At 50.9% G+C, this 40495-nt stretch carries 49 protein-coding genes; 17 read left to right on the top strand and 32 right to left on the bottom strand.

Annotated features, from left to right (window positions below):
* Window positions 1-12 precede the first annotated feature (12 nt).
* The 3 genes from KDK15_RS06155 to KDK15_RS06145 are packed head-to-tail and all read right to left on the bottom strand — an operon-like array spanning window position 13 to window position 3119.
* Window positions 13-2364 carry a host specificity factor TipJ family phage tail protein gene (locus tag KDK15_RS06155; protein ID WP_257294488.1) on the bottom strand — a complete coding sequence of 784 codons (2352 nt, stop codon included), beginning with the start codon at window positions 2362-2364 and terminating at the stop codon, window positions 13-15.
* Entirely contained in the window at window positions 2318-2791 is a 474-nt protein-coding gene (locus KDK15_RS06150) for a hypothetical protein (RefSeq protein WP_257294487.1), read from the bottom strand. The genes KDK15_RS06155 and KDK15_RS06150 overlap by 47 nt, the downstream gene beginning before the upstream one ends.
* A complete protein-coding gene (locus KDK15_RS06145; RefSeq protein ID WP_257294486.1) occupies window positions 2769-3119 on the bottom strand; it encodes a hypothetical protein in 351 nt (116 codons plus the stop codon). Before KDK15_RS06145 ends, KDK15_RS06150 begins: the two co-directional genes overlap by 23 nt.
* A gap of 69 nt (window positions 3120-3188) precedes the next feature.
* On the opposite strand from KDK15_RS06145, the gene KDK15_RS06140 reads away from it, so the two are divergent.
* A complete protein-coding gene (locus KDK15_RS06140) occupies window positions 3189-3443 on the top strand; it encodes a type II toxin-antitoxin system HicA family toxin (protein WP_257294485.1) in 255 nt (84 codons plus the stop codon).
* Window positions 3440-3772: a type II toxin-antitoxin system HicB family antitoxin gene (locus KDK15_RS06135; RefSeq protein ID WP_257294484.1), complete on the top strand. Its 333-nt coding sequence runs from the start codon at window positions 3440-3442 to the stop codon at window positions 3770-3772. Before KDK15_RS06140 ends, KDK15_RS06135 begins: the two co-directional genes overlap by 4 nt.
* Before the next feature lie 76 nt (window positions 3773-3848).
* Here KDK15_RS06135 and KDK15_RS06130 read toward each other — a convergent pair whose 3' ends face one another.
* Genes KDK15_RS06130 through KDK15_RS06095 form a run of 8 tightly spaced genes read right to left on the bottom strand, consistent with a single transcriptional unit; the run spans window position 3849 to window position 8329 of the window.
* Entirely contained in the window at window positions 3849-5798 is a 1950-nt protein-coding gene (locus KDK15_RS06130) for a phage tail tape measure C-terminal domain-containing protein (protein ID WP_257294483.1), read from the bottom strand.
* Window positions 5798-5959, bottom strand: a complete 162-nt coding sequence (locus KDK15_RS06125; protein ID WP_257294482.1) for a hypothetical protein — start codon at window positions 5957-5959, stop codon at window positions 5798-5800. The genes KDK15_RS06130 and KDK15_RS06125 overlap by 1 nt, the downstream gene beginning before the upstream one ends.
* Window positions 5960-5982: 23 nt before the next feature.
* Window positions 5983-6315: a hypothetical protein gene (locus KDK15_RS06120; RefSeq protein WP_257294481.1), complete on the bottom strand. Its 333-nt coding sequence runs from the start codon at window positions 6313-6315 to the stop codon at window positions 5983-5985.
* Entirely contained in the window at window positions 6312-6770 is a 459-nt protein-coding gene (locus KDK15_RS06115; RefSeq protein WP_257294480.1) for a phage tail tube protein, read from the bottom strand. Before KDK15_RS06115 ends, KDK15_RS06120 begins: the two co-directional genes overlap by 4 nt.
* Before the next feature lie 36 nt (window positions 6771-6806).
* Window positions 6807-7235 carry a hypothetical protein gene (locus KDK15_RS06110; RefSeq protein WP_257294479.1) on the bottom strand — a complete coding sequence of 143 codons (429 nt, stop codon included), beginning with the start codon at window positions 7233-7235 and terminating at the stop codon, window positions 6807-6809.
* 2 nt (window positions 7236-7237) lie between these two features.
* A complete protein-coding gene (locus tag KDK15_RS06105; RefSeq protein WP_257294478.1) occupies window positions 7238-7447 on the bottom strand; it encodes a hypothetical protein in 210 nt (69 codons plus the stop codon).
* Entirely contained in the window at window positions 7444-7821 is a 378-nt protein-coding gene (locus KDK15_RS06100) for a DUF3168 domain-containing protein (protein WP_257294477.1), read from the bottom strand. Before KDK15_RS06100 ends, KDK15_RS06105 begins: the two co-directional genes overlap by 4 nt.
* Window positions 7811-8329 (bottom strand): HK97-gp10 family putative phage morphogenesis protein, encoded by a 519-nt coding sequence (locus KDK15_RS06095; RefSeq protein ID WP_257294476.1) that lies wholly within the window; start codon window positions 8327-8329, stop codon window positions 7811-7813. Before KDK15_RS06095 ends, KDK15_RS06100 begins: the two co-directional genes overlap by 11 nt.
* A gap of 63 nt (window positions 8330-8392) precedes the next feature.
* Between KDK15_RS06095 and KDK15_RS06090 the strand changes: the two genes are divergently transcribed.
* Window positions 8393-8599: a hypothetical protein gene (locus tag KDK15_RS06090; protein ID WP_257294475.1), complete on the top strand. Its 207-nt coding sequence runs from the start codon at window positions 8393-8395 to the stop codon at window positions 8597-8599.
* Window positions 8600-8761: 162 nt separating this feature from the next.
* Window positions 8762-9004: a DNA-binding transcriptional regulator gene (locus tag KDK15_RS06085; RefSeq protein WP_257294474.1), complete on the top strand. Its 243-nt coding sequence runs from the start codon at window positions 8762-8764 to the stop codon at window positions 9002-9004.
* A 42-nt stretch (window positions 9005-9046) separates the two neighbouring features.
* On the opposite strand, the gene KDK15_RS06080 is transcribed toward KDK15_RS06085, so the two are convergent.
* The 12 genes from KDK15_RS06080 to KDK15_RS06025 all read right to left on the bottom strand — a co-directional run bounded on the left by KDK15_RS06080 (window position 9047) and on the right by KDK15_RS06025 (window position 17198).
* The gene (locus KDK15_RS06080; RefSeq protein ID WP_257294473.1) at window positions 9047-9547 is read right to left on the bottom strand and encodes a KilA-N domain-containing protein; all 501 of its coding nucleotides are present in this window, start codon (window positions 9545-9547) and stop codon (window positions 9047-9049) included.
* A 98-nt stretch (window positions 9548-9645) separates the two neighbouring features.
* Window positions 9646-10008, bottom strand: coding sequence for a hypothetical protein (locus tag KDK15_RS06075; protein ID WP_257294472.1), 363 nt, complete (start codon window positions 10006-10008; stop codon window positions 9646-9648).
* Complete coding sequence (locus KDK15_RS06070) at window positions 10005-10205, bottom strand: hypothetical protein (protein ID WP_257294471.1); 201 nt, start codon at window positions 10203-10205, stop codon at window positions 10005-10007. Before KDK15_RS06070 ends, KDK15_RS06075 begins: the two co-directional genes overlap by 4 nt.
* Window positions 10202-10624 (bottom strand): phage head closure protein, encoded by a 423-nt coding sequence (locus KDK15_RS06065; protein WP_257294470.1) that lies wholly within the window; start codon window positions 10622-10624, stop codon window positions 10202-10204. Before KDK15_RS06065 ends, KDK15_RS06070 begins: the two co-directional genes overlap by 4 nt.
* On the bottom strand, window positions 10621-10959 hold the full coding sequence (locus tag KDK15_RS06060) for a head-tail connector protein (RefSeq protein WP_257294469.1): 339 nt from the start codon (window positions 10957-10959) through the stop codon (window positions 10621-10623). The genes KDK15_RS06065 and KDK15_RS06060 overlap by 4 nt, the downstream gene beginning before the upstream one ends.
* Window positions 10956-12188, bottom strand: a complete 1233-nt coding sequence (locus KDK15_RS06055; protein WP_257294468.1) for a phage major capsid protein — start codon at window positions 12186-12188, stop codon at window positions 10956-10958. Before KDK15_RS06055 ends, KDK15_RS06060 begins: the two co-directional genes overlap by 4 nt.
* A gap of 88 nt (window positions 12189-12276) precedes the next feature.
* The gene (locus tag KDK15_RS06050; protein ID WP_257294467.1) at window positions 12277-12978 is read right to left on the bottom strand and encodes a head maturation protease, ClpP-related; all 702 of its coding nucleotides are present in this window, start codon (window positions 12976-12978) and stop codon (window positions 12277-12279) included.
* A complete protein-coding gene (locus KDK15_RS06045) occupies window positions 12902-14257 on the bottom strand; it encodes a phage portal protein (RefSeq protein WP_257294466.1) in 1356 nt (451 codons plus the stop codon). Before KDK15_RS06045 ends, KDK15_RS06050 begins: the two co-directional genes overlap by 77 nt.
* Window positions 14254-15945 (bottom strand): terminase TerL endonuclease subunit, encoded by a 1692-nt coding sequence (locus KDK15_RS06040; protein WP_257294465.1) that lies wholly within the window; start codon window positions 15943-15945, stop codon window positions 14254-14256. Before KDK15_RS06040 ends, KDK15_RS06045 begins: the two co-directional genes overlap by 4 nt.
* 358 nt (window positions 15946-16303) lie before the next feature.
* Window positions 16304-16741, bottom strand: coding sequence for an HNH endonuclease (locus KDK15_RS06035; protein WP_257294464.1), 438 nt, complete (start codon window positions 16739-16741; stop codon window positions 16304-16306).
* Window positions 16741-17010 (bottom strand): hypothetical protein, encoded by a 270-nt coding sequence (locus KDK15_RS06030; RefSeq protein ID WP_257294463.1) that lies wholly within the window; start codon window positions 17008-17010, stop codon window positions 16741-16743. Before KDK15_RS06030 ends, KDK15_RS06035 begins: the two co-directional genes overlap by 1 nt.
* 50 nt (window positions 17011-17060) lie before the next feature.
* The gene (locus KDK15_RS06025) at window positions 17061-17198 is read right to left on the bottom strand and encodes a hypothetical protein (protein WP_257294462.1); all 138 of its coding nucleotides are present in this window, start codon (window positions 17196-17198) and stop codon (window positions 17061-17063) included.
* Between the two features lie 119 nt (window positions 17199-17317).
* Here KDK15_RS06025 and KDK15_RS06020 point away from each other — a divergent pair, with 119 nt between their 5' ends.
* Window positions 17318-17566: a type II toxin-antitoxin system HicA family toxin gene (locus KDK15_RS06020; protein WP_257294461.1), complete on the top strand. Its 249-nt coding sequence runs from the start codon at window positions 17318-17320 to the stop codon at window positions 17564-17566.
* A complete protein-coding gene (locus tag KDK15_RS06015) occupies window positions 17563-17934 on the top strand; it encodes a type II toxin-antitoxin system HicB family antitoxin (protein ID WP_257294460.1) in 372 nt (123 codons plus the stop codon). Before KDK15_RS06020 ends, KDK15_RS06015 begins: the two co-directional genes overlap by 4 nt.
* A 1-nt stretch (window position 17935) precedes the next feature.
* Here KDK15_RS06015 and KDK15_RS06010 read toward each other — a convergent pair whose 3' ends face one another.
* From KDK15_RS06010 to KDK15_RS06000, 3 genes are all read right to left on the bottom strand, one after another.
* Window positions 17936-18787 (bottom strand): hypothetical protein, encoded by an 852-nt coding sequence (locus KDK15_RS06010; protein WP_257294459.1) that lies wholly within the window; start codon window positions 18785-18787, stop codon window positions 17936-17938.
* Window positions 18788-19122: 335 nt separating this feature from the next.
* The gene (locus tag KDK15_RS06005; protein WP_257294458.1) at window positions 19123-19569 is read right to left on the bottom strand and encodes a hypothetical protein; all 447 of its coding nucleotides are present in this window, start codon (window positions 19567-19569) and stop codon (window positions 19123-19125) included.
* Between the two features lie 84 nt (window positions 19570-19653).
* Window positions 19654-19827 (bottom strand): hypothetical protein, encoded by a 174-nt coding sequence (locus tag KDK15_RS06000; RefSeq protein WP_257294457.1) that lies wholly within the window; start codon window positions 19825-19827, stop codon window positions 19654-19656.
* 379 nt (window positions 19828-20206) lie between these two features.
* Between KDK15_RS06000 and KDK15_RS05995 the strand changes: the two genes are divergently transcribed.
* The 11 genes from KDK15_RS05995 (at window position 20207) to KDK15_RS05945 (ending at window position 36789) form a co-directional block, all read left to right on the top strand.
* The gene (locus tag KDK15_RS05995) at window positions 20207-21808 is read left to right on the top strand and encodes a cytochrome ubiquinol oxidase subunit I (RefSeq protein ID WP_257294456.1); all 1602 of its coding nucleotides are present in this window, start codon (window positions 20207-20209) and stop codon (window positions 21806-21808) included.
* Window positions 21809-21820: 12 nt separating this feature from the next.
* Window positions 21821-22954, top strand: coding sequence for a cytochrome d ubiquinol oxidase subunit II (cydB, locus tag KDK15_RS05990; protein WP_257294455.1), 1134 nt, complete (start codon window positions 21821-21823; stop codon window positions 22952-22954).
* 14 nt (window positions 22955-22968) lie between these two features.
* Entirely contained in the window at window positions 22969-23091 is a 123-nt protein-coding gene (cydX, locus tag KDK15_RS05985; protein WP_101748098.1) for a cytochrome bd-I oxidase subunit CydX, read from the top strand.
* A 427-nt stretch (window positions 23092-23518) separates the two neighbouring features.
* Window positions 23519-26758, top strand: a complete 3240-nt coding sequence (locus tag KDK15_RS05980) for a helicase-related protein (protein WP_257294454.1) — start codon at window positions 23519-23521, stop codon at window positions 26756-26758.
* The gene (locus KDK15_RS05975; RefSeq protein ID WP_257294453.1) at window positions 26755-27519 is read left to right on the top strand and encodes a DUF4391 domain-containing protein; all 765 of its coding nucleotides are present in this window, start codon (window positions 26755-26757) and stop codon (window positions 27517-27519) included. Before KDK15_RS05980 ends, KDK15_RS05975 begins: the two co-directional genes overlap by 4 nt.
* A gap of 27 nt (window positions 27520-27546) precedes the next feature.
* On the top strand, window positions 27547-29415 hold the full coding sequence (locus KDK15_RS05970; protein WP_257294452.1) for a site-specific DNA-methyltransferase: 1869 nt from the start codon (window positions 27547-27549) through the stop codon (window positions 29413-29415).
* Window positions 29416-29429: 14 nt separating this feature from the next.
* Window positions 29430-32450, top strand: a complete 3021-nt coding sequence (locus tag KDK15_RS05965) for a type III restriction-modification system endonuclease (protein WP_257294451.1) — start codon at window positions 29430-29432, stop codon at window positions 32448-32450.
* Between the two features lie 77 nt (window positions 32451-32527).
* Complete coding sequence (locus KDK15_RS05960; protein ID WP_257294450.1) at window positions 32528-34039, top strand: MotA/TolQ/ExbB proton channel family protein; 1512 nt, start codon at window positions 32528-32530, stop codon at window positions 34037-34039.
* Window positions 34039-34743 (top strand): OmpA family protein, encoded by a 705-nt coding sequence (locus KDK15_RS05955; protein WP_257294449.1) that lies wholly within the window; start codon window positions 34039-34041, stop codon window positions 34741-34743. Before KDK15_RS05960 ends, KDK15_RS05955 begins: the two co-directional genes overlap by 1 nt.
* 5 nt (window positions 34744-34748) lie before the next feature.
* Window positions 34749-35834, top strand: coding sequence for an HNH endonuclease (locus KDK15_RS05950; protein WP_257294448.1), 1086 nt, complete (start codon window positions 34749-34751; stop codon window positions 35832-35834).
* Window positions 35835-35916: 82 nt separating this feature from the next.
* Window positions 35917-36789 (top strand): GIY-YIG nuclease family protein, encoded by an 873-nt coding sequence (locus tag KDK15_RS05945; RefSeq protein WP_257294447.1) that lies wholly within the window; start codon window positions 35917-35919, stop codon window positions 36787-36789.
* 98 nt (window positions 36790-36887) lie between these two features.
* Here the strand turns inward: KDK15_RS05945 and KDK15_RS05940 are convergent, their stop codons facing one another.
* From KDK15_RS05940 to KDK15_RS05915, 6 genes are all read right to left on the bottom strand, one after another.
* Window positions 36888-37103 carry a hypothetical protein gene (locus tag KDK15_RS05940; protein ID WP_257294446.1) on the bottom strand — a complete coding sequence of 72 codons (216 nt, stop codon included), beginning with the start codon at window positions 37101-37103 and terminating at the stop codon, window positions 36888-36890.
* Between the two features lie 50 nt (window positions 37104-37153).
* Window positions 37154-37447, bottom strand: a complete 294-nt coding sequence (locus KDK15_RS05935) for a type II toxin-antitoxin system RelE/ParE family toxin (protein WP_257294445.1) — start codon at window positions 37445-37447, stop codon at window positions 37154-37156.
* A complete protein-coding gene (locus KDK15_RS05930; protein ID WP_257294444.1) occupies window positions 37440-37685 on the bottom strand; it encodes a type II toxin-antitoxin system ParD family antitoxin in 246 nt (81 codons plus the stop codon). Before KDK15_RS05930 ends, KDK15_RS05935 begins: the two co-directional genes overlap by 8 nt.
* A gap of 189 nt (window positions 37686-37874) precedes the next feature.
* On the bottom strand, window positions 37875-38840 hold the full coding sequence (locus KDK15_RS05925; RefSeq protein ID WP_257294443.1) for an Abi family protein: 966 nt from the start codon (window positions 38838-38840) through the stop codon (window positions 37875-37877).
* A 165-nt stretch (window positions 38841-39005) separates the two neighbouring features.
* Window positions 39006-39902 (bottom strand): tyrosine-type recombinase/integrase, encoded by an 897-nt coding sequence (locus KDK15_RS05920; RefSeq protein WP_257294442.1) that lies wholly within the window; start codon window positions 39900-39902, stop codon window positions 39006-39008.
* On the bottom strand, window positions 39862-40206 hold the full coding sequence (locus tag KDK15_RS05915; RefSeq protein WP_257294441.1) for a hypothetical protein: 345 nt from the start codon (window positions 40204-40206) through the stop codon (window positions 39862-39864). Before KDK15_RS05915 ends, KDK15_RS05920 begins: the two co-directional genes overlap by 41 nt.
* Between the last annotated feature and the right edge of the window lie 289 nt (window positions 40207-40495).

Here is a 40495-nt window from a genome sequence, read left to right as displayed (position 1 = left end):
GACAAGTATTGCCTATATTTGCGTTTTATGGGCAGATTTTTGCTGGTGAACACTTTTAATTACACCCCATGATGTACCAAATGAACGTGAAGATGTATTGATCAAATACGTTTTATACACATCACCAATAATATGGTCTGCATAAACACTGCCTTCGAATTCACCTTTCTGGGCGTACAAGGTTCCATCCTGAAATACCTTGAACGGTGCCACATCCTTATTATTATCACCAGCCCATATTCGCACGTCTGACCCAATGCCTGAAAAACCGGCTAATTCGTTTCCATCACCCACATAAAAAGTTCCGTCAATAACACCATTGGCGCTGTGCAGTTTACCTGTTTTATAAACCTTAAAAGGCGCTTTCTGTATATTGTCAGCATCAGCACCAGCCCAGAATCTTATACTTTTCATGCCAGGCGTTTCATCGCCATTCATGCCTGCGGTGTTTTTACCAGTGCCCGCTGTAATTGTCGTGGCCGAACTGATTTCATTACCAGTAATGGTGTTAGCCGCGATCTCGTCCGCTGTCACGGCATTCGCCTTAAGCATCGGCGTACTGATGCTGTTCGGCCCAATCTCGGTTTCAGTAATTTGCCGGGCTTCGGCTTCAAACTCACCACTAAAATTCAGATCAGTCGCGCTCCACTGGTCCACCCACGCCAACCGCACCCACCACTGCGTGTTAACCGGAACCGGCACACTCAACAGCGCATTCGGCGACGTAGCCAGCAAATTGCCCGATGACGGCTTGAAGCCAGAGCGTTGTTCACCATACACCCGCAGTTCACGCAGATCGGTGTCCTTCGGATGACGGCACTGCACCATGAGGGTATTCAGCAGCCCGGTCACCTCGACATTATTTGGCACATCCGGCGGCGGATTGGTGGCCGTGAGCTCACCATACGCACCCAATACCCCGTTGCCATTTTCCGCCGCGACCCGCACGGTCAGGGTGCGTCCGGCCGCGTCTTGCTGTGCGTCGGTGTAGTGGTAGCTGTATTGGGTAATGTTGCGTTCAAGATACAACGACCGCACACCGGTGCCACGGCTGATAACGCGCACTATGTAACGCGCCGCCGCTGGTTGCGGGTCCCAGCGTACTTTCAAGGCATCGCCGGTGAACGGTTCAACCAGCACTGGCTGCACCTGGCCCGGCGTATCAAAGTCGCCACCGGCATTCACCGAAATCTCGGCCCATTCCCCCCGGATAGCCCCAACGGCCGCCACACGGCAGGTCAGCAGGCCCGCTTCAGCGGTGAATTCGTGCTGGTTGATAAACGACTGGCCACTGCCCGCCGGTTGCCAGGTCTGCCGACCGTCGGTGCTGTACTCAATCACATAACGGTCCGCCCCCACGGCCATGTCCCAGGACAGAAAGATCACCGGTGCCTGAAGCGTGCCGCCCTGGGTAGCCAGCAGGTTGTTGATCACCAGCCCCGGCGGTGGCGGTTTCACCTCCGGCGGTGGCGGTGGCAGCACGCCCTGGTCAACACTGTGGACAAACTCGGATTCAATGCAGCCGGCAATGGTGATCCTGTTGTCCGCTTCCGGCGTAATGGCGGTGACCTTGACCGGCCAGCTGACCTTGGCACCCTGCCCGATTAAATAGTGCGTCGGCTCACGGCTGGTGTCTTCTTCTATATAGGGCAGCGTGTCCAGCACCCGCACTTGATTGGGTGCAACGGCCTCGATGGACAGCGGCGCAGAGGGTTTGCCCTGGCGGTCGCGCAGGATGCAGTACCAGTGTTCACCGGTCATAGCCACGTCGCTGGACAGGGTCAGCACCGCGCCCTCCACTGCTTCGACAATGCCACCGAACTGCTGGCCTGCGCCCATTAAATCGTGGTTAATGATGACCAGGTCACCAAAGGTCGGTATATGCCCTTCCAGCCCGGTGGTCCAGCTGACCATCTGCCGCCGTTCGCGGTTGCTGGCCGCCAGGTACATGCCTTCGCGCCAGGCTTGCTGATACTGGGTACAACCAAACAGCGTAATCTCCTGCGGGTTGTCGGCGGTGTCGTTGGGCAGCTGGCAGGTAATGGTGGTTTCCGAGTAGTCGCGCTTTTCGTCCCAGTAGGTGACCTTGACCGCGTCGGCGGTGCGGTCGTCGTGCATGACATAGTCCACACTGAAATCGGTCATGTTGGCCATGCCGAATACCTGCGACGGTGTGTCGATCTGCTGGTCGCGGATAAACCGGATCAGGTTGCCCTGACGCACCGGTCCACTGCGGCACACCTGGCCAATCTTGCCCAGTGCCTCCCACAGGGATTGCCCGGTATCAAACCGCCCGTCAAATTTATCGCCGCGTGAATCAAACAGGCCCGCTAATTCCTGTAAACTGTAATGCCCATTGTTCATTAACAAATTTATGCAGTGGCAATTGGTAAAAACTGTTGGTGACGCCAATGGCTTTTAGCAGCGCGTTATCGAGTTCATTGCTGGACATAATCTTCGGCTTTGGGATGTAAAGACTGGCAGTGATTTCAAAATGGTCGCGCACCGGATTGATGGTCAGCGGGCCATCGAATCGGGCGATGATGGTAGTTTGGCCGGTATAGGCCGGCAGGTTGATCTCAAAATAATCACCACTGGCCCGTCGGTGAAACTGCTCCAGCTGGCCGCACTGTTCTTTGGTAACAATCCAGCACACCGTGTCAATGACTCCCCGCCTGCGCACCTTGCGCCGCTGCCGCTGCCAGGCATCAAAGGTTTGCGGCGTCTGCTCGCCTTTCAGGTTGCGGCTGTAGCCACTGCGGCACAGGTCAATAGACGGCGGAAACTGCATAATCAATCTCGGCTTCGGTGGACAGCGACCAGCTGTCACCGTTCAGGCTGGCCTGCACCGGCGCAATGAACCGTGCCCGGCCCGGTCGGCCACACCAGTCAATATCAAACCGGGACACGCCGTCGTGCAATCGCCAGCGGTGCCAGGCTTCAAAAATCCGGAATTGCTGCTCGGTCAGGGTCCAGCTCAGTTGCAGGGTCTGGCGGTGGTTCGGATTGAGTATCCGACTGCGCGGCGATATATCACCTTCGCTGGTCAGGCGGTGTTCGGCGGTTTCAAAGGTGCTGCCTGCCATCGGGTCAGGCAGGGCCGGTGGGTAATAGGCCATATCAACGGTTCATTGTCAGTAGTACTGAAATCCGGTACTATCGCGGCTACACTGTTATGAATTAAGAAAATGAAAAAGAAGCATGCCACGACACTGCGCAAGCTCTTTGCCAAGCCGGTCAGCGGCAGCATTCACTGGGCGGATATTGAAAGCCTGTTTATTGCCCTTGGTGCCCGGATCGAAGAACGTGAAGGAAGCCGGGTCAAGGTGGTGCTGTTCGATGAGGTGCGGATCTTTCACCGCCCACACCCGTCACCGGATACCGACAAGGGCGCGGTGGCCAGTATCCGCCGGTGGCTGGAAAACAACGGAGTGACGCCATGATTAACCAGATGAACATTAACGGCTATATCGCCGTCATTACTTACGATCCGGAGATTGACTTGTTCCGTGGTGAATTTGTTGGCCTGAACGGCGGCGCGGATTTTTACGCTGCGGATGTCAAAAGCCTGCACCAGGAAGGCAAGGTTTCCTTGAAGGTGTTTCTGGACGCCTGCAAAGAGGAAAACATTGAACCGCGCAAGGCTTTTTCCGGCAAGCTGAACCTGCGCATTGACCCGGACCTGCACGAATCCGCCAGTGTGGCCGCTGCCGCCAGCAACCGCAGCCTGAACCAGTTTATTAATGACGCGTTGCGTCAGTCGCTGAATTAGTGGCTGACCTTTTACTTGATGCCGCGCAAATGGTCTTTCAGGCTACACAAATATCTTTGTGGCGTCTGGCTGCGACTCAATAACTTTTACGCGACAGCGCATACCGTCCTTCCAACGTCCGCGCCAGTCCCTGCCCACGGCTGATTTGCTCATTCATGCGGCTGTCCACCTGTTTCATGAACACCTCCACAATGTCGCCGTTTTCTGTTTGCCGGGTGCGGGTTTCGGCGGTTTCCCCCGGCTGCGTGTAGATATTGACCTGGGTGTTGCCGCCCAGTTTGTGGTTGGGTGTGATGTTGCCGCTGTTGCTGGCGGTAAACAGCTCCGGGCCTTTTTCGCCCACCAGGTAAGTCTGCCCGCGCATGACCGGGCCACCGAGTGCTTTGGCGGCAGGTGCCGGTGCCGGTGCCTGTGCCAGTCCAAGCCCCTGCAGCAATGGCTGGGTGATATTGGCCTGGATGGCAATGCGCAAAATGTCATTGATAATGCTCTCGGCCAGTCGCCCGAAGTCCATTTGTCCCTGGGTGACCATCTTGGCCAGCTCGGTGCTGAAACCGTTGGCCCAGCCGGTGGCGGCCATGGCCATGGTATCGGTGCTGGCGTTGATGGCCATGGCCAGGCCGTCGAAACTGGTGGCCTGCTCGTCGTTGGCGGTTTTGGTCTGTTCTTTCAGTCGGTTCAGCGCTTCTTCGCGCACCGCCTCGGCCTGGATCAGATAATCACTTTGCAGCTGCAGCAAGTTGTCGTAACCGGCTTTGTCCAGCTGCGCTTTGGTCAGCTGCAGCGTGCCGATCTGTTCAACCTGTTTCAGGTAATTCTGGTTGATCAGCTGTTCCTGGGTGGCAAAGGTGCGGGTCAGGCTGTCCAGAAGGCGCTGGTTTTCCCTGATGATTTCGTCGGCGTTTTTTTTTGCGGTGACGCCGACCGTACCTGCACCAGGCAGGTTCAGCTCAGGCAAGACGGGTTGCGGCGTTTTCACCGGCATTTGCAATTGATGCCGTTTCTCCTGCAGGCGGGCAATTTCAGTTTCAATCTCTTTCAGCCGGTTTCGCACTGCCTGTTTATAGGTCGGGCCGCCGAACAACGCATCCCAGATATTGGCCGCGCCGTGCTCTTTGGTCATGCTGGCCAGTTTGGCTTGCATTTTTTGTTGTTCTTCCAACAAATCAGCCAATTGAATGAACGTGCCGCCCAGCGTGTTGGTTTCTTCGTTCCAGCTGTCCATGATGTCGCCAATGGCCACCATAATTTTTGAGACGTAATTACCCAGCCATTCGATTTGTTCGGCAGCACCGGCCACGCCACGGGCAAAACTGCGGCTGATCTGGGTACTGACCCGGTTGATCACTTTTTCCGATTCGCGCAGCGCAGTAATGTCGGCCTGCGACATGATGACGTTGGCGTCGCGGGCTTCCTGTGCCAGGCGGTGATAGGCGTCACCGTTGTTCTTTAGCAGTGGTATCAGTTTGCTGGCGTCGTTGGCGATGGCTTCTAAATAAAAGACTTGTTGCTCCATCGGCACATTGGCGTCTTCCATGGCTTTTTTTACCCGCAGCAATACGTCCGGACCGGACAAGCCCTGCAACTGGTCAGCGGTCAGGCCAACTTTGGGCGCGACCTGCTCAAAGAAGTCCTTGAACTCACCACCACCAGTGGCGATAAAGTCACCCAGCTTGTCCTGCACGTCCTTGCTGATGTCGCCCAGTTTTTCAGCGGATATGCCGTACTGGTTGGTGGCGTAGGCAGCGGCCTGGAACGCTTCAACCGACTGGCTCGCCAGCTGCGCCATGATCTCGACTTCTTTGGCGTTGGCCAGCGACTTGTTGAACTGGTTGATGGCCGCCGAGAAACCAAGATAACCGGCGGCCAGGCCAGCGATATTACGCGACAGATTATTAAAGCTGCGTTGCATGCTGCGCGTATAACGACGCGTGTCCCGATTGGCTTTACGCAAACCGGCAACATAGCGTGCGCTGTTGGCCACCAGGTCCACAACCACAGAAGCAATACGCAGATTTCTAGCCATTATCCCAGTACCTTGCGAAGCTGGATGTATTCATCATGTTTAGAGACGGGTTCGGGTTCATCCTGCAGGCTGAAATAGGCAATCCAGCCGGTCAGCTCGCTGCACGGCAGTTGCCGGATTTCCTGCACGCTTTTGTGCAGGCGCAACGCCAAGTCGAACAATAAACGTTTCCAGCCATCGGCCTTTAATGTTTTTTTTCCTGCTCAATGGCATCCGGCAACAGCTGGCTGAATTTCAGCGCTTCGGTGTAAATGGCCATGACGCTGCGGCTGCCGAACCGTTCGCTGACGGTTTCCAGCTCCTGGTCCGTGGGTTTGCGCCCGGCCAACGCGTAAACAGCGACATACACCACATCGTCCAGATCCACCTGGTCATCGTTTTCGCTGATGGTGCGCACCCGGTCAATCACCGCTATCGGCAATTCATAAATCTGGCAGCCGGTACCGTTGTCCAGCGTGATCACCGTGGTGCGCAGCGGCGGGTTTTCCAGCAGCGCGGGCAGTGAGGTAAGTTTCATGCGACTTTCTTCATGGCGCTTTTGGCGCTGGCGAGGGTCCACGTCACGTCACCGGACTGCTTGCCGTAAGCGGTCCAGACCAGTGCCCCTTCGCCAGCGGGTTCGTTGATTTGCCAGCCGGACATCACCAGGGTAAAGGTGGCAATTCTGCCGTTGACCAGCTCGACTTTCATGTTGACGCTTTTCATGGCCTTGGCCAGTGCCAGGAATTTTTCCTGGTTGGCGTCACCGGGTACGTCGTTGCCGGTGATTTCTTTATCGGGCGGGGTTTTTAAACCGGGGATATAGGTGCGCGTAGTGGCGGCAATGGGTGTGGTTTCAACAAACTCGCCCTGTTCGCCGATGGCACCGATGCTCAGTGCTTCATTCAGTGGTAAAAATGTGTTGGCAGCGTCCGGGTCTTCAAACGACAGGACACTGCCAGCGCCAATTTTGGCAACAGTGGATGCAACCATGGTAAGGCTCCTTTGTTCAGTTCAAAAAAATGGGCGTTAAACCAACCGGGATTGATCGGTCACGGGTGACCACAGAACGATCCGTTCACCATTGCGGACATCGAAGTGGAACCAGTCCACGTCGTCTTCCATAAATGTGATGTAGGGAAACAGCAGCCGGTTCTGGATCACCTGGTGGCGGACATCCGCCGCTGACTGTTCTTTGAATTTACAATCCATGGCCCGGCCAAAGGTATGCTGGCTGGTCGGGCTGTATTTTGGAACATCGGAAGTACGCAAACCGGATTGTTCAAAATGCCCTTTCCAGTACCAATCGTTAATGGTGCAGGGGCCAAAGGTATCCCGCAGGGTATCCAGGGTAATCAGCACCCGCTCGTCAATCAGTTCAAAGCTCTTGTCCTTGCGGTTGGCAAAAATGGCCGGCGGCACCAGTTCATAAGCCTGGAAATGGCGCGGCAGGTACATGGTCAGTTATCCTGGCCTGGCTTGGTGATGGATTTCACCGCCCACATGGCACCGTCTTCAAAAGCGGTTTGTGCCAGTGCCGTGCAACGGTCGTTATTGCCACAGGCGGCGATTTTGTCAATCAGGGCGGCCGCCATCTGTTTTATCTCGTCCACATCGGTATCGCCAGCGGGATTGAATTGGATGCCAACACGGTATTCGCCTTCGGTCATGGGGTTTCTCCATTGTGGTAAATAACAAACGTCAAAATCTGCCGGTGCAGTTTGGCGTTCTCTTCAAAGCTGTCCCGGGTATTTTCCAGCAGCACGCGCTGGATCGGGTAACCACCCAGATTGTCGGTGTGGTTGTGCAGTGCTCTTGCTACCTGATGCGCCAAGTGTTTTGCTTGTAAATATTTACGGGTATAAACGTCGATTTGATAACGGGTCTCGTGGATCTGGTCCACGGCAGAGACGGAGATAGAGACAGGATCGCTGATCAGCGTATAGATTACGGCGGGCAACGCAGGACCACGCAGCAGGCCGTATATGGAGGCGTTGGGCAGGGCGGTTTTCAGGTATTTGAACAGACCTTCTTCAAGGTGCATGGCGTTTTGCCTGGCGGCGTCGATAGGACAGCAGCCGCCGTTCCAGCAGCGTACGGAAATTCCGGGTGATGCCAGACCAGTGGCCATCAATGGCACTGCGCATAAAAGGTTGCGCCGGTGAGTGCTCGGTGCCCAGCTCAACATAGTGGGCATATGGCGTATAGGCACCGATGCGCACCTTGACCAGGCCGTTGGCTTCGTCCGGTGTGCGGCCAATGTTGCGGTTGCCGTAGCCGGTCTTGTTGATGTAACTGCGCCGACGGATGCGACTGCGCAGGAAACCGGGAAGAATTTCAACGGTGCCACCCTTGCGGGTTTTGCGCTGGCGCGGCCGTGGGTCTTTTGACTTCGGCGCGGTGGCCTGCAAATGACGGTACATGGGCAGGCTGGCCGACATCAGGGCACTGCGGATTACCTTGGCACCGGCGATGCTGTTGTCGTTGCTGATGTCGCGCAGGGCTTGTTCCAAATCGGACAGGCCATGGAGATTGACGCTGATGTCGATCATGGCTGCAAAATACCTGGATAAAAGGGTTGCCATTTAGGCCGATTCGGCCTATTATAACCATCAATGGCCGGGCACACTGCCAAGGCCGAACACCGAGAAACATCGATGAGCGAAAAACGCGAACAACTCGAAATTGCCAAGCTGGAGCTTGAAATCGAAAACCTGAAAAAGGATCTGGTTTACAAAGACTTCAAAATCAAGGCGATAGCATGGGGTCTTTTCTTTACGGGGCTGACCTTACTGGCAAAATTAAAAGGTAGCGGGGCGTAAGCTTCCTCTCCAAAGCGAGCGTGACGTCATGACCAACGTTAAAAAAGACATTCAATCCGACCTGGATCGCATCCATCGGGCAGCCCGCTGCGAAGCGAACCGTACCTTACTGCTGTGGGGTGGATTCGGAGCCTTTTGTGCCCTTACCTTATGGTGGCTGCTATGACAGCCACAATCCGACAGCAGGTGCTCGCGCCTTTTTCTGCTGAATGGCCACAGCCGACCGGCAGCGAAGTTCGGGCACTGCTTCAGATGGCCGACCTGACCGGCAGCAAGGCAGCTGCGCTGGTCGGTGTGAATCCCCGAACCGTACGAAAATGGGTGGGTGAGGAACAGAAGATTTCATACTCCAGCTGGGTATTGCTGGCAGAGGCAGCAGGGTTTGGTGAAATCTGGAAGTCGTGAGTTTATAGAATGAACGGCGCGGGTTGTCAGACCCGCAGGTCTTCATAAGTCATCCAGCTTCAAAATATGCTGGTACTCTTCCAACAATTTTTCATGCCTCTGCTGCAGCTCGGTTTTCTCACTTCGCCGTCTGGCCAGTCCTTTGCCATGAAAAGCACCCATTTTTCTGGAGCACCTTTCGTCGATGACAAAGTCGTGCAGTGCCTGCCAGCTGTCCTTGCTGGTTAGCTCACCGGAGAAATACTTGTCCAGCACGGTATAAGTACCCACTTCAAAATCGGGATCAATCCAGCCCGCGTATTTATAAGCCACCAGTTTGTCAGCCCATGTACCGGCAGTCTTGCCGCCCTTGATAATTGTCAAAGGCGGAATTCCGCCTTTGCACTTGAGCGCTTCAACAAATGCTTTCGTCTGTTCATTTTCAAGAAAGTATTTCGGCCTTGTCTTATTCGCTTCTCCGCTGGCTTTCCACATATCCGTTAGCGATACAAAACCATCGTCATTGACACGGACAATCTGGCCACACAGGGTTAAGTTTTTCATCCGATGTACTCCTATCCCGAAACGGGCATAAAAAAAGCCATCCCTGGCAACCTAGGTTCGTCAGATAAAGAGAAAAAGAAGATTTAACGGTGGTCTTGTTAGGCCCATCTTCTGGCCAGCAACGCATTGACCGGATCGGCCAGCACGTCGCCGAAATCGTGGTTATTCAGGCTGTCACTGTCGTAAACAATGGTTTTCACTATGTTGGGAGTGATGCCAAACCTGGCCGCCACGGCTTTATAGGACCATTTCTGTCTTACCAGTGCCTTGACCTGCTGGCGCTGTTCACCGATCAGTGTGATTTTTGTCGGTTTTCCAGCCAGCCCCATTTGCCGACGGTGGTAATAAATCACCGATTTGGTGACACCCAGTGTTTTTCTCATGTCCGCCAAAGAGGCACCGGCGTCGTGCAATACCTGAATTTGTGCCTGCAGTGCGTTCATTTTTTCGACCTGGGTCATGATGGCACCCTGAACGTCATTGTGGCGGTGGTATCGTCCAGCAGCCGAAGGTTGTAATCAATGCTGATTTTGCAGCGGCGAAAATCGTCAGCGGTCAATTGCCACTGGCGCTCGCTTAACAGGCCTATGCGTTCACGAATCAACTGTTCTTCAACCTTTGTTTGATTGGATGGTTTGTTCTGCTGGTACAGGCTCATGTCAGCTCCGGCATAATCACGTTGACCACTTCCTGCAATGGCTGGTCAAAGTCAGGATTTTTCAGGCGCATGCTGTCTTCGGTGCAACGGGTCAGTATCTTCAGCCATTGATCGCGGCCATCGATGTTCAGCACACCCGCCACGCCCAGCTTGCGGTTCTGCCAGCAGAGGCGCCAGTGGTGAGTCATGTTGTCCAGGCGCGGGTCGTAGCGCACGGTGACGGCCACGTCGTTCTGGCCGACAAAACCGCCCGCTGCAAATATCTCTTTGGCCGACACCGGCCGGATAGCGGCCCAGCACTCCGTGACAGTCTGCCAGCATTGTGGTTCGTCGGTCACCGAATCAGCCGGTTCGCAGGCGATGGGCTGTTCGATGATCACCCGGTGTTTCAGCTTGCCGGGCGCGGCGGGCCGCTTCACGGGTTGCTCCGGATGCGGTAATCGTTCAGCAGGTAGGTATACCCATAGGGCATTTCTTCCAGGTTCACCTCGGTGGCGGCTTCGCGGTTTTCGTTCAAATAACTGACCATCAATAATGCCGCCTGTTTGATCACCGGGTCAGCGATCACGGCGTTATCCGGTGGCGAATCCATAGCCTCCAGTGCTGCCTGGCTGGCCACTACGGGGCGGTTCAGGTGACGCTCAACACCCAACTCCACTGCCTTACCGATATCAGACAACACAGACCGGGTATCGTTATTATCAACCTCCCGGCACCAGAGCAACATGTCGTCAACGGATAACCAGCCGCTCATGCCTTGGCCTTGCTGTGTTGCAGGTATTTCACCGATTGGCCGCTGGCATCCAGCAACGCGCCGTCGTGTCGGCTGAAGGCCAAAAAACCCACCTGCCCCTTGCGGGTGTAAACACTGTCAGTCATGCGGAACAGGGTCACTGACATGACATCACGGATCAGGTAGTTGGACAGCTGGCCAAACAGAATGGACTTGGCATTGGCGGCTGGCGCGTCCATGTACTGGTTGATTTCGTAGGGGTAACCCAGGATGGTGTCCGGTTCGCTGACGGCAATGCCGGGTATCCACAACGGTCGGCCTTCGTTGTCTTTCAGCATCTTGATGGTTTTCAATGCCTGGTCGGCAAACATAAACCGGGCGTTCATGCGATAAATGGGGTCAACGCTGTGCTCCAGGTTGATCAGGTCGTCAAAACCAATCATGACACCGCTGGCGGCAGTGGTTCCCTGGGTGGCGGCAGGCACGATCCCGGTGGGCTGGCCACTGCCGGTGCCAAGGGTAAAATGCTTGTTGGTGATGCGGCTGATGCGCTGGGCCAGCAGGCGAACAACGTACGCTTCAATGTCAATGCGTGAGTCCTGCAACAGCTCAAAAGGCACGGCGACGCCTTTGGAGCTGTATTTCCAGGCACCGATGGTTTTGATGCCGAAGTTCGGGTCTTCATCGGTGACGGCGGTGTTCTCGGCGACAATCTCACCTTCCTGGTTCAGGTTGTCCGCCACCGGCCATTCGATCGGCACGCCGCTGTCGGTTTGCTGGATGGTCGCCACCAGTCGCATATTGCCGAACAGTTTCATTTCTTCAATCAGTCGGGTGGCAAAATCAGTGGGGACCAGGTAGCCTCCGGCGGTGTCGGTACCGGTGGACAGGTCGGCCCGGAGTCGTCGTTGTTCCACATACTGACGCTGATCCACATCAAGAGCATCAATGCCACCACGCAAAAAACGGTTAAAGATCGTTTTTTCCATGGCGATGTTGTGGTGCGCTTCATCGTCGGATACTTCGTCCCGTTCGCCCCGTTGCCGGGTAATGGCGTGGTCAGCGGCTTCGATTTCCAGCTGTTCCTCCAGTCGTTTCAGCTGGTCATCGATGCGGCGAATTTCGGCGACAATAGCGTCGTATTGCTGGTTGTGGTCGTCGTTCCAGTGCTCTGGCTTGATGCTGTCGATTAATTGCCGTGCGTTGCTGGCGGCCTGGCTGCGTTGTTCTCTCAGGGTTTGAATATCCATGGTGGTTTCCGGTGGTTATTAACATATGGTCATCAGTCAATTGGGTTGCCAACAGCGCAAAAAACAGCAACAGCGATCGGTGCATAACTTAGGCAATCAGCGCCAGGCGTCGTTTAAGGTGCGCGCGCAGGGCGGCAGGATGGGTTGGTTGATAGGTTTCTGGCGGATGTCGGTAGGCGCTTAGATCAAACCGTCTGTTGTTGGCCTGGCTGTCATTGATGCCATCTGCCAGCCGGTCGGCAAAGCCGTTGTCCACCGCCTGCTGCCCGCTCATCCAGGTCTCGTCGGCCATCATATCCAGCACCGTTTCCCGGTCTAATCCGGTCCGGGTGGCATATTCGTTAGCCATGTTGCTGTCGATCAAATCCAGCAGTTCTGCCTGGTCCCGCAGTTCATCGGCATTGCCAACCACAAACGACCAGCCCTTGTGAATCATGAAAAACGCCCCTTCACTGATGCGCACTTCGTTGGCCCCCATGGCCAGAAAGGTGGCCGCGCTGGCGGCCAGCCCGTCGACATGGGCTATGACGGTGGCCGGGTGCTGGGCCAGTGCCGTCTGCATGGCACGGGCGGTGAATACATCGCCGCCGGGTGAATTGATCCGGACATTCAGGGTCGGTACGTCCAGGGCATTGACTTCACGGGAAAAGCTTTCGGCATCGATGCCCCACCAGTCGTCAATGACGTCATACACATAGACCGTTGCCTGCTGGTCATTCTCGGTCTGTACCCGGATTCCGGATGTCGTCGGGTTCTTCCGGATCAGGTTCATCAGTTTGCGCTGGTTCACGTTGCTCACCGGTCAGGGGTTGATAAAGGGTATCGCCGTTGTCCACGGGCCGCAGGTTCTCTTCCCGGCGGATTTCATTGACGGTTTTCCAGCCAGGGTTCTGGTTGCCGCCCAGGGCGATTTGATGGGCTTCATTGCGCGCCTTGATGTCACCACGCAGCAGCGCGTTGACGTCAAATTCGCTGAAATACTGGTGGCTGCGAAACAGCTTGCGGTTCAGTTCCTGCTCGATGCGGGTCAAATGTGGACGCAGGGTGTAGCGGACAAAGCCGATGGACTGCTGTTCGATGCCGGTGCCCCAGCTGGTTGTGGTTTCCTGTGCGCCAATCATGTGCGGTGGTACGCCGAAAATGCGGGCAATGTCCAGCACCTGGAACTTGCGGGTTTCCAGTAATTGCACGTCGTCGGCCTTGATGTTCAGCGGTGCGAATTCGCCCCCCTCGGTAATGATCGGCGGCAGGTGTGCCTGCTCGGCACCAACGACGTGCGACTTCCAGTAATCGCGCATCATTTCAAACTGTTCCCGGGTCAGCTTTTGCGGAAACTTGATGTAGCCTGGGCTGCTGATGCCCTGTTTGAAATAGAGGCCGGTGAACTGGTCAGCACTGAGGGCATTGCCGACACTGTTCAGCGCCGCCGACTTGATCACCGACATGCCGGTCTTGCCGTTCCAGCCGACACCGGGAAAGTGCAGGATGTCGCTGGGGTAGAAACCAACAAAGGCAATGTCGTCCTTGGTGGCCCTGGGCAGTTGCTCACGGTCCTGGCTGATGGCGACAATGTAACTGAGTTCACCTTCCACCAGGCGGACATCAACCCGGGAGGGATTGACGTAGATCAGCCGACGGACCCGGCCGTTCAGGTCGCGGTCAATCACCGCGTAAGCGTTGCCGTCCAGTAGCATGTCGGTGACCAAAGTCTCCCAGAACACCAAAGCGGTGACCATGGGCGACGGCTCCAGGCAGAGCTTCGGCAACAGCGGGTGATTGTCGCTTTCTTCGCGGATGCCGCCGGTCTTGCGCTGGTAAATTTTCAGCGGGATGGACGCGATGGCACCGGCAATCAGCGACACGCAGGCAAACACGGCGGCGACCTGCAGCGCGGTCTGGTGGTTGACCACGGAGCCGGAGTGGGATCGGACGCCCAGCACGTCCATCAGCTCTTCCCAGGTCAGCTTTTTGTTCTTGTCGGCCTCGGCTTCTGAGCGGATATTGGCCAGCTCTTGCCGGGTCTGTTCCAGTTCCTGCTTCAGTTGTCGTTTGCTGTTGAACAGTTTCATCCGGTCATTACAAAGTCGGGGATCGGGGAGTCGTGGTAACCGTCGTCCGGTGCTTCTTTCATCATCGCGCGGGCCATGGCGGTGACCAGGGCGACCGGGCCGTCGATCTTGTTGTCCGGCGTGTCCTTGTTCGGGAACACGTTCTCGTTGCGGTCAACCCGGGCGGTGACGTTGGACATCATCCAGTTCATTACCGGGTGCCGATCGTGGTGCAACCGGCCGTCGATGATCAGTGCCTGGATCTCTTTCATCGGGTCACTGAGCTGTTTGACGGTCTGGCCCACTTCGGTCATGACCCGTTCGTCCTCTTCCGCCAGCTGGGTGGCCAGTTGCGTGGCTCCCCAGGGATCGTAGGCGATTTCCAGCGGGTGATAGCGGTCTGCCCAGTCGTTGATGGTCTGGCGGATGGCGTCGTAATCGACGATCTGGCCGGGCGTCAGGGTCAGCAGCTTCTGTTCCGCCCAGGCTTTATACAGCTGCTGGACATGGTGCGACTTGCCGCTGCGCTGGTCGTCTATTTGAACTTCCGGCAGCCAGAAATGCACCTTGATGTGATAGCGCCGGTCGCCGTCACAGAACAACGCCACCAGGGCGGTGATGTCCAGCTTGCTGGCCAGGTCCAGGCCGAAGTAGCAGGGCATGAGGGATAACTGCTCTTCGCTGGCCAGCGCTGGACATCGTGACCACAACTCCATGTTGAAAAAAACGTCTTCACCGGCTCCCCAGATGTCCAGCCGCTTGCGCTTGAATTCGCTGGCAGCGGCCGGGTTCTGTTGCGCCTTCTGACACAAACGCTGCATGTCCTCAAGCTTGACCGAGATGCCCAGGTTCGGGTTAGCCTGGATCCATACGTCCGGATTTTTCCACTGCTCCGGGTCATCCAGGGTGTAAATCATGCCAAAGCAGCTGTCGTCGTCGATGACGCCTTCGAGCACCTTGGTTAAATAGTTGCGCACCTCGTAGCAGATGCCGGTGCGGTCACTGCCAGCGGTGGTGATGACCAGCAACAAAGGCTGTCGCCGGGCGGCGCAGGATAGTTCCAATACGTCGTACACGCGTCGGTTCTTGTGGGCGTGCAGTTCGTCGATGATGGCGCAGTGGGTGTTCTTGCCTTCCAGCGTGTCGGAGTCGCTGGCCAGCGGTTTGAAGCTGCTGGCGCTGGCTTCATGGCAGACGCTGTGGTTAAAGGCTTGCAGGTGGTAGCGCAGGGAAGACTGCCGGGTCATGTCGCGGGCGGCGTCGAACACAATGCGCGCCTGGTCGCGACTGGTGGCGGCGCTGTAGACTTCGGCTCCGGGTTCATTGTCCCATTGAGTCATGTATAAGCCAATCGGCGCAACAAACGTGCTTTTGCCGTTTTTTCTGCTCACTTCTATGTAAGCGTATTTGAAACGGCGCTGGTTGTTTTTTTTCCAGTACCAACCAAACAGGTTGATCAGTATGAACACTTGCCAAGGCGAAGGTTGGATTTTCTGGCCGACCCATTCGCCCTTGATGTGGGGCAAATAATTGTAGAAGTCGATTACTTCCTGAGTTTTGCCAACATCAAAAACCAGCCCGCGCTTGTCACCGTTTGCCATATCGTCGATAAAGCGGGCGCAGGCTTTTCGGGTCCAGTGGCATGCGTTGATGAGGCCGTCATTAACATCATGGGCGTATTGTTGGCCGGTTCTCCAAGTCAAAGACATGAATTATACGTAGCAATTGGTTTTGACAATCAATCCGCTTAACAATCCAATCTGATTCAAAAGCCAGCCAGGTTCATTCTCATTCATGCGGCAGCGTTTGGCCGTACCGCGAGTCACTTTCAAGTTGGTCGGGAGTATAGGTCTGCCTGCCATGGGTTCGATTCCGGTTTGATTTTTATACAAGTTGATTTAGGTCAACTATTGCAGGGCTTCCAGAAGATTTCATTTTGGACGCACAAAAAATGTGCTGGCCGCGCGCCGTCTTTTCTAATAAGGCTGAAGTTTTGACCCCGCCCCCCCTGACTGGCACTCTGCCCAGCCACCCTTTGCGGCAGTAAGGCTGTAGCGACCTGTTCAGTTAAGGCTGAATGCCTTGCGCAACAAGGGCTGCAGCCATCTGCCTACGGCATGTCCGGTCGTTGGACTCGGCCTGTGTCTTCATCCGATGGCAGCTGTCGCAAAGGCTTTGCAGGTTGCTCAGGACATCGTCACCGCCCCGGGACTTCGGCCTGATATGGTCAACGCAGGATGCTTTGGTGAATCGCCCTGACTTTAAACACATCTGGCACAACCAGCTATCACGGCGCATCACCTGTGACCGCAGCTTTGTCCATTGATGACCATAGCCGCGCGTGTGACTGCTGCCCTGTCGCCAGTGGCTCCAGCCGCTGGATTTTGACGTGGTTGATGAGCGCACTGTTTGCCGGTTCCTGTGTTGTTCACAATAACCATGGTCCAGCGTGGTTCTGTGACAACAGCTTCTGACACGACAGGGCCTGGCGATTCGTTTCGGCATCACTCACCCGCTTCTTCCGCGTTCAAGAACTGACGAATCAATTTCATCGGCACGTACGGCCGCAAGCGAATGGTGCGAACCACCTGATCCTTTTTCGGTATGCAGCGCACACCCAAAACGCTGTGGTCGGTGCGGATATAAACCAGAGACGCTAAATCATTCTCCTGGCATTCATCCAGAGCCGTACGCAGTGTGGCACCGGTCATCGGGCGGGTAATCCAGGAACACGCGGGTAACAGTAATATCAAAAACAAAACAAGACAGCGCATCAGTCACACTCATAAATGCCCTGACAATCCACCAAGCTGGCCATGCTGGCTCAACTGAAAAAAGCCAGCGCCAGGACGGACTGCAAGTGCGGGTCAATATTGGCCTTATCCGTCAATTGTTGTTCCGGTGGGTAGTATTCAATACCCAGGGCGTCGGGTCCGAACAGTTTATTTTTGATGCTCTGCATCTCCTGCCAGTTAAAGTCATAAGCCTTTCATCACCCAACGCCTTCGGGTAAGCAATTTTACGATTTGCAAAATCACAAATAATGAAACTAAAATCAGTTACAACAGGAGGTCGCTATCGTTGCAGCACCAAAAGCTATTGGAAAAACTGAAGGGCAACCCGAAAACCTTTCCCTGGAAAGATGTGGTCAGGCTTCTCACGGCACTGGGCTACCAGAAGCAAGAGATGCCCGGTTCGCGGGTGCGCTTTTACCATAATTCGAATAAACACATGCTTCGTCTTCACCGGCCTCACCCGGAAAACCACCTGAAAGGAGGCGCTCTGAAAGACCTGATCGAAGTATTGAACCAGCAGGATTATTTTTCATGACCCAGTATTTCAATTACAAAGGATACCAAGGCACCATTGAACCACAGATTGAAGACGGCACACTGTACGGCAAGCTGGCGTTTATCCGTGATTTGGTGACTTACGAGGCGGACACGCTGACATCCCTGGAACAGGAATTCCGGCGTTCGGTGGATGACTACCTGGAGGATTGCGCCGCCCTGGACAAAGAGCCGGACAAGCCGTTCAAGGGTGTATTGAACGTTCGCCTGGGCGCAGAACTTCACCGGCAAATTGGCTTACTGGTGAACAGCCAGCCGGGAAAATCGGTCAATGCCTTTATTTGTGATGCGGTCCGGGAAAAACTGAATCGCATGGATAATGAGGGTACCTCTCACCATCACCGGTAGGTCAGAACAGCTGTCTGACCTCCGCCTTATGATCAGGCCAGTCATACTGGCCACCACTTTTGGTAAGGAATCCCTCTTTCATTAACTTCTGAAAATACCCACGGACCTGTTTGTCACGGTAACCTTTGCGAATACAGGCACGCTGGCTTAAAACTTTGTCGCCGCTGTCACGCCGGGCCAACTGCATTTTTTTGAACGCCGGGTAACTGTGGGCCAGGGTTTCGAGGTTCTTTGCTTTCGGCGATGGCGGTTTAGTGGTATCAGCGACATCAATGTCTTGGTCAATTGGCCGGACCATAAACAACACACCCAGGGTATCCAGCAACCCGGCCAGCAGGATTATCACGCCCGTCACCACCTCACTTTGTATGTTCAAAACAGTCGCCAGCAAGGCCAGCACCGCCGCCAGTTCAGAAACCTGAGGCTGTGGTAGGCTGGCCAACTGGTCACGCAGTTCGGCATTGCGCTGTTGCAATGGCAATGCGTGGTTGCGGATCCGGTCCAGGGTCAGGTAAGTGGCGATGGCCTGGTTGTTCTGATCGATCTCTTCAGACACCAATTCGCGCACCTGCGCGATATGGTCAGCATTATCCAGGTTGATGGTCAGGGCACGGTGCAATCCACCGGCCGAACCCAGCACTGAAACCGCGATTAATAAACCGGCTATAAAACGTCGTTGGCCGTATACTGAGCACCATTTACCCAACTCAAACACCAATGCCATAGACGCCAAAATTGACCACGAAAACCAGCCATCGGCCACCGAGGTCAGCAGCAAAATGGACAGGATTGCCGACAAGCCAGCAGTTATATAAAAACCAACTTTTAAAACTTCATTGTAATTTTTCATCATTAATTCGATTTAATTCGTATTTAATTAGTATTTAATTCGCAATTATTTATCAAGCGCTATCCTCAGTGCAGCAAGGCTTTCAGGATTTTTCGGCATTTAATTATTTAATTCGGACCCAACAATAAAAAAACACCTTTTTTAATAATCGATTCTTGATAGAAATTTAATCCTTTATAACCTGTCGAAAATGCCGTTTTTGCTTCACTTTTAACCACCCGTTCAGGAAATGTTGGCCGTAAAATTGCCGGATAACATCATCCTCAGAATGACCATTTAAAGTCGGCTTTTTTGTTAAGTTATTGTCGTTTACTAACCGTTGGCCAACCGTCCATAAATCAAGTTGCTGCATACATCCCCCGACCGGCAATATTGCAAAACGCGATGTCATCACCGGTCAAAGTCGGCACCTCAAGCGCGGCATTCTGCCAATACCAATTCACCATGCTCTGCCCGTGTTGTTCAATAAACTCACAGAAGCGGTTGAACAGGTCTTCATGGGCCAGACCGTAGAGCTGCCAATGGCTGCGCAGCACGGTGCCGTGCAGCTGGGTCTTCACAAACTGGTAAATAAAAACATGGCAAAACAGGTAATCTTCCGGATTCAGTGAAAAACACTGGTATTCCGTTGTATCTCCAGTGTCATTATCTGTTACGTTAGTAACATAAAAACCACTTAAAAGAAGGAATTCCTTCTCTTTTTCAACATCTGCGCCCGGGTAACCCAGACGCCGCGCTCTTTCTTTTTCGTATCGCTCATCAGCGCACCTCCCTGAACTGCACATGGACCGCGATATCTGACAGTTGGTTGATATCCATGGCCAGCATCAGGATTTGAATGGTTGCGTGTTTTTTGTTTTCAAACTGTTTCATGCCGCTACCCTCCAGCCACAGACCAGCGCGCCGATCTGGTCAGCCAGAGTGCAGGCTTCCTGGTGGCTGTTGGCGGTAACGGTGGTGTAACGCAGGATGGAATTGGTGGCGCAGGTGGTGCAAGTGGCGCAGGTGTCGGCCAGAATGGCAAGCGTATAGGTATTAGGCATGAGTTGATCAGGTCTGTGCCTGTCTCCGAAGGCTGCTAATCCTTAGATTGGAGACAAGCCGGGTGGGATTAACAGTACCGGCTCAACTGGTACACCGGCCCCCGAAGGGTCCCACCCGGCCCGTCATAAAACGGTATGAAATCTGGGTGTGTAGATACAAAAAAGACGCGGTTAGGGTGCGTCTTTTGCACCAATTGATTTGTGTACCGGGCTGCTAATCCCGCATTCCTTTATAGAACGTAAAATAATGTATATTTTGCGCCCTTTATTGTCCATACTTAACCACGTTAAACTATCGAAAATGGCGGTAAAATGGCGGTACAAAATTTCAGCATTTAACAATTATTCCTTATATTTCAAGCTGTTATAGGTTTTAATTATGATTCTGGAAGAAGTCATAGATCTCTCGCGCTTTCAATTTGCCATTACTGCGCTCTATCATTTTCTATTTGTGCCACTGACCATTGGCATGACCTTTATCCTTGCCATTATGGAATCCGTCTATGTCATGACGGGTAAACAGATTTACAAGGATATGACCCGGTTCTGGGGAAAACTCTTTGGTATCAACTTTGCCGTAGGTGTCGCCACCGGTCTGACCATGGAGTTCCAGTTCGGTACCAACTGGTCCTACTATTCCCACTATGTTGGCGATATTTTCGGCGCACCACTGGCCATTGAGGCCCTGATGGCCTTCTTCCTGGAATCCACTTTCGTGGGTATGTTTTTCTTCGGTTGGGATCGCCTGAGTAAAGTGCAGCACCTGGCCTGTACCTGGCTGATGGCCATTGGTACCAATCTGTCGGCGCTCTGGATTCTGATTGCCAACGCCTGGATGCAAAACCCGGTAGGTGCCGAGTTCAACTTTGAAACCATGCGCATGGAGATGACCAGCTTTGCCGACCTGGTATTCAACCCGGTGGCACAGGTTAAGTTTATCCATACAGTAGCGGCTGGTTATACCACTGGCGCTATTTTCGTCCTGTCCATTTCTGCCTACTACCTGCTGAACCATCGTGATATCGGCTTTGCCCGCCGCTCCTTCGCGGTGGCTTCAGGATTTGGTCTGGCCGCCATTCTGTCCGTTATTCTTCTGGGTGACGAATCTGGCTATGAGCTGGGCGATGTTCAGGAAGTAAAACTGGCAGCCATTGAAGCGGAATGGGACACACACCCGGCACCGGCCAGCTTTACCGTTATCGGGATTCCTGATCAGGAAAATATGGCAACCGACTACGCCATTAAAATTCCATACCTGATGGGCATTATTGCCACCCGCTCACTGGATGAAGAAGTGACGGGCATCAAAGACCTGATTGAAAACAAGATTGCCCGCATCCAGAGCGGTATGGAGGCCTATGACCTGCTGCAGAAACTGAAAAATGGCGAAGATACGCCGGAAAACCGGGCAGCCTTCCTGGAAGTGGTGGATGACCTCGGCTATGGCCTGTTGCTGACCCGCTATACCGATAACATTCCCGGGGCAACCAATGACATGATCCGTCAAGCGGCAGAAGATGCTATTCCAACGGTATGGCCACTGTTCTTTTCGTTTCGCATCATGGTTGGCTGTGGCGTCCTGATGCTACTGCTTCTGGTGACGGCATTTGTGAAAACCGCCCGTCGTAATGAATACAAAAGCCGCTTCTTCCTGAAACTCTGCTTCTGGTCTCTGCCCCTTCCCTGGATTGCCAGTGAAATGGGCTGGTTTGTGGCGGAATTCGGACGTCAGCCATGGTCGATCTCCGGTATCCTGCCCACCTATCTATCTGCGTCCACCCGGACTGTCACAGATCTATACCTGAGCATCGTCGGCTTTACGCTGTTCTACAGTATCTTTGCCATCGTTGAAGTATGGCTGCTGGTGAAATTCGCCAAACTGGGCCCTAGCAGCCTGCACACCGGTCGTTACCACTTCGAACAACAGCAGACTTTAACCGATGCTGCCGTTTCTGACAGTCCCCTCCATGGAAAAGCATAAGGAGCGATGACGATGGATTATGAAATTCTCCGATTTATCTGGTGGGTTCTGATTGGCGTCCTGTTTATCGGTTTTGCCATCATGGATGGCTACGATCTCGGCACCGCCAACCTTCTGCCATTCATGAGCAAAAACGACACTGAACGACGCATTATGATCAATGCGGTTGCTCCCCACTGGGACGGTAACCAGGTTTGGCTGATTACGGCCGGTGGCGCGCTATTTGCCGCCTGGCCTACCGTCTATGCGACAGCCTTCTCCGGCTTTTACTGGGCAATGGTTCTGGTACTTTTTGCCCTGTTGATTCGCCCGATGGCTTTTGACTACCGCTCGAAACTGGCGGCCCCACGGTGGCGCAATGCCTGGGACTGGGGACTGTTTGTCAGTGGTATTGTCCCATCCCTGGTGTTTGGTGTTGGCTTTGGCAATATCTTTGTCGGCTTTGGGTTTGAGCTGGACGGCTTTATGCGTTCCAGCTTCTCTGGTTCATTCTTTGACCTGCTCAACCCATTCTCGCTGCTGTGCGGCGTCGTCAGTGCTGCCATGCTGACCATGCAGGGCGCTGTCTGGCAGAAAATGCGTTCCGGCGAACCCATCCGTCACCGTGCAGTAATGGTCGCCCGCTACTCTGCCCTGCTGACTATAGTGGCATTTGCCACGGCTGGATTCTGGGTTGCTCATATCAACGGTTACCAGATCACCAGTATTCTGGATACCAACGCGCCATCCAACCCGCTGGAAAAAACCGTCATTCTTGCTCAAGGTGCCTGGCTGAATAACTACAGCCAATACCCGATCATGATCATTGCTCCTGTGCTTGGCTTCCTGGGTACCCTTGGCGTAGTTATCTTCTCCGGCACCAAACAGGATGGGCTTAACTTTACCTGCTCATCACTGGCACAGGCCGGCATTATCATGACTGCGGGTTTCAGTCTGTTCCCGTTTGTACTGACTTCAAGCACCGACCCATCATTCAGCCTGACCCTCTGGGATGCAACCTCAAGCTTTATGACGCTGGCCATCATGACCGGTGTTGCCATTGTGTTTGTTCCCATCATTCTTGGCTACACCATCTGGTGTTTCTACAAACTCTGGGGTCGCATGACCGCTGAGCGCATTAAACAAGAAAGTCATTCACTTTACTGAGAGGGAGCTGAACAATGTGGTATTTTGCATGGATCCTTGGTGTACTTCTGGCCTGCGCCTTTGGCATCATCAATGTGATGTGGTACGAATTTCATTCGGACAATTTTGATAATGAAATTAACGAGTTAGACTCATAGAAAATTTTTTAGGTTGCAATTTGATTGTAACCTGAGCCTCAAAAACGGTACCAAACCGTACCTTTGCTGCATTTTGTGGTGAATGTTATACGGGGAAAATGGTACCGTTTTTTTGTATCTTTCTGGTACACCTTGGTTTTCCCACAACCTGTTGTTCACCTTTTCAACCACTCCATAAAAAGCACTCTCAAAACCTGCCGTTCTTCACGGCCAGTTTTGTCGCATGCAAACCAAAAAGTGAAATTTTTTCTTATTACCACTTCGCAAATGCACGACTACCGCCAAACACCTTACATGCGTACAATAACTATCTTCCCAAAATTCACCTCTGAGCTATCTGGTCCCATGCTCCCCGGCGTCAATAAAAGACAATGGTAAAAACCACGGGCGGTAGCGTACCCAGTTAAAACAAAATGGAACTGTAGCCGTGCTTCTGGACAACAAACAGAATGGTAAGGTGGGCGAAGAGCTACGCCGACACCTGAACAAAGGAACAAAGCTGTCTGTACTCTCTGGCCTATTCTCCATTTATGGTTTTGACTCGCTGAAGAAAGAATTATCTTCTGTAGAAGAAATACGTCTGTTGCTATCCAAATCACTGCAACCAGAGACAGCTCACAATACGCCCTTTGCTGAGCTAATCGGTGACCGCTTTGAACACCGTCTCAGAAATCAGCTCAACCAGATGCAAATCGCCAAAGAATGTGCCCGATGGATTGAGCGCAAAGTAGAAGTACGCTCCACCTGCATGGCCAATCAGAATATCTTCCATCTCAGTCAGGCAGATAACTACGATACCGCCATTCAGGGTAGCTCAAACTTTACCAGCACAGGGCTTGGTTACAGTGAATCTGATCAGTTTGATATGAACATGTGCCTGACAGATAGCGCTGCCACCCAGGGTATGCTGGAGTGGTTTAATGCCATCTGGGACAGCCCATCTGCTAGCGACGCCAAACAGCTTCTATTGGACCAGCTTAACCAACTGACTCAAGATCAATCGCCCCAGTTCATCTACTTTCTGACCCTTTATCATCTGTTCAAAGATTTCCTGGAAGAGATCGACGAAGACAGCATCATCAAAAGCAAAACCGGTTTTAAAGATACCCTGGTCTGGAACAAACTCTACAAATTCCAGAAAGACGGTGTGCTTGGTGCCATCGACAAGCTGGAACGCTATAACGGCTGCATCATTGCCGACAGTGTGGGCCTGGGTAAAACCTTCTCTGCCCTGGCAGTTATCAAATACTACGAACTGCGTAACGACCGGGTACTGGTTCTTGCCCCCAAAAAGCTGCGGGAAAACTGGACCGTTTACACAGTGAACGACAAACGCAATTTATTGGCGGCAGACCGGTTCAACTACGATGTACTCAACCACACTGACCTGACCCGCACCACCGGCCAATCCGGTGAGATCAATCTGGAAACCATCAACTGGGGCAACTATGACCTGATCGTGGTTGATGAATCCCATAACTTCCGCAATAGCAGCTCCGCTAAAGAAGGTCATACCCGCTACTCCCGGCTGATGGATGACATCATCCGCTCCGGGGTAAAAACCAAAGTACTGATGCTCTCGGCAACACCGGTCAATAACCGAATGAACGACCTGAAAAACCAGGTTGCTTTCATCACCGAAGGGCAAGACACCGCCCTTGAATCACAGGGCATCAGCAGCATAGAAATCACCCTGAAAAAAGCCCAGACCCAGTTTAATCAATGGCTAAAGCTGGACGAAGCGCAGCGGAGCACCGAATCGCTTTTGGAAGGCATGAATTTTGACTACTTCAAGCTACTCGACCTGCTCACCATTGCCCGCTCCCGCAAGCATATTGAAAAGTACTATGACATCGCGGAAATCGGAGCCTTCCCGGAACGCCTGAAGCCACTCAATATCAAGGAAGACATCGATTCAAACGGCCAGTTTCCACCGCTTAAGGAGATCAACCGTATCATTCGGCGCTTAAACCTCAGTGCTTACGCGCCACTGAAGTATGTGCGGATGGAAAAACGGGCAGAGTATAACCGCAAATACGATGTTCAGGTCAGTGAAGGCTCAGTGTTCAAAATGGTGGATCGTGAGCAGAGCCTGATTCACCTGATGCGGGTAAACCTGCTGAAACGGATGGAAAGCTCGATCCACTCCTTCGCACTGACCCTGAAAAAACTGCTCGGGGCTGTGGACTTGCTGCTGAGCAAACTGGACAACCATGCCAGCGATGAGGTTGAAGAACTCAGCATTAACGATATCGAGGTAGACTCCCCGGAGTTTGACGCTTACCTCATTGGTAAAAAGGTCAAAATCCTGATCAAGGATATCGATCACATCCTCTGGCGCCAGGACCTGGAAGAAGACCGCACCCGTCTGCAACAACTATTAACGGAAGCTCAGGCCATTGATGCAAAGCGGGATGCCAAGTTGCATCGCCTGCAAGCCATCATTGAGCGTAAATGTCAGCAGCCTCTGAACCCGGGTAATAAAAAGGTGATTATCTTCACTGCCTTTGCGGATACCGCCCAATACCTGTATCAGCACATTGCGCCGTGGGTCAGCCAGCAGCTCGGGCTGCATACGGCACTGGTCACCGGAGCCGGCAGCAATAAAAGCACGCTCGCTGGCGTCAGCAGTGACCTGAACAACCTGTTAACGGCCTTCTCGCCCGTCTCCAAAGAGCGAAGCAAGGTGAATGATAGCCCCGGCGGTGAGATTGATATTCTGATCGCCACCGACTGCATCTCCGAAGGTCAGAACCTGCAAGACTGCGACTTCCTGATCAACTACGACATTCACTGGAACCCGGTCCGCATTATTCAGCGATTTGGCCGGGTAGACCGCCTCGGCTCAAAAAATAGAGTTATCCAGTTGGTCAACTTCTGGCCCAATATGGAGCTGGACGAATACATCAACCTGGAAGCCCGGGTCAGTGGTCGTATGGTGCTGCTGGATATATCCGCCACCGGTGAAGAAAACGTCATTGAGCAGGACAGCGGTAAACAGATGAACGATCTGGAGTACCGCCGCAAACAGTTGCAGGAATTACAAGACAACGTTGTGGACCTGGAAGACATTTCCGGCAGTGTTTCCATTACTGACCTAACCCTGAATGACTTCCGAATGGATCTGTCCGGCTTTATGAAAGAGCATCTGGGCGATCTGGAATCCGCTTACACCGGGTTATTTGCCGCCTGTACCATTGACCCTGCATTTATTCGCCAGACCGGTGATCACTCCATTGAGCCGGGTGCGCTCTTCTGCTTAAAGCAACTCACCGATCAAGAACCATCGTCGTCCGATGGCTATGCGCTGGCACCGCACTATCTGGTCTATGTCACCGACGACAATGAGGTGAAGTACCCGTTCAGCCAAACCAAAAAGATGCTGGATATCCTGAAAAAGCAGGGGCTCGGTCATCACCTGCCCAACCAGGAAGCCATTCAGTCATTCAACGCTGTAACCCGACATGGCAAAGACATGGAGCTCTACCGGCAACTGCTGGAAACGGCGATTAGCAGCATTATTGGCACCCATCAGGAAAAAGGCATCGACAGCCTGTTCAGCCGTGGCGGCACGCGACTGAATCAGGGGCGCTTCCAGGGCATGGACGATTTTGAAGTGGTCAGTTTTCTGATCATACGGGAACCGGCTCAGGCTGCAGCCCCATGACCCTGAACGACTTTTACCAACAACTTGCTATACCCGATAGCTGCCAACTGCAACGGCGCATCTACAAAAAACAGCTGTTTAGTAACGTCGCCTTCAGCAAGAGCGACCAAAAACGGATCAATGAGCAGATCGACACGCTGGCCCTTCGCTACAGCCTGAGCCCGGAGACCATCAATATTTCCAGATACGAAGACCCACAACGGGAATATCTGGAAATAGCGCTTCTGCAAATCACCCTGAAAAAGCCAACCAACACCGATAAACAACCGACCAAACTGGCAGAGCTGATCCAGAAGGCGATTCCCTACCCCACCATTCTTGTGTTTGTCCGGGAGAGTCAGATCGCCATCTCCCTTGCCCATAAACGGATCAACCTGGCCGACAGCAGCAAACTCACGCTTGAGCGCAGTTTCGATACCGGCTGGCTGGATTTATCGCAGCTCAGCCTTGACCAGCAGGCGTTTCTTGCGGATTTTGCGCTACCGCGATGCAGCTTTATCAATTTCTACCAGTGCTATCAGGATCTGGTGCGCCGGGTGGTGGCACTGAACTGCGCCGATTTGACCGGTCACTACACACTGACCAACGACACAGAAAGCGATCGGCAAACCCGACTGGACGAGTTACGCAGTCACCAGCAACAGGTGTCGCTATTGCGAGCCGAACTGAAACAGGAAACCCGGTTTAACCACAAGGTTGAACTGAATATGCAGATTAAACGGCTGGATCAACAGATTCAGACGCTGAAAACCCAGCTGTAATTCATTAACGGATAGAGATTCCCCTCCATGGAAAAAATCACCCAGGGCCATCATGGCAGCCTGAGCCTGGATATGGTTCAGGACAACATCAGCAAACTGAAGCAATTGTTTCCGGAATTGATCACGGAAGACGCCAGCGGTGCAAAAATTGATGTGGATGTGCTGAAAGAACTGGTGGGCAATCAGGTTATTGATGGCGATAAGGAACGCTATAACTTCACCTGGCATGGTAAAGCCGCCGCCCGTCGTCTGGCGCAAACACCCTCTACCGGCACCCTTCGCCCCTGCAAAGAAGAATCAAAAGACTGGGACACCACGCAAAACCTGTTTATTGAAGGCGATAACCTGGAAGTGCTGAAGCTGCTGCAAAAGAGCTACCACAAAAAGGTGAAGATGATTTATATTGATCCGCCCTATAATACGGGGAAGGACTTTATCTACAAAGATAACTTCAAAGATAATATCGCCAATTATAAAAAAATAACAGGGCAAATCGATGCTGAGGGTAACCCACTAAATAGTAATTCAGAAACATCAGGCCGTTACCATACTAATTGGCTAAATATGATGTATCCAAGGCTAAAGCTTGCCCGAAATCTTCTGAGAGATGATGGCGTAATCTTTATTAGCATCGATGAAGCTGAGCTTGCTAACCTTGTTCGAGTTTGCGATGAGTTTTTTGGTGAAGAAAACAGGCTTGGCGTCATTGTCTGGAAAAAGAAAACGAACGGAAATAATATGGGTTATATCCCACCCGTTCATGATTATTTTTTAGCTTATGCCAAAATTGTCTCTGATAATTGTTTGCTAGGTTTTCCATTAACAGATCAGTTTCTTGAAAAGACGTACTCAAATCCAGACAATGATCCACGCGGACCATGGACAACTTCTGATTTATCTGCAAACCATGTTGGTCCGTACTTTCAGATAACCAACCCAGAAACTGGTGATCAATTTTTACCTCCTAACGGGCGATACTGGGTTTTTGGCGAAAATGAAGTAAAAAAAAGGATTTCTGAAGGCCGTATCATTTTTGGAAAATCAGGGACTGGTCGCCCTATTCAAAAGAAATTCTTGAACGAAAGAACTTCAATGCGCCGTAAAGCTGAGTCATGGTGGGATAAGCATGGAATGAATGAAGATGGGACATCAGAGGTGGGAGAGCTTTTGTCTCCAAAAATATTTTCTCATCCAAAGCCTTCAATCACCATAAAACATTTATCTAATATTTGCACCCAAAACGATGACTTAGTATTGGATTTCTTTGCCGGCTCAGGAACCACCGCTCATGCAGTAATGCAGCTTAACAAAGAAGATGGAGGAAACCGTAAATTTATTATGGTCCAGCTTCCAGAAATGACTGGTGAAAAATCCGATGCATATAAAGCTGGTTTTAAAACTATTGCAGAAATAAGCAAGGAGCGGATTCGTTGTACAGCTAAAAAAATAATGAAGGACGCCCCTGGCTATATTGGAGACCTTGGATTTAAAGTTTTTAAACTGGATTCTAGCAATATAAAACCTTGGGATGCCGATTTTGAGAATCTCGAACAAATGATTCTTGGTGCCGACGACAGTCTGAAAGAAGACCGCTCCGCCAAAGATGTACTCTACGAAATCCTGCTGAAATACGGCCTCGACCTGACCCTGCCTATCGAAGAACACGTTCTGGCCGGTAAAACCGTGCACAACATTGGCTGCGGCGCTTTGATGATCTGCCTGGATGATGAGATCACTCTCGATGTCGTCAATGCCATTGGTGAGCTTAAGAAAGAATTGCAACCGGAAGTCATGCGCGTGGTGTTCAAAGACGCTGGCTTTGCTGACCCAGTCGTTAAAACCAATGCCATTCAGGTGCTCAAGCAGTTTGGCATTGACGATGTGAAAAGTATCTAAGGACGGGATAGACAATGAAGATTCAATTTGATCCCGATCTGGATTATCAAAAAGTGGCCATCAATTCGGTGGTCAGTGTCTTTGAAGGCCAGGAAACCTGCCAGACCAACTTTTCCGTACCGGCTTACAGTGCCCCTGCTGCCCATCAGGCTGATCTCTATCAGGGGGCGGAATACGACGATCTGGGTGTGGGTAACCGACTGGAACTGCTGCCCGATGAGCTGCTGGATAACGTGCGACAGGTGCAGTTGAACCAGGGCCTCAAACAATCCAAAAAGCTGAACTCCATGGACTTTACCGTGGAGATGGAGACCGGCACCGGCAAAACCTACGTTTACCTGCGCTCAGCCTTTGAGCTGAACCAGCGTTATGGCTTCACCAAGTTTATTATTGTGGTGCCATCGGTGGCCATTAAGGAGGGAGTGTACAAGTCGCTGCAAATTACCGAGCAGCACTTTAAAGCGCAGTACAACAACGTTCAGTACGATTACTTTGTTTACGATTCTCAAAAGCCGGACCAGGTTCGCAGCTTTGCCACCAATGATTATATTCAGATCATGGTGATCAATATTGATGCCTTCCGCAAAAGCTTTACCGATCCGGATAAAGAGACCAAAGCCAACCTGATCCACCGAACCCACGACAAACTCAGTGGTATGAAGCCCATCGAGTTTATCCGTTCGACCCACCCGGTGGTGATTATTGATGAACCTCAGAGTGTGGACACCACCGCCAAGTCCAAAGAAGCGATTGCTTCTCTGAACCCGCTGTGTACGTTCCGCTATTCTGCGACCCATAAAGACAAGCACAACCTGCTGTACAAGCTGGATTCCATTGATGCTTACGAGCAGAAGCTGGTGAAACAGATTGAAGTGGCCCATATCGATGTGCGCGATGGGCACAACAAGGCCTACATCAAACTGCTCGACACCAGAAGCAATAACAGTGGCATCTCGGCAAAGATCGAAATGGATATCATGCAGTCCGGCAAGGTCAAGCGGGTGGTTAAAACCGTCAAAGCCAACGATGATCTGTATGAGTTGTCTGGCGGTCGTGATGTCTATGAAGGCTATGTCATCAACGATATTTACTGCAAAACCGGCGATGAATACATCGACTTTACCAGCAAGCCCGATGAGATCCGCAAAGGCGAGCTGATTGGCGGTGTCGACGACGATGAGTTTAAACGTCTGCAAATTCGCAAGACCATTGAAGAGCATCTGGAAAAAGAGCTGTTGCTGATTCCCATGGGCATTAAGGTCCTCAGCCTGTTCTTTATCGACAAAGTCGCCAATTATCGCTTTTACCAGGATGGCGTTGCCCAGCCCGGCAAGTACGCCAAAATCTTTGAAGAAGAGTATGTCAATATTGCCCGCAAAGGGAAATATCGCAGCCTGTTTGAAGAGACCTCACCAGAGGCGTTAGTAAGCCAGCTTCATAATGGTTACTTCGCCATTGATAAAAAGAAAGACAGCGCCGGTGAAGCACAGTTTAAAGACTCCAAACTCTCTGCCAAGGGCGAAGGCGGGAAAACGGCGGCGGATGAAAGCGCCTACAACCTGATCATGAAAGAGAAGGAACGGTTGCTGAGCCTGGACTGCAAACTGAAGTTTCTGTTCTCCCACTCTGCGCTGAAAGAGGGCTGGGATAACCCCAATGTGTTCCAGATTTGCACCCTGAACGAAACCGCCTCGGTGATTAAAAAACGTCAGGAGATTGGTCGTGGTCTTCGCATTGCCGTTAACCAGCAGGGTGAACGGGTTCATGGGTTTGAGGTGAACACGCTGACGGTGATGGCCAATGAGTCCTATGAGGATTTTGTCGCCAGCCTGCAAAAAGAGATCGAGGAAGAAGAAGGTATTCGCTTTGGCGTGGTGGACGACCACCTGTTTGCCAGTATCGTGATCAGACACCAGGGGGAAAAACCGGAATTTCTTGGCGCTGAGAAGTCAGAACAGATATGGCAACACCTGCTGGATGCCGGTTATATCGACAAGAAAGGCAAGGTTCAGGATGATCTTAAAACGGCCCTGAAGGTGGGCAACCTTGACCTGCCTTATGACGTGATGGCCCAATCAGAGCAGATTCAGGCAGCGCTGAAAAAAGTAGCGGGCGGCCTTAACATCAAAGACAGCAGCAAGCGGGAAACAGTAAAACTGAATAAAGCTGTTTTCCTGGGTGAAGAGTTCAAGTCGTTGTGGAAGCGCATTAAATACCAGACCACGTACCGGGTGGATTTTGATCACCATGCCTTGGTAGAAGAGTGTGCCAAAACCATTGAGAAAGACCTGGTGGCCGGTAAAACCAAGTTTGAGTACGCCAAAGGCACCGTCGCCACCAAGCGCAGTGGACTAGAAGTAACGGAGAGCAAAACCCAAACCTATACCTATGATGCCAAAGACTATAAATTGCCGGACATCGTCAGTTATCTGCAAAACGCCACCAACCTGACCCGTCGTTCAATCGTCAGCATCCTTACCCAGTGCAACCGGCTTGATGCCTTCCGTAATAACCCGCAGAAGTTTATTGATGAAGCCACTAACATCATCCAACGGGTGATGCGCCGGTTTATTGTGGATGGCATCAAATACCAAAAGATTGGTGATGACCATTTCTACTGTCAGGAGCTGTTCCAGGATAAGGAGCTGAAAGGCTATCTGGGTAAGAATATGCTTGAATCGGGGAAATCGGTGTATGACCATGTTATTTACGACTCCGATGTAGAGCACGACTTTGCCGAAGCCTTTGAGAAAAGTGAAGAGGTGAAGGTTTACGCCAAACTGCCAGACTGGTTCAAAATCGATACCCCACTGGGTACCTATAACCCGGACTGGGCGGTGCTTGTGGAGAACAATGGCAGCCAGAATCTCTATTTTGTGGTGGAAACCAAAGGCTCACTGTTCAGTGATGCCCTGAGGCCAACTGAGCAAGCGAAGATTGATTGTGGGCGGGAGCACTTTAAGGCATTGGGTGAAAATGTTAGCTTTGCCAAGGCTAATAATTTTGAGTCTTTTGTTGATCAGGTGGCGGGATAAGCCACTTATTCAGTAAATAAAGGCAGCACTAACACAGCCGATTAACGCAGATTACGACTCTATATACAGGTATTTCAATGTCACCAGGAAATTTTCTCGAGGGTTTGTTTTATAAGGCTTCGTCAGAGCTTTGGACTGATATTTTCATTTGGTTAATTCTGGGTGTATTTGTACTGGCTATTTTTGAGGCAAGTCGTGGAAAACATTCACGCTTTCTCGAACATGCACCCAACGTCATGACTTCATTGGGCATTCTGGGAACCTTTACCGGGATTATAATTGGTCTGTTGCATTTTCAGCCCGATAAGATTGATGAGAGTATTTCATTACTGTTAGATGGTCTGAAAACAGCCTTTATCACCAGTTTGGTGGGTATGTTTGCTTCGATTCTCTTCAAAGCGTTGGATGCATGGAAATTTGCCCCGATTAGGGAAGATGGGGATGAGAAAGAAGATGTAACCCCTAAGGATATTTATCAGCAGCTATCCGGACAGACAGAACTACTGACTCAGCTGAGAGAAAGTCTGGCCGGCAACGAGGATGGTTCAGTCAACGGCCAGCTTAAGAATCTTCGCATGGATCTTCAAACGGCTGGAAAAAAACGTGATGAAGAGTATCAAGCCTTTGCCCTGAAACTCTGGACGCAAATGGAGAGCTTTGCGGATATGCTCTCCAAGTCGGCCACCGAACAAGTTATCGAAGCTCTGAAGCAAGTTATTGTGGAGTTTAATCAAAATCTGACAGAACAATTTGGAGAAAACTTTAAAGCCCTTGATGCTTCGGTCAAAAAACTGGTGGATTGGCAACAGCAATATATGGAACAGCTGACCCAAATGAGCCAGCAATACGCAGAGGGAGTCAAAGCAATAGACAGTACTCGGGATGCCGTATCCACCATCAGTGAAAAAACAGGAGAAATCCCGGCGTCTATGGATCAGCTGAAAGCTGTACTGGAAGTTAATCAGCATCAAATTGCGGAGCTTCAGCGCCATTTAGAGGCTTTTGTAAATATGCGAGACCAGGCAGTTAAGGCAGTGCCTGAAATTCAGTCTCAAGTTAAGGGAGTAGGAGATCAGCTTCAGCAAGGCGCACAGGAAATGAAAAAGGTCATGTTGGAAGGTGCGACCCAGTTCAGTACCTCCGTCAACCAGACCAATGCCTCTATTACCAGTATGGCCGATAGCCTCACAAGTAATGCCGACTCGATCACTACCACTTTGAAAGATGGATCTGAACAGGTTCATAAAACCACCAGAGATATGGTGGAGCGTCTTGAACACAGCAGTAAGAATCTTCAGGGTGAGCTTGAGCGTTCTATTAGTGCAGTGCTTACCACCATTCAGGACCAGTCAAAGAAATCTCTTGGTGCTGTAGAAGGTCAAATCCGGGAGGCTGTCAGTCGTTCAGGCGAAGGGGTTAACAGACAGCTTGCGGCACTTGACCAGTCATTGCAGCAGGAGCTGAACCGGGTAATGCAAGAAATGGGTAAAGCACTGACCAGCATCACACAGAAGATGGCCGAAGACTATCACCGTATGATTTCCACTCATAAGCCGCCCCAGGACAATGACAAGGGGTACGGTTACTGATGAAGAAAATCATAGGGCAATCCAGCAAGGCCAATCACCAGGACAGTGAACACTGGATGAATGTTTCCGACCTTATGGCCGGGTTGATGATGGTTTTCCTGTTCATATCCATTGCCCTAATGCGCTCTGCCATTATTGAACGGAACAAAATCAAAGATGTTGCAATTGCGTACCAGGGCAACCAGGTAGCTATTTATGAAAGTCTGATGGCAGAGTTTAAGGATGATCTGGCAAAATGGGATGCTGAAATTGACAGGGATTCTCTGGCTTTCAGGTTCAAATCGCCGGATATTTTATTCGACACAGGCAAGTCCGAAGTTACTGATTCATTCCAGCTTATTTTAAGTAATTTCTTTCCGAGATTTCTCTCTACCCTTGAACAGTTTAGTGATGTAGTTGAAGAAATAAGAATCGAAGGGCATACCAGCTCTGACTGGGAGGGTTCAAGTACGGAAGATGCATATTTCAATAATATGAATCTTTCCCAAAAAAGGACAAATTCTGTCCTTAAATATATTCATGATACAGAAGCCAATAAACAACGCAGAGATTGGATCAGAATGAATGTCGCAGCTGTTGGTTATTCCTCCTCAAGACCGATATTGACAGATGATGGACTGGAAGATGCCATTAGATCTCGTCGGGTTGATTTCAGAGTGGTAACGAACGCTGAAACACAAATAAGAAAAATTCTGGTGGAATAATCAATATGAAGCTTGACGTTGACTTTAGTGCTTTGTGGAATATTGCCAGCCAAATTGGAGCTGGTCGTAGCAAGTTTTCATTGGATGATGAAGTCAAGCCTATCGACGAAATTGACGTAAGTTTGAGCGGGGAAGGTATTGAGGTTAACCCTGAAGAACTTCAGTTAAGGGGAGGGCTTTTCTCCTATGAGGGGCGACAGGTTGTTCTTTATATTCCTAACCACACAAACAGAGGCATTGAAAAAGCATTAGTAGAGAAAGCAGAACGAAAGAAATTCCATGTCACATTTTGTTCTACTCTGCATGATATGAAGAAAAAGAAGCAGTTTGAAAAATACAAAGCAACAAATAATCTTTCGGGGGAATTTCATATTTTCGGTAAAAGTAAAATTGACCGAACCACAAAAGAAGGTGATGTCAGTCTTGATGTGTGCATGTTCTGTCTTGAAAAGCTCAATTATCAGGGAGCTTCTGACAGAAACATCCGCCGGATGGTAAGGGATAACTTTGATATACCGCAGTTTTTCTCTACATACAGTTCCTTCTTTCCTTATTTACCCAGCGGTATTGGCGGCGATCCCGATAAAGCAGACTATTCATCTGATTGGCGAACTGTATCCCAAAATTATCGGGCATCAAGAAACTACACCTGCGAAAATTGCCATGTAAATCTGAACAGCCATAAAAATCTTCTTCACACCCATCATATCGATACAATCCCTGGTAATAATCGCCCTGAAAACCTTCAGGCACTCTGTGTTGATTGTCACCGAAAAGAGCATGGTCACATGCATGTCAAACATCGTGACATGCAAATTATTACCCAGCTTAGACTGGAACAAGGTTTGATTGAGAAACAGTGGAGCAAGGTACTCCAGCTCGCCGATTCAGCACTCGATGGTGTGCTTATAAAGTTACAAAAGAGAGGGTATCAACCTCCAGAAATTGGCTACTCAATAACCAACAATCGTGGCGATGTTATTACTATCGCCGATGTTGCCTGGCCTGAGAATAAATTAGCCATAACCATCGAAAAGATTGATCAGGCTATACCAGGTTGGAAGATTGTTCAGCCTGAAGATTTCTTATAAAAACAAAACCGTTGCCAATCAATAATGATCAAGTTGATGGGGTCGATATGGCTTGTATATTTATTGAACGTGATTCTCGTATATGCAGCCAGCCACCATCAAACTGTTTCTTGTCAAAGGCAGCCCAACCGGACTGAGTACCGCCGAAATTTCCAATTGGACAGGCAAGGCCATTGCCGGACCTCGAAGTGATCTTGATGATTTTCTGACTCGGCCAGAGTTGAGCAGCCCAGGGGTTTATCTGCTAACGGGCACTGATTCTGAGTCTGGTGATCCGGTTTTTTATATAGGCGAAGCAGAGGACGTTTCCAAGCGGCTGAAACAGCATGCCAAAAATGAGGAAAAAGACTACTGGATTCATACCTCTGCCTTTGTCAGCAAAGACGATAACCTAACGAAAGCCCATATACGCTACATAGAGGGAAAACTGATTCAATTGGCCCAAACTAATAAGCGAACCATTATCATGAATAATGCTGCAAGTGGCTCTTCATTGCCTGAAGCGGATCGTGCAGAAATGGATGTTTATATTGAGCGCATGTTGCAGCTACTACCTGTGTTGGGGATTCACCACTTGGTATATTCTTTGCCAGCGACCAAGTCTGGCAGTACCATTACCGCTTTTGCATCAGAGAGTGCACCGTTATTTCATTGCAAGGTCAAAGGCTCGCTTATGGCAACTGGTAAGCGCTCTGAGGGTGGCTTTACCGTTTTTAAAGGCTCACAGGCGGTTGAAAACCCGGTTAATTCTTGCCCTGAACGCTTGCGGGCCAGTAGAACCAGGCTAATTGAAAAAGGCATACTCGCGGAAAGTGATAATTGTTATGTCTTCACCGAAGATTATGAGTTCAGTAGCCCCAGTGCAGCTGCCTGTACGCTTAGGGGGCGAAGTACTAATGGTCCGACTTCCTGGGTCAATGATCATCAGCAATCTTTAAGGGATCTTGGGCTTTAACTTAAACCTCCACTTCGTACTGCGCCAGGCTCGGCGCAGTACCTTTGATCTCACCTTTTTCAATAAATACTTTTTCCCCAACACCCACAGACTCCCCTTTAACCGCAATAACCGAGCATGATATCCTTATCAACAAGATCATACTGCCCGCCAACCTGAGAGCCTTGCTGCTCACCCAAAACAATCACGCCATCAATCAACCGCTTTCCAATCTGCTTATTTCTACTGGCTTTGATGGCGTGAAATTCCTCGATCAGATAGCCCCCGACAGATTGCCAGTATTTCTGGGTTCGCCATGTTTCATGTCGGCTCATAGTTCGCCCCTTGAACAAAATCAGCCCTTACTCTCTTTAACTGCCCAGTTCTATACATTCAAAGCTTCGACAAAATCCTGCCTGCCCAAAATACGAACAATCAAAACCCCATCGTCAAGCTCAGAGTAATAGACAGCATGAACTCCATACACACTACGTCGATAACCTTCACGTATATGACGGATAGCAGGGTAATGATTTGGGTGCTGCGCCAGCAAGTTCAGATGCGTTTCCAAGCCATCCAGATAACGACTGGCCTGCTCATACCCGAAACAATCAAGACCAAACTCGAATATCCGCTCAATATCCTGTCCGGCTTCCGCCGACAGGCGGTACTTAGTCATGCTTGACTCTCCGGGCTAATACACGCTCCCGGATATCGTCTACTGTATCGTTGCTGATCCCGCTGTTTTCACCGGTAATAAGTGCACTCCGAAGAGACTCTGTCGCCTCCTGACGCTGCCTGGCCTGGCGAATCAAGTCATTCACTACTTCACTTTTACTGCCATACTCGTCGCTCTCAACCTGAGCCTGCAACCATTGGTCATTGGGTGAAGTGAGGGTAATGCTTTGCCTGGCCATGGGTCATCTCCTGCCTATCTATTGTGGTGTAATATTACACCAGATTAGCACAGATGCGACCATTGCCCAGGTGTCTCAGGAATGAAAGTAAAAGATGGGAACAGGTTCATGGCATGCAACATTACTGCCGGTAGTCGTGGTTACCGGCCTTACCAACACTAGGAAATAATCAAGATGAACTGGCACGGACTAGCAGCCAGAGCGTTCCACTGCAAAACCCTGCCACATCAGCCGCTGCAACCAGTCATCAGGAAAGCCCATCTTGCGAACATCAATGCGGTGGGCATTAATCAACTTAACCAGACGATCCTGCCAATGGTTTTCACCACAAATCTTTTCCATCAAATAGGCAAGAATCACAAAGGTGTTGTATAGCTTTCTGAGCTGCCGGTCATATTCGGGCTTAACAACCAGACTGCTGACCAATTGTAAATCCGCCTTTCGGGGTAGCATGGGAGTTTTCGTGAAATCACGATTCCAAAGGCGGGCATGATGCGCTGCATGATTCCGGACTAAAGACAGATGCTCGCAAAATGAAGTCATCACCTTTTCATCCAGCCCGTAAATGCGACTGATTGACTGCCGGTCATGTCGGTATTTGATATTGCCAAACCATTTTGATAGCTGCCCCATGGTCAACAATTCAACCACAGCCCATACCGGCGGCAATGAGTCACTGTATTTATCAACCAGATGCCGGATGAAGTCTTCTTTGCTTCTTTTGATATCCTTTTCCAGGTTATGCAGGCTATTGGCATAAATGACTGGATCCGAAAAAATTTCGGACTTCAAATGAGGGTGCGCAGTCTGGTGATTATGGCTCAGATGATAGGCAAATTGTGTACGCAATGAGACTTCTATTCGCTCAATAGCGTCCATCACCAGCAACCTGAGTTCCCGATCAAAAATATAGAGGTTTAAAATATCGTCAAATGACACGCCATCAGTGAAGCAATGAGAGGTTTGATCCCCCTCAAAAGGCAAACAGTAGGCAGTAAAACGATAATAATTGATCTGCCCAAGGTAAAATTCAGCCTTTGCAGTGTCAGACACTTCCAGATTTCGTTTCTGAAGCTTCTGTACTTGCTCCGCAAAGGTAATAGGAGGTTTGAGATAAGGGGACTTGTGGGCTGGTTTCTTTCCGGAGGAACTCATAGAACCCTTCTATGGCCGATAAGTTATTGGATTTATTGATCCCCAAAAACGAGTAACCCCTCGCGGTGCGCTGATCTAACGGGAAGCGGGAGGGGTATTGTTACGGCAAACTATAGCGTAACTGGCAGCGAAATCAAGTGCGGTTTCATCTGATGACAGCCCTGTTTATAAGGCCGCTGGAGCAATATCAGAAGGACTCTCGCTTGAATGTCGCTTTAATGCTTGGTTTTCCACCCTATTCGCACCCCAGTATTCCTGTTCAATCCTTTTACAATTCGCCCAGAAGTCAGGCGGGTTACGATGGATCAGGTGGGTATAACGACGTAGATTATCCCAAGTCTTATGACCACTGCGTATGGCCACCTCCGGAATACTCATCTTCTGTTCGAAGAAGCGGGAAATACCTTCATGACGGAAAGAGTGAAATCGCAATTCCGGAAATCCAAGCGCCTTGGTTCGCTCTGAAAATTTGGTAGATATCGACTGTGCCTTGTAGGGAAAAATCCGGTCCTCACCCTCGGTTCTTGGCTGCATAGCAATAATTTCGAGGCAGGCCGGACACAGCGGCACTTTCTGGTGATTGCCGTATTTCTTCTTGGGGTCTTTCCTGTCCCGGATAATGACCTCGCCATTTTCCACATCCAGGTCGCTGTAGCGAATATTGCAAATCTCCCCTTCCCTAAATGCACTGTATATGCTGAATAACATCAGATGGTGGTAAGGTACTTTTGCCCTTGGGTTGTTGTACCCCTCCAGAAACTCTTTATAAAGCAGATACACCTGATGCTCTGTTGGGCGTGTATCGTCTTCTTTCGACTTGCCCACCAGCTTCAGCTTCCAAAGCTCTTTCATCAGATCATCGGTAATAAACCGTCTGAAATACAGGCCAACCCGTTTTTGAAAATCCAAAGCACGACGCAACACAGATACATAAAGATGGTTGGTGGCAGACGTTACTTTTTCTAATCGTTCATCCAGAAGATCAATCAACATATCTCCGGTAATTTCTTTCGAGCGTTTCTCAGTTAACCAGCATTTTTGCCAGAATTTGATAGCCTGCATCCCGGTAACTGATCCGGCTCTCTTTCGGAAGTGATTCCATTTTCCGGCAATACGCTTCCAGATACTGATTCAAGGTAATATCACCGGACCTGGATTTGGCAGACTCGTATCGAAGGCTGTCCTGCTCAGCATTCAACGACTGTTCCTGCATTTCTGCTTCAACGGCTTTTGCCCAGGCTCTGCCTGAAGCCTTGTCAGGGAAAGTCAGGCTCTCGGTAGCGGAAAAGTGTTTCTTGCGAACAGTCACCACATAACGATAAACATTACCGTTTTTCCGCTTCCTTTTTTGGCAGGAAATAGTCATACAACAATATCCCTATGTATCATATTATTATTTTCAGGTTGCAATTTAGGTTACAAATAACGTCTTTATATGATACTAAATGATACTTAATCGTTATAAAAGGGATATTTAAAGGCGATAAGAATCAATAAGTTACATAATATACAACTACTGACTCATGATATGTGGTACGAATTTCATAGTGATAATTTGATAATTAAATCAATGAGTTAGAGAAATGACTTGAGATTTAGAGTAACCATTCGCTAAATCCATTATTCAAGCATCAATAGCCCTGTTCAGCTATCCT

The organism is Endozoicomonas sp. YOMI1 (genome assembly GCF_024606345.1).
GTDB lineage: Bacteria > Pseudomonadota > Gammaproteobacteria > Pseudomonadales > Endozoicomonadaceae > Endozoicomonas.
Note: the sequence above shows the minus strand (reverse complement) of the source record. Positions and strands in the feature narration are given on the sequence as shown.

Excerpts from the sequence above, each read along its gene's own strand:
- KDK15_RS06025 (WP_257294462.1), bottom strand. The coding sequence starts at position 17,198 with ATGCAGAGCATCAAAAATAAACTGTTCGGACCCGACGCCCTGGGTATT.
- KDK15_RS06090 (WP_257294475.1), top strand. The coding sequence starts at position 8,393 with ATGGCCGGGCACACTGCCAAGGCCGAACACCGAGAAACATCGATGAGC.
- KDK15_RS06075 (WP_257294472.1), bottom strand. The coding sequence starts at position 10,008 with ATGACCCAGGTCGAAAAAATGAACGCACTGCAGGCACAAATTCAGGTA.
- KDK15_RS06120 (WP_257294481.1), bottom strand. The coding sequence starts at position 6,315 with ATGAAACTTACCTCACTGCCCGCGCTGCTGGAAAACCCGCCGCTGCGC.
- KDK15_RS06000 (WP_257294457.1), bottom strand. The coding sequence starts at position 19,827 with ATGCCTAATACCTATACGCTTGCCATTCTGGCCGACACCTGCGCCACT.
- KDK15_RS05935 (WP_257294445.1), bottom strand. The coding sequence starts at position 37,447 with ATGACTAAGTACCGCCTGTCGGCGGAAGCCGGACAGGATATTGAGCGG.
- KDK15_RS05965 (WP_257294451.1), top strand. The coding sequence starts at position 29,430 with ATGAAGATTCAATTTGATCCCGATCTGGATTATCAAAAAGTGGCCATC.
- KDK15_RS05950 (WP_257294448.1), top strand. The coding sequence starts at position 34,749 with ATGAAGCTTGACGTTGACTTTAGTGCTTTGTGGAATATTGCCAGCCAA.
- KDK15_RS06035 (WP_257294464.1), bottom strand. The coding sequence starts at position 16,741 with ATGCCGAAACGAATCGCCAGGCCCTGTCGTGTCAGAAGCTGTTGTCAC.
- KDK15_RS06105 (WP_257294478.1), bottom strand. The coding sequence starts at position 7,447 with ATGACCGAAGGCGAATACCGTGTTGGCATCCAATTCAATCCCGCTGGC.
- cydX (WP_101748098.1), top strand. The coding sequence starts at position 22,969 with ATGTGGTATTTTGCATGGATCCTTGGTGTACTTCTGGCCTGCGCCTTT.
- KDK15_RS06130 (WP_257294483.1), bottom strand. The coding sequence starts at position 5,798 with ATGGCTAGAAATCTGCGTATTGCTTCTGTGGTTGTGGACCTGGTGGCC.
- KDK15_RS05940 (WP_257294446.1), bottom strand. The coding sequence starts at position 37,103 with ATGAGCCGACATGAAACATGGCGAACCCAGAAATACTGGCAATCTGTC.
- KDK15_RS05975 (WP_257294453.1), top strand. The coding sequence starts at position 26,755 with ATGACCCTGAACGACTTTTACCAACAACTTGCTATACCCGATAGCTGC.
- KDK15_RS05930 (WP_257294444.1), bottom strand. The coding sequence starts at position 37,685 with ATGGCCAGGCAAAGCATTACCCTCACTTCACCCAATGACCAATGGTTG.
- KDK15_RS05955 (WP_257294449.1), top strand. The coding sequence starts at position 34,039 with ATGAAGAAAATCATAGGGCAATCCAGCAAGGCCAATCACCAGGACAGT.
- KDK15_RS05970 (WP_257294452.1), top strand. The coding sequence starts at position 27,547 with ATGGAAAAAATCACCCAGGGCCATCATGGCAGCCTGAGCCTGGATATG.
- KDK15_RS06115 (WP_257294480.1), bottom strand. The coding sequence starts at position 6,770 with ATGGTTGCATCCACTGTTGCCAAAATTGGCGCTGGCAGTGTCCTGTCG.
- KDK15_RS06080 (WP_257294473.1), bottom strand. The coding sequence starts at position 9,547 with ATGAAAAACTTAACCCTGTGTGGCCAGATTGTCCGTGTCAATGACGAT.
- KDK15_RS06055 (WP_257294468.1), bottom strand. The coding sequence starts at position 12,188 with ATGGATATTCAAACCCTGAGAGAACAACGCAGCCAGGCCGCCAGCAAC.
- KDK15_RS06005 (WP_257294458.1), bottom strand. The coding sequence starts at position 19,569 with ATGTGCAGTTCAGGGAGGTGCGCTGATGAGCGATACGAAAAAGAAAGA.
- KDK15_RS06030 (WP_257294463.1), bottom strand. The coding sequence starts at position 17,010 with ATGCGCTGTCTTGTTTTGTTTTTGATATTACTGTTACCCGCGTGTTCC.
- KDK15_RS06085 (WP_257294474.1), top strand. The coding sequence starts at position 8,762 with ATGACAGCCACAATCCGACAGCAGGTGCTCGCGCCTTTTTCTGCTGAA.
- KDK15_RS06100 (WP_257294477.1), bottom strand. The coding sequence starts at position 7,821 with ATGCACCTTGAAGAAGGTCTGTTCAAATACCTGAAAACCGCCCTGCCC.
- KDK15_RS06040 (WP_257294465.1), bottom strand. The coding sequence starts at position 15,945 with ATGTCTTTGACTTGGAGAACCGGCCAACAATACGCCCATGATGTTAAT.
- KDK15_RS06010 (WP_257294459.1), bottom strand. The coding sequence starts at position 18,787 with ATGATGAAAAATTACAATGAAGTTTTAAAAGTTGGTTTTTATATAACT.
- KDK15_RS05925 (WP_257294443.1), bottom strand. The coding sequence starts at position 38,840 with ATGAGTTCCTCCGGAAAGAAACCAGCCCACAAGTCCCCTTATCTCAAA.
- KDK15_RS05920 (WP_257294442.1), bottom strand. The coding sequence starts at position 39,902 with ATGCAGGCTATCAAATTCTGGCAAAAATGCTGGTTAACTGAGAAACGC.
- KDK15_RS06135 (WP_257294484.1), top strand. The coding sequence starts at position 3,440 with ATGATTAACCAGATGAACATTAACGGCTATATCGCCGTCATTACTTAC.
- KDK15_RS06140 (WP_257294485.1), top strand. The coding sequence starts at position 3,189 with ATGAAAAAGAAGCATGCCACGACACTGCGCAAGCTCTTTGCCAAGCCG.
- cydB (WP_257294455.1), top strand. The coding sequence starts at position 21,821 with ATGGATTATGAAATTCTCCGATTTATCTGGTGGGTTCTGATTGGCGTC.
- KDK15_RS05995 (WP_257294456.1), top strand. The coding sequence starts at position 20,207 with ATGATTCTGGAAGAAGTCATAGATCTCTCGCGCTTTCAATTTGCCATT.
- KDK15_RS06150 (WP_257294487.1), bottom strand. The coding sequence starts at position 2,791 with ATGCAGTTTCCGCCGTCTATTGACCTGTGCCGCAGTGGCTACAGCCGC.
- KDK15_RS06110 (WP_257294479.1), bottom strand. The coding sequence starts at position 7,235 with ATGTACCTGCCGCGCCATTTCCAGGCTTATGAACTGGTGCCGCCGGCC.
- KDK15_RS06155 (WP_257294488.1), bottom strand. The coding sequence starts at position 2,364 with ATGAACAATGGGCATTACAGTTTACAGGAATTAGCGGGCCTGTTTGAT.
- KDK15_RS05945 (WP_257294447.1), top strand. The coding sequence starts at position 35,917 with ATGCAGCCAGCCACCATCAAACTGTTTCTTGTCAAAGGCAGCCCAACC.
- KDK15_RS06095 (WP_257294476.1), bottom strand. The coding sequence starts at position 8,329 with ATGATCGACATCAGCGTCAATCTCCATGGCCTGTCCGATTTGGAACAA.
- KDK15_RS06145 (WP_257294486.1), bottom strand. The coding sequence starts at position 3,119 with ATGGCCTATTACCCACCGGCCCTGCCTGACCCGATGGCAGGCAGCACC.
- KDK15_RS06070 (WP_257294471.1), bottom strand. The coding sequence starts at position 10,205 with ATGAGCCTGTACCAGCAGAACAAACCATCCAATCAAACAAAGGTTGAA.
- KDK15_RS05960 (WP_257294450.1), top strand. The coding sequence starts at position 32,528 with ATGTCACCAGGAAATTTTCTCGAGGGTTTGTTTTATAAGGCTTCGTCA.
- KDK15_RS06045 (WP_257294466.1), bottom strand. The coding sequence starts at position 14,257 with ATGAAACTGTTCAACAGCAAACGACAACTGAAGCAGGAACTGGAACAG.
- KDK15_RS06060 (WP_257294469.1), bottom strand. The coding sequence starts at position 10,959 with ATGAGCGGCTGGTTATCCGTTGACGACATGTTGCTCTGGTGCCGGGAG.
- KDK15_RS05915 (WP_257294441.1), bottom strand. The coding sequence starts at position 40,206 with ATGACTATTTCCTGCCAAAAAAGGAAGCGGAAAAACGGTAATGTTTAT.
- KDK15_RS06015 (WP_257294460.1), top strand. The coding sequence starts at position 17,563 with ATGACCCAGTATTTCAATTACAAAGGATACCAAGGCACCATTGAACCA.